The following is a 57,671-nucleotide window of genomic DNA, read 5'->3' on the forward strand; positions in this document are numbered from 1 at the left end:
GCAGGCGCTTCGACTCCATCATCCACAAGAATTGATGCGTAAAACTTACCTGTTTTACTCAAACTGACAGTAATGCTTTTTACTGCACCCGTAATTTCACGATGAATATTTGCCTTTACAGGCTGCATTTTGGGCAACTTAACAGCCCCATCCAGCACTTTAACACCCACACAGTGGTAACTCGACTGTTTGCCGTGCTTGCGTTTAAATTGCGGAAATTTGGCTTTTAACTTCGGGTTGAAGAAGTTGTCAAAGGCTTGGTGAAGGTTGATGACTGCCTGCTGCAAGGCGATTGAATCATATTGTTTCAACCAGTGGTATTTTCGTGATGTCTTAGCAACGGCAAGCAGCGGTTTTATGTCTTTTTTGGGGTTCAGCGTAACCCTGCGCTTGCGATACATATGAGACTTTAAATGCAGAGCCTTGTTGTACGCGAAACGCACAGCGCCAAACTGAGCTATTAAAAACTCAGTCTGCTCTTGAGTTGGGTAAATGCGTACTTTTGTCGCCCTTAACATTTAAATCATGCAACTGTATGGATAACCAGTATTCTCCTGATATAACTTTGCTTGTCAAGGACGTTGAGGCTTCGCCTCAATCGCCTTATATCCCCGCCCGATTGGGCGAGGGTTTACGGCGAAATTGCTAACGGTTACCGCTCAATCCGACACCCGGCTGGTCATTATCGGCGGCGCTTCCTTAGGCCCGCGGTACATCGATTGGAACTTCGTTGCAACCGACAAGAACCTGATCGAAACCGCCAAACAACGTTGGCAGCAACAGCAGTTTCCGAGCATTCCGGGCGACGCCGATGACTTTATTCCGTTGCCTTAAAGCGGCTTACAGCCGGCCAAAACCTGAAATAAAATGCGGTGAGCGCTGCTCTGAGGTAGAATACCCGTTCTTATCACTACTGAGTTGCACATTTATACATGACTTTTTCTGATCTCGGACTTTGCCCTGAAATTCTTACCGCCCTTACACGCCAGGGGTACACAGAACCAACGCCGATCCAGGCACAAGCGATTCCTCCGGTACTTGCCGGTAACGACGTAATGGCCGCGGCACAAACAGGGACCGGTAAAACCGCCGGTTTTACCTTACCGATTTTGGAAATGTTAAAGGACAACGAACGCGCTAAAGCCAATACCGCGCGTGTGCTGATCCTTACCCCCACCCGCGAGCTAGCAGCGCAGGTGGGTGAAAGTGTTGCAACCTATGGCGCCGGACTGCCGCTGAATTATGCCGTTGTCTTTGGTGGGGTAAAAATCAACCCACAAATGATGAAACTGCGTAAAGGCGTCGATATTTTGGTCGCAACCCCGGGCCGCCTGCTCGATCTTTACCAGCAAAACGCCATTCGCTTTCCAACGTTGGAAGTGTTGGTACTGGACGAAGCCGACCGCATGTTGGACATGGGCTTCATTCATGACATTAAAAAAATCATCAAACTGTTACCAACAAAGCGCCAGACGTTAATGTTTTCGGCGACCTTCTCTGACGACATCCGGGCGTTGGCCAAAAGCCTGGTCAATAACCCGGTCGAAATTTCTGTGGCACCGCCAAATTCCACTGCCGAGCGGATTGAGCAGACCATGTACGCCGCAGAAAAGAGCGAAAAGCCTCGCATGCTGATGCAAATACTGCGTGACCTTAACTTGCCTCAGGTGATTGTTTTTTCACGCACCAAACACGGTGCCAACCGTCTGGTGAAACAGCTCGACAGCGGCGGCTTTCTGGCGGCAGCCATTCACGGTAACAAAAGTCAGGGCGCACGCACCAAAGCACTGAGCGACTTTAAGGCCGGCAAAATACAGGTGCTGGTTGCTACCGATATTGCCGCTCGCGGCCTGGATATCGAAAAACTGCCCTATGTGATCAATTATGATCTGCCGCAAGTTGCCGAAGATTACGTCCACCGTATTGGCCGGACCGGCCGCGCCGGTCAGGTAGGTCACGCCATTTCTTTGGTCATGGACGAAGAATTTAAGACCCTCAAAGCGATCGAAAAACTCATCGGCCAGCCCATCGAACGTTGCAAACTGGAAGGTTTTAGCAACGTCGAACTTACCGGTAAAACGCCACCCCCAAAGAAAACGCAGCGTCCACCGCGTAAACCGCGCAACGCTAGCAATAAGTCACCAAGCGGCAATCGGTAAAGAAAAAAAAGCTACCCTTTTGGGGATAAGGGTAGCTTAACAAGAAAAGTCAAACTTCGTTACAACAACGCCAGATTATCAACGAAACCGTGTTGTTTACAGTGACAAATTGTCACAGCCCTCGAGCGGTGTTGCCTTGCTTCTGAACGACCAGGTCTAGCGCATCAATAGCCGGCGTTTGAATATCCGGAACAATCCCCGTCCGCTCCCAGTTGGTCTTCGTCGCTGTTATGATCGGCTTAAACATCGAAATACGAAACGCCAGCCGTTCGGTGATGTGGCGTACTCCCACATAAAAGCCGGCACTCGCCGTCGTATCACCAACCACAATGGCTCTAGCATTCGCCTGCAACACCCCAGCAAAAATTTCAGCGGCACTGGCTGTTTGGCTACTGGTTAATAGCCATACTGGTAAATCGCCGCGGAAATTAGCATGGGAAACGCCCGCCAATGCAGCCATCTCTGCGGTTTTCTCATTACTTGAATCAAGCACATACCAAAGCGGCGTCTTAACCGGCAAGAAGTAACTCAACATATACTGAACCAAGTCGGGGGAACCACCGACGGTGTCACGTAAATCAATGATCAGTCCATCACTGTGTTTAAGAAAGTTTAAAGCCGCATCAACCGCCTCTCTCGCCTGCTCATCCGGCGAAAACTTATTAAATTTTAAATAGCCGATATTGCCCCGTAGGTAGCGCACTTGCTCAAAACCAAAGTTATAGGTCAGTTTACCTTGCTGGTGGCTTATCACATGGGTAATCTTCTCATCAGGGTTAACGGTGTATAAACTGAGGTGGTTATCACCGGTAAGCGCGCGTAAATCCTTACCCAGTACCCGAGCAAACTCATCCAGTGACTCAAGTTCATCATAAATCCCAAGTTCGAACCGGCTCAAAAACAGACGCTTTAAATCAGCGACAACCTGTTGTTCGATGTACTCCCGTTGCATCACATCAAACGTTTCGGTAAGTAACTGACGAGTACGTTCAGATGTCAGTCCCTTGTCGTCTGCATGGGTCATTAGTGACGTTAATAATAAAGAAATAAGAAAAAGTAGCAGAGCCACAACTCTGCTAAAACTAAGCAAAATGGGTTTCATAAGTTTACCTTTAAACATTCATTAGCAACGGTAGGCCTATGCCCACCGGATATCTGTTAGGTCATTGAAAGCTAATGAATTTAGATAAAGGCGTTTTTGATTTTAAACTGTATACCCGTGTCCTTCCATCCAGAGAGGTGGAAGCGACTTGCTGGTTTATTTAAAAACCAATCATCAAAAATCGGTTCGGTGAGCGAATAAACATTAACAATGGTCGCGGTGAATAACGTTTCATCGGTACGGTCAAATTGCCACTTTGCCGACTGCTTATGGTGCTCAAAATAGCTGGCACTGGAATAAGACAGATACGAAACAGCCAAGTGATCGCTTGTTTCAGAGAGCGCAGAGGTGTCGGCAACAACAAACGGTGAGGATATTGATGATTCGGCGTCAGCGAAAGACAGCCAACAAAACAAGCACAGCAATACCGCCGTGAAAGTAATCTTAACAGCTTGCACACCATATTGGTTGGCGGTATCACCCATCAAGCTTCTCTAGCACCCGATTCCTTTTAAGTAGATCGTTACCATACTATTAATTTACGCCTTGCGCCAACCGCAGTTGCCTTACCCCACGCCCCGGTTAATTAACGGTTTTCTTAATTATATTCTACACTTACGTAAAGCATTACCCTATCGTAAAAGAACGCTTACAGCTGTCACAGGCGCTCAACCACGCCGTTGAAAACCAGGAACTTGCACTGGCTCTGCAACCGCAAGTTGATACACAACAACAGGTCATCGGTTTTGAGGCGCTGCTACGCTGGCAACATCCTAAGTTTGGTTCGGTCTCGCCCAGCCGCTTTATTGCGATTGCGGAAGCGTCCGGATCGATTGTCGAAATCGGTGATTGGGTGCTGCAACAATGTTGTGAAAAGCTTGTTCAATGGCAGCAAACCGGTCGCAAAAGCCTAACAATATCGGTCAACGTAAGTTCCGTGCAGTTTCGCCGCGGCGACTTTCTCTCGCGCGTGCAACACATCCTCGAGCACACCGGCGCAAATCCGAATCATCTTCGTTTTGAGCTAACCGAAAGCCTGATTGCCGACGACATTGACTTTATCGTCGCGCAAATGGAAGCCCTACGCGCTCTGGGCTTGTCCATTTCGCTGGATGACTTCGGCACCGGCTACGCTTCCTTGGCCTACCTGACACAGTTGCCGCTCGATGAGCTGAAAATTGATCGCGCCTTCGTCAATGATCTCGATAAACACAGCAAAGGCGAGTTACTCACCGAGACCATTATTAGCCTCGGCCGCAGCATGAACTTAGCCGTGATCGCCGAGGGCGTCGAAACACAGGAGCAATTCAAACGCTTGCAGGCAATGGGGTGTGAATATTTCCAGGGCTATTTGTTTGGTAAGCCGCGAATTGAACCGGATGAGTTTTAAACGCCCTAGCTAAACCGCCCGAATTGCCGGCGGTACGCCGACGGTGTGTAGCCGGTAACGCTCTTAAATGTCCGTCGAAACGATGTCTCGTCAGTAAAACCTAAGCAGTCACTGATTTGGTTAACGGCCTGGGAACTGTAGATAAGGTAATCCGAAGCCTGCCGCATCTTCACAAGCCGCATGAGATGCGCGCACGGCAGTCCGGTTATCGCTTTGGTCTTTCTGGCCAGAGTCCGTTCAGTGGTGTTCAGTCCCTTCGCCAGTAAAGACACCATCAGGGCACTGGCAGGCGTTTCCTCAACCCACGCGTAAATCTGCCGAATTAACGGATCGTCAAAGGCCATCACATTAACCGCCTGCAATGGCGTTACCCGACTCTCAGGCTTAGGCACCACCATAACGTCAATAATGTCCCGCAACAGATTGTGACCCAGTTCCTGCTCGATAATCGCCTGGGCGATAGGCAAATACCCATTAACCCCTGAAGCGGTCATGATAGCGTCATCGGCCACAAAAGTCTGAGAAAACCGCCACATTATCTGAGGGTTCCGGGCGCTAAGAAAGTTCGTCAGCCACCACGTCGACGTCGCCTTCTTGCCCGTCAAAACGCCAGCATCGACGAGCAAGCCGACCGCCGAACAGTAGGCCCATAACTGAATGTTTGGCTGCACGCGCTTAAGCTGGTCAACAAGGTCACTGTAGTTCTGCAACAGCCGACTGATATTGGCTTCACCATCGGTCCAGAATCCCGGCACGAGTATCGCATCCAACGAATCATCGGTCATCGACAGTGTCGGCGTAACCGACAGGCGGGCACCGTTATCGGTTATCTGAAGCTCTACAGGTTGGTTTAGGGAGGGCGTATTCACCCCCGCCCATACCACATCAAACCTTGCTGCTCCGGCGCGTTTATTTGCGGCTTGCAGCAGTTCTGCAAACGCCAGCAACCCAGATGCCATGCAACCGGGATAAACCAACAGACCCACTTTCATTCGTCACCACATGGCTGATATTGCATGATTAATGTCATAAACAGCCATTATGGTCACTGCTCAATAAAAATACAATGGGATTATCATCAATCACGGAGCACCCAACATGACCATCACTCAGCTTAGAAACGCCACCATCATCGTTCATTACAACAACGAGGTTATCTTGGTTGATCCCATGTTAGCCCCCCAAGGCGCCATTCCAGCGCTTAAATACCTCACCAGTAAACGCGTACGAAACCCAACCGCTCCACTGCCCAGTAATGCCGACAACCTGCTGAATAGCGTTACCGCGTGCTTAATCACCCATTGTCAAAAGGGCCATTTTGATCACCTCGACAGAGCAGCCACCAAATGGCTCAGAGCACGTCAGATACCAACCTATTGCGCAGAGAAAGACGCTCCTTTTCTCACCAAGAAAGGGCTCAACGTAAAACCGCTCAGTTGCTCGCGCAGCAACCCGTTTTTTCAAGGCAGTATCGAACTTATCCCCTGTGTACATGGTGACGGCATTGTGGGTCGGCTAATGGAGCACGGTTTTGGGTACCTCATTAAACAAGCCAACGAACCGAGCTTATACATCACCGGCGACACCTTATTAACGGACGATGTACGCCGTTGCATTAGCTTACAACAGCCGGACTGCATCGTCTTACCCGCTGGTGGCGCACAATTTGATATTGGTGGCCCCTTCATTATGGGCGTCGACGATGTACTGGAAGTTGGCGCCTTAAGTACCAGCCATATTATTGCTAACCACCTAGAAGCACTGGATCATTGCCCGGTTACCCGGCAGCAATTAAAAGCCGCCGTAGCCAACCAACCATGGGCTGACCGAGTTCATGTACCTGCCGACGGTGAAACAATTTCGGAGGTTTTTTGATCTTTTCCCCTGATCTCACCGTGTACAAAAAAACAGCAACCGAAAAGGAAGGGAAAAGCATGAGCTATACACTGGAAATTCAGGACATCAGCGATGTTACGCACGACGTTAAGCGCATCCGTCTGCCCAAGCCCGATGGCTACCAATTTACCCCCGGTCAAGCCACCGAAGTAGCCATTGACCGGGACGGTTGGCGAGAAGAAAAACGCCCTTTTACCTTCACCTCCATAAACAGCGACCCGTGGCTCGAATTCATCATCAAAGTCTACCCTGACCATGACGGCGTTACCGAGCAAATCGGTGCGTTGGGTAAAGGCGATGCGCTGATCATTGACGACCCCTGGGGGGCCATCAACTACAAAGGCGAAGGGACGTTCCTCGCCGGCGGCGCCGGCGTAACCCCCTTCATCTCGATTTTGCGTGACCTGCATAACAAGGGTGAGATTGGCAACAACCGTCTGGTTTTCTCCAATAAGACCGAGCAGGACATTATCCTGAGAGAAGAGTTTGAGCGTATGCTCGGCGACCAGTTCGTTAACGTAATCACCGAACAGCAACCCTCCGATGATTTGATGTTTTTAAACGGTCATATTGATAAAGACTTTCTGGCAACACACATCAAAGACGTTAACCAGGCCTTTTACGTCTGCGGCCCCGAGCCTTTTAACAACAGCATCATGGATGCGCTCAAGCAACTCGGTGCCGATCCAGATTCGTTGGTGTTTGAGAAATAAATCAACCACAACAAAAAAGTTTTAAAACCAGGGTTGCAAATAGGAACAATTCTCATTATGATCTGTATCGAAACTTAATTCAACGTCAAGTTTCAATTTACAGGTCTATTGCCTTTCCTCTCCTAGAAAGCGCAACGTTTATCCCCGGCTTCGGCCGGGGATTCTTTCATCTGGCTCTGTTTCCGACGACGCTCAATAAAACCAACCGGTACGGAATGACACGCCGACAACAACAAACAACACCGAAATGACGGTAACCGACACAATGTGCCACGCCATCACGTTGAGGTTCGACGGTGAAAGATTCGGTATTACACGAAACCTAGCGTTTATCGCAAAACCAGCGGTAAGTGCGAGCAAGCCGAGTTTGAGCATGATGGGATGAGCGACCGGGTTACTTAAATCAAACCACTGACTGACATCCGGCAACAGCCGGTGCGCCAGCATAACGCCGGTGATGATCTGAATAATCAGCGCCGGCATACCAATCTTTTCATAGACCGATTCAAAGCTTAGTAACAACTCTGGCGAACGCTGTTTCAGTACATTAGGCAGCACCACCACAGACAGAACAATATGCCCTCCTGTCCAGATGGTGGCAGCAAGGATATGAAGCAATAACAGTAAACCGTACATGGCGACCTCTCTGGCTTTGCACCGCTAAACTGTACCACTATGTGACAGAAAATATGAGCGGATTATTAAGCCTTATACTCATCCGTCGACTCTGCTACAGTTTCGTTATTGAAAATAACGATAAGCTCAACAATAAGTTCGCCCATGAAAATTTATAAAAAAGACATTACAGAAACCCTCTTCAGCACACTGTTCATCGCCGGTGGCTTTATCGTAGGTAGTAGCATCATGCGCTCGATAATCAATGGCGAACTGACCTTTCGCGACGACAACCTCTTCGTTTTTATCATCGCGTTCGTCGTCGCAGTGATTTTTCAGGTGCGGAAGGTGTTAAAACGGCAGGATAAGGTCAATAATTAAAGCGCGATTACGCAATGGCTTTGTATTGCGTCGTAGCAGCGCTGTATTATCAAAAGTCTTTCAATTGGATTTTTAAACTACGGTTAGTTTCAGCATTACGCAATTCCTGTTCGGAAACTTTCCAAAATTCAAAGGCTTGGTCGCTGATATCTCTTAATAAACGCTCTAATGCCTGAACATCAACGTTACGACGTAATGCAATAGCGACAGCGCTTCTGGCATTGCTGGGCGAAAAGTTATGTTGCTGCCGTACACTTTTAATTTCTTTAAGCAACTCCTCATCCGATCCAAAAGCCACCCGTTTTTCATTTGCGTCCCAGTCGGCGACGAATACCGCCCTAATACCGGGGGGAAGAAAATTGGCAAAGCACAACGCGTCACCGATCGTTAGGCGTCGCCGAAATGCCTGAAACACACCTACGACCATATTCCATGCCATATTGGTTGTCTCAAGATTAGAGGCATCTCTTGCGTCTACCATGAACTGGTTAAACTGCTCTGTCGCGTGATAATACTCGGGAGGTACAGGCATCGTTTCTCCATTATTTATCATTTATCGCATAAACTAAGCGGCACCCTAATCGCAGTTTATTTTTAAACTAAAATAAGCCAGACAACAAGCCGCCGATGATCTCGCTCAAATAATCTGTTTATTTATTAATCGTTTACAGATTACAAATTGACTATTTTTTAACCGTCGCACATAGTCATGAGACACACAAATAACGATTGGGTAAGGGTCTCGAGATGAGTAGGGTCATTGTTGCCGGTGCCGGGCTTGGCGGTGTTTCCGCCGCTTTTGAACTTCGCGAAATGTTGCCGGACACGGTTGATGTCGACGTGGTTCATGAAGGCGAAGAGTTTAACTTTGTTCCCTCCAACCCCTGGGTCGCGCTCGGTTCCCGAATGCGTGATCAAGTGGTGATGCCAATAGGGCCGATCTTTGAGAAGCATGACATTGGTTTTAACAGCTCAGGCATCAAGCACATTGACGCAAAAGCCCGTAAGCTGACGCTCGGTGACGGCTCTCAGAAAAGCTACGATTTTTTGGTGATCTGCACCGGCCCCAAGCTGGCCTTTGAGCAGATTCCGGGAGCGGGACCTGAAGGCGGGTACACCCAGTCCATTTGCACCGCCGACCACGCCGTAAAAGCGCACCAGGCATTTCAACAGTTACTCGACAATCCAGGCCCCATACTGGTAGGCGCCCTGCCCGGCGCCAGTTGCTTCGGGCCGGCCTACGAGTACGTGCTGTCGCTGGAGTATGAACTGAGAAAACGCAAAATTCGTGACCGTGTGCCCATCACCTTTGTCACACCCGAACCGTACATCGGCCATATGGGGCTAGGCGGAGTCGGTGACTCTAAAGGCTTAATGGAGCATAAATTCCGTGAACATGGCATAAAATGGATCTGTAACGCCAAGGTGACCGAGTTTTCCAGCAATCAGGCATCCTTCGACGTACTTAACGAGGACGGCAGCAGCAAAGGCAGCCAACAACTGCCGTTTCATCTGGCGATGTTTTTACCGGCCTTTAAAGGCTCACCTGCCGTCGCCGAAGTGCCGGATTTATGCAACCCGAAAGGCTTCGTCAAAACCGACACGCATCAGCGCTCACTGGCTTATCCTGAAATATACGCAGCCGGTGTTTGCGTCGCTATCCCCCCTATTGAGGAAACGCCGGTACCCGTCGGCGCGCCGAAAACCGGGCTGATGATTGAATCCATGACGTCGGCCATCGTCGCCAACATCAAAGCCACCTTAGACCATGAACCGGCAACCGCAGAGCCGACATTAAGTGCGCTTTGCCTTGCAGACATGGGCAACACCGGCATCGCGTTTTTGGCGATACCGCAAAACCCGCCGCGCAACCAGAACTGGACCGGCTCAGGCCGTTGGGTGCACTGGGCTAAAGTCGGTTTTGAAAAGTACTTCTTCCATAAAGTGCGCAGCGGTACCAGCGAACCGGTTTACGAGCGGGTCGGTATGCACATGATTGGGGTACATCGCTTGAAGCAAAACGATCACTAAGCGCGTAGCGCGGCCGTTATGCGGCTCGCGCTCGTTGCGTCAGTTCAACCAACTGCTGGCGCACTTGTTTACCATCCGTAGCCACAGTTTCAAAGGCAATAAAATAGACCTGCTCGTCATAGCTCAGGTGAAAGCCATCAGGGTAAATACTGTGCATTGTGACACTGCCAGGTTCAAAGGTACTGCCGTTTAAGTGCTGTTGCAGGATAAGCGCACAGGCATCTGCATGATCTTCGTTCATGTGGTTTATCATGCTAAGCGCCGCCTTATGATCCCATTCAGGCGCAGGATATAGCCATTCTTCCGGTTCTAACCAAAAGATTTCACCGAAACCACCAATAAACCGAATGTGTTCGACCGTAAGCTGCCAGAACTTAAAATCGTGCGCTTTTTTATAACCCTGAGCGCTCGGAAACCGTTGATAGTATCGTTCCGCTAATTCTGCATCACTAATGACCTGCGCATGCCCACTTAAGGTCAAGCGTCCCTGGGTGTTCTGATCCCCTTTTTCGGCATGGTCATAAAGCGTAACACTTAAGCGGCTGTCTTGACTCAGATTGCGGGCGTGCTGAGCAATGTCAGAAACATAAAAAACGATATGCCCCTCATCAGTAAGCATAACCGGCGATACAGAGCCAAAAGGCATACCGCCAAGTTTCTTCGACAAAGTCGACAAGACAGCGGTGCTGTTACGCTGTGCAAGGGCGCGTGCTTGTTGAGCAGCTTGTTGACGTTTGTTCATTAAAAGTCCTCTTTTTTACGTAATTATAAATGTCGGGGTTCGGTAAAAATCATCGGTTTGTGGATATTAGGATGTTTAGTGATATAAACCGGACTGCGATACGTCTTTTCCAGTATTTCCGAACGAAATACCGTTTCTGGTTTTGCAAAGTGCTTTAGTGCGCCATCGGCCAACAACAGAATATTATCAGCGTATAACGAGGCTAAATTTAAGTCATGCATCACCGCTATCACCAAATTGCCCTGACGCGTAAAACGCCTCAGTTCGGCAAGAACAGAATGCTGATGATAAACATCGAGCGCTGACGTAGGCTCATCCAGAAGCAACATCTGCTCACCCGGCACAGCAACGTCCAGCTGGCATAAGCAACGAGCAATATGAGCCCGCTGTTGCTCCCCCCCGGACAAGGTATCCATAGTGCGGTCGGCAAACGCTTCGGCGTCGAAACGCTGCAGCCATTTGTAGGCTCTTTGTTGAGTAACAACGTCGGTTTCATTGGACCAAAACCGACCCATCCCCACCAGTTCAGACACGGTTAACCCGAACGGGGCGCTCAGCTTCTGCTCCATCACCGCGCGAACAGGCGCGAGTTGCTTAGGGATCCAGTTAGAAAGCTCTCTGCCATTCAACCGAATACTTCCCTGGTAATTCAGTTCACCGGCCAGAGTATTCACCAGCGTCGACTTACCTGCGCCGTTCTCGCCGATAAGAGCCACAAACTCTCCGGCTTCCAGAGTGAGGTCAAACGCGCCTAATACACGTTTCTGACCACACTTCACATGAGCGATATTAATATCCAGCATGAAGCCTCCGCTTTTGTTGGATAAGTAAGTAAATAAAGAAAGGAGCGCCAACGGACGCGGTAATGATGCCTATCGGTAACTCGGCCGGAGCAACAATGGTTTTAGCGATCCAGTCCGTAAGCACCAGTACGCTCGCACCAAACAGCATGGAAACCGGCATCAGCCAGCGAATATTGGCACCAACCAAAAGCCGTGCAATATGCGGAATAATCAGACCAACAAAGCCGATCATACCGGTGAGCGCTACGGCCCCGCCGACACCTAATGCCACCCAAATAATCAGTTGACGCTTAAGCGATCGCGTATTCACACCCAGATAACGGGCCTGGCGCTCCCCCAATAGCAGGGTATTAATGGATTTACGCAGCATAAATAACGCAATCGAACTAACCCCCATTAAAACCACACCCAGCGGCAACTGATCCCAGTTGGCACCCGCTAACGAGCCCATCTGCCAAAAGCTCATTAAACGCAGGGCATCATCGTCGGCGTAATAACTTAATAACCCCAGTAGTGCGCCCGCCAGCGCATTGATTGCGACACCGGCCAGCAGCAAAGTAGCAACATCAACCCCCGTTTTTCCGCCTGCCAGCCGATAAACCAGAAATGTCGTTAGCAGCGCGCCAAGAAAAGCAGCCAAAGACACCCAGAAGCTGCCTTGTAGCCCAATCTGCGCACCCAACGCGATAACGCTTAACGCAAACACAGCTGCACCACCGGAGATCCCAATCAAACCGGGATCAGCCAAAGGATTTCGACAAAGCGTTTGCATCGCAGTACCACTTTGCGCCAACACCGTACCCACCAGTAAACCAAGCACCAATCTTGGTAAACGCAGTTGTGTCACCACCGTCTGCTCAAGCTCGTTCATCGGAGCCGAAAAGCCGGGCAGCCACATTAAGGGTAAGCGCCAGTCACTGAGCACTGGACCGCTGGACAACAACAACCAACTACTGGCGAGAATGCCAACCGCGCCCGCAATCAGCCAACGACGTCGTTCAAAAGTCATCAACGTACTCCAACAGCGATTGATGGGCTTCAGCAATACGCGTCGTCATCCCCAAGGCCAACAACGAATCCATCACCAGCAGGCGGCACGACTGACCGACTTTTAGTAATTGCAGAGTGGCCGTTTGACAGAACTCATCACGCCCACCAGCGGCATCCACCACATGCGATGGTGCAACGATAAAGTCAGGTTGATTGAGGAGTAAATGTTCCCGGGAAACGGTTTTGAAACCCTTATGTTCAGCAATGTTGTTGATGTCCGAATGTTCAAACAGCAAATCCGGCACACTGTCTTTGCCGGCGGCGACGACGCCGCGTTCAGACACTTGTAAAACAAAGAGTCCGTTTAACGTTTGCGCCCGCTTAACCGAATGAAACTGCGCTTTGATGGTTTCGATAACCGCGTTGGCGTTTTCAGGCATGCCCAGTTGATCCGCAACAGCACTAATGAGCTTATAGAACCCCGTTAACGTGGTTGGCTTTTCAAATGATACAACCGGCACTCCTGCCGTCTCTATCTGCGCCAGCGCGCGCTCACTGCCAGCACCTTCCAGAACCCAAACCTGTTGTGGGTTAAAGCTAAGCACCCCTTCGGCGGACAGATTGCGGTAATAACCCACTTTAGGGAGCGCGTGTACGTGTTTCGGTGAGGTACTCGACGTATCGACACCGATCACCTTATCACCGCCCCCTACCGCAAAAACAATATCTGTCAAAGTACCGCCAGCAGTAATCAAGCCGCCATCGGGAGCAGGCTGAGTGTGGCCGCAAAACGGCACCGCCGCAGCCAGCATTATGAGTAGATTTTTTAACGATTGGTAAAGCCTCTTCATAGCCGCCTCTTGTTGTCGTGATTTGCGATTGCGAAAAATAAAATAGTAATTTTCTATTGCAAATGCAAATAGTTTTCGTTTAGATCTACGCCGTTTTCATGATTCTTGTTTTGTCATTCAAAAAAATTGGAGAAGCTTGTGAACGTTTTGAATCATAAAGTTCGAGCATTTAAACCTTCGCTTGTGGCACTGGCGATCGCTACGACGATGGTCAGCGGAGTCAGTACCGCCGAAGTCGCCTCCCCCGAGGCTGAGCAAACGGTCGATGAGATCGTTGTCGTCACCGGCTCCCGCACGGAAGAGAAGCTCGAAGACGTTGCCGGCGCCGTCAGTGTGGTGACGGCCGAAGAAATTGATATGCAAGTGAGCAACGGACTTGCCGACGTATTCCGTTATGACCCCAGCATTCAGTCCACTGGTACACAAGGACAGCCGCAAACCCTGTCAATTCGTGGCATAGGTGGCAATCGAGTTGTCTACATCAAGGACGGTCGTCGACTGAATGACGCCTATGCCGGAGGGGGTGGTTACCTGGTCGGTCGTGGTTATCTAGACGTTACACAGGTGCAGCAAATTGAAGTGGCCAAAGCCGCCGCATCGCCGCTGTACGGCTCCGATGGCTTAGGTGGCGTCGTGGTCATTTCAACACCCGATCCCGACGATTTATTAAACGGCCAGGACCATCACGCAGGCTTAACGCTGGGGTTTGACGGAATAAACACCGAAAAGAAACTTGGATTTAGCGGCGCACAGCAGTTCGATGGGTCCAATGCCATGATTCAGGTTGCGGCACGGCAAGGTAACGAAACGCAAAACCATGAGGAATCGTTACCGGGTTTCGACTACGACAGCCAAAGTGTGTTAGCAAAATGGGCAGTAGCCGTCGCCAAAAGCGATGAACTGATGTTTAGCATCGACCATTTTAAGCAAACCACCGAGCAACAGCTTAGCGAGACCAACCAAACCGACGACGACAACCGTCAAACTGCATTTTCGATCGATTATCAGCGCAATCAATCGAACGCGCTTGCCGATTCTCAGGACTGGCAGCTTTATATCACTGATTATGAGCAAGGCAGTGATCAGGTTCGTGCGGGTGCCAGTCGCTCAGGGGCTTACACCGACTACAATGATTATGCTTTTAAACAAACCATCATAGGCGCGCGTTGGCAGGCCCAAAAGCAACTGGAGCAAGCCACAGTTCGGCACGATCTGGTGTTCGGTTTTGACGCCGACTACTACGATACAGAACGACCCCGGTTTAAAACACGCATCGCTGTCGACGGCACCGTCGTGCAGGATAATGAGCCACAAAAGGCATTTCCGGGAGCCGAAACCTGGCTAACCGGATTATTCCTTCAAGATAACATCACTTTCGAGGATTCTGCCTTTAAACTCATTGTCGGCGCGCGACTGGATCATTACGACATGAGCCCAAATGAAAATACACTGTATGATATGTCAGAACTTGCGGAGATCAGCGAAACCGCATTCTCACCCAAACTTGCCGGTATCTATACCTTCAGCTCGGGCGTTCGGGGCTACCTGCAGTATGCCGAAGGATTTAAAATCCCGCCTCATGACCAGGCTTATCAAAGCCATGGTATCGAACCCTTCTACGCGATACTGCCTAACCCTGACTTGCAACCGGAAAGCAGTCGTTCACTGGAGTCGGGACTAAAGTTCAGCAATGACAGCACACGGTGGAGTTTCGCGGCGTTCTATAGCCACTTCGACGACTTTATTGAAACCGCCGTAGTGGGCAGCAGCCCTACGTATATTCCGGGCGTAGAGCGTGTTGAATATCAATACGTGAATCAGGATAAGGTAACCATTAAAGGCGCAGAAGCCAGCTTCACTCACTGGCTGAATGATTACTTTCGTATCGACACTACCGCTGCCTACGTCAGCGGCGAGAATGACGCAACCGGAGAGGCACTAACATCGTTATCACCGTTGTCGGGCAATTTCTCTTTGGGTTACTTCGGTAACCAATGGCATATTCGCGGCATACTCAATGCGGTAGCCACAATGGATGATGTACCCAGCGCATCGCCGGAAACCGGTGCATTTATAGAAACCCCCGGTTACACCACGCTCGATATTTTAGCTGGTGTTTCATTTGGCGACTGGCAGGTAAATCTCGCAGCGCTGAATATCACCGATAAATATTACGTGCCATACCAAAGTGTCGCGGGGCTGCCAGCACAAACGCCGACAGAGCAATACAGTCAACCGGGACGTTCGATTGCTATGCAGTTGTCCTACGAATTTTAAAGGTCAGTCTTTAAATCAGTGGTGAGCATGAGTCGCTCACCACGCTTAGATTAAACACTACAGGCGCCCGGCATTAAAAACTCGAGCCGGGCTGCTGCAGAAAGGCCAACTCTTCTTCACTGGAAGTACGGCCTAATATGTCGTTACGGTGCGGGTAGCGGCCAAAGCGGTCTATGATTTCTTTGTGCTTGAGCTCAAACTTGTAGTTGTACTCCAGGCCCGGCTGTTCGAACAGGATAACGGCTTGTTGATGGATGGCCGCCGACTCGCTGTGCATATACGGCATATACAAAAACGCCTTTTGATCGTTGCTCAGACTTTTATCAGCACCACAGGCAACCGCCTCCTGCGCCAGCACCAACGCCATAGGATCCTGACTAAATGCCATCGGCGTGTCGCGATAGACATTTCGTGAGAACTGATCAAGCACAATAATTTCGGCCAAACGCCCTTCTGCGCTTTGTCGCCAGCGCCAGCACTCTCCCGCCGCAGCAGCCACTAAAATGTCGCTAAAACGCGTTTTTATGGTGTTATCCAGCGCATCGCTCTTGGCAAACCATTGCTTGGATGTCAGCTCGTCGAACCAGAAATCGATAACAGCTTGCGGATTCATTGTTGTGCTCCTGATCTTAACCGTGATGTTTGCAAAATAACCGCGTTTGGTTGGTTTCCGCTGGACTTGCAAGGACATCGGCTAATATGGAATAGTAGATGACTTGAGACACAAAGTTAACAGTTTTACCGGTGGCATCGATGAAACCACTTCGCTCAATAGGTGTAATGATACTAGGTTACCTTCTCGGTAACCTAATCTTACTCATGACCTACAAGTTTCCAGCGCCTTTGTCAGGTTTTTATGAAAAAATCAGCTTTACTAAGGCCATTCATATTTTTGATGAGATTATTTTTATTAGCTTTTTCTATATATTAGTGGGTGGCTGGCTTTATTTTTCACTCTTAATTTTGCTCATTTATATAATCCAAAGAAAAATAAACTTAAATAACACCGCTCTTGTTAACCTTAGCTTTTTTGGGGGAGCTTTATTTTCAGCAATCGTGTTAGTCCTTACGCTAATAGAGTAAATAACTTCTGTATTCGTTTACGATAGTAAACTTACCCCGTATTGTTTCAATGATTTCTGAACAGGATAAATCAGTGAGACAATTTCTTTTAAGAACCACAACGATTGGTATTCTTTTAAACATGCCGCCACTGCTGGCACAGCTTATGACACTGCTTAAACTTGATATTACCCCTATCATTTTGGCAACGCTGTTATGGGCAAACACCCCACTACAATACTTCGGTATGGCATCAATCTTCACTCAACAACAGATAACCTTCGAGGAATGGGGTGTGAGCCAGGCCTCTCCTGTGGTTTGGGTGTCGGTCGTATTATTTTGGCTATTCCTGGCAGCCCTTATCAGCGCTATAAGCCTGCTACGGATAAGCAGAAGATAAAAAACACATAAATGACCCGGTCAAGCAGGTTGATATCGCTGGTGCATGACACCTGTCGGTACCAAGCAGGACTCTATCAGCTTGAGATTGCGGAACCAGGTAGCATTCATCATCAAATCCAAACGTCATTTTCAGCGGTTTTACGGCCCTTTTCATCACCAGTGTTGACCACACCCCGCGGCTCGATCAATAACACCTGCGCCTCTTGCTCGGCGTAAGGCTTATGTTCAACGCCCTTTGGCACCACGTACATTTCACCCTCAGACAGCTCAACATGGCCGTCTCTGAAGTCAATGCGCAGACGCCCCGCAAGCACAATGAAGGTTTCATCGGTCTCCTTGTGGTCATGCCAGACAAAGTCACCTTGCAGCTTCACCACCTTGAACTGGTAATCGTTCATCTCGGCAATCACTTTTGGCGACCACTGTTCAGTAAACAAGCTGAGTTTTTCTTTAAAGTTTATCGGTTTGTGTGGCATAGGGGTCCTTTAGGTTTAGTCTGGTTTGTGCCATTAGCAGACCTTGGCTCTATATCAGTGAAATGTCGCTCAATAGAAATGTCTTGAAGAACGAAAAGAAGATAATGTTTTCTCTCTAAACTATAAAGTCTACAGTCTACAGTCTACAGTCTACAGTCTACAGTCTATTGATTATCGGTTTAGGAGCTTATATTGAGGAAGAAGACGTTATTAAGCTACTTACTATTTTTTCAATCTCGCTTTTCGACAGAAGGTGAGCATTTTCCTGAATAAGTAAACCTAGTTGTTGTATGTCGTCAGTGTTCTCACTTGATATAAAATGCTCGTAGGAACACCGGGCGATTTCTCTGCGAATTTCAAGAAAGTCGATATAAATACTGCGATTAACTGACCCAACAAGTATTCTCGAAGGTGTTAAAGGGAGGAGTATTGCTAGTAATTGGTCTTCTTTATCAAGAAAAGGCTTGTAGGTGCGAGAGCCTGATACTTTAAAAACCAACATCGAATCACCTAAGGGGATTGATACTTGTTCAGATGTGATGATGGAGTAGTTTAGTGTTTCATAACGAATTGCTTTGTGTGCTGGAACTAATGATTCCCTCAGGCCAGATAAATGACCTGTCTTAATTGAATCCAATAGTCTTTTGGGCGATAGGTTCAAAACCTCGCTTCTGAAATTTTGCGCTATCTGTGTAGCATTTTCTTTCATGAAAGGGCCTAGTTGAGGCCTTATCAACTCTCGTAGAATGGGAACTTGAGCAGTTGTTGCCCCTAGTTCTCGTATTGCGTTATCTATTATGGTCGGCTCATTTACAATTTGATTTTCGACGAGAGCTACTAAAGATTTTTCGTCAGATACAAGTTCAACGAGAGTATTCAGCAAACTCTGCCCTGCGCTCATAAAGGAAAGCCGTAAATGTCTTGTACGAGCCTCTAGGTGAGCAACAACCATAGCAATGTCTTTAGAAACTGGTTCAGGCGTATCGCTCTGCTGTAAATTTCTGACAATACGTCCAATCTTCATTTCCAGCTGAGTGATCGATTCATCAACCTCTGAGTTATTGCCCTCTGAGTAAAAGTATCCCTCAACCCCAACATTTTTTATATTGGCCTCGAAAGGTTTTGATGACTGGCGGAAGACCCACGTAAAGTGCTCATCGCCATAGCTTTGGCTTTTAAAGCCTCGTTGTAACAACTGAGGGATATAATGTTGTCTTTTTCCTGACATAAGTAGTCACTATTTATAATAGGGAGCCTCCTATATTCTACGGGCGCATCCCAAACGTGAAATGTTCCTGCGATAAGCTGGCCGTATATGCGCTGGCGTCATCTACACTAATTACTAATTGAATTACATAAAAACTCGAATGTCGGTTCCTTGCTCGCAGCTGACCCTCGGCTTAGTGCCAGGAGCGGACGTTAACGTCATTGTTCAAAGGTATTAGAACAAGTCCCTCGAGTGCTGGCCCAGCAGAGATGGGGCTACCTGCAGTTACTTGTTAAAGCTTACATTAATCCCTAAATAGCTCTCGATTTTTTTGCATTTCGTCATAGATAATCCCTAGCTCATCACTAAGATCGTCTTTACCTAACCTAATACGGTTTCCTATCTGGTTCATGCTCCTAGCTGCATTTAAAACTTTATCTGACGATGGCAAGTCATAAATAACGGATAAACGTGAGTACCAGATGATGGACTGTCCTTTTTTGGAGCAACTCTGATGCAAGCACGAAAAGCTCACTTTGGGCAGAATCACTCACCTCGGCAGAGATCATTTCGCCCTGATTACGAAGAAAATATTGAGTAATTCATACCAAAAGACTTCGAAATTCAAGCATTGGTTCTATGACAAACTTGATTAATATCTGGCCGAGTACATAGAGAGAAGCACCTGGGATTATTGATCAAAAATCAGTGTTCATAAGTTCCCCTTATTGATCACGTTTTTCCCAATAGTGAACGTTAACGCCACCAAATATGTCAATCCTCGGAAAATCTGTCAGTTTTCAATAAACGTTGCACGTTATATCTCAGTACTTTTGTTGTCGCAGTCTTTGCACAAAGGTGCGAGCATATGCTATACAAGATTTTGTGCAAACTGAATTCAATGGATTGATTATGCTATCTAAAATATCTCTTAAAGGTGTTACAAGTTACTCTCCGACCACGCCTTGTGAAATTATAGACCTTAACAAAAAAGTAAATCTTTTTTTCGGGTTGAATGGTTCTGGAAAAAGCACTATTGGAAACTACTTGCAGTCTATATCAGAACCTAACTTTTCAGAATGTTCCGTTGAGCCCTATCCTCTAGAAGCAGAGGTTATTGTCTATAATCAGAAGTTTATTGAAGACAACTTTTACCAGAAACCTAGCCAACAAGGAATATTCACCGTAGGCGAAGAAAATAAAGAAATTCAAGAAGATATTGAAAAAAAGCTAGTAGAAATTGATGAGCTTGAGTCAAGGTTAAATGAGATTGAAGAAAACGCAAAAAACAATACCTCAGAAATTGAAAAGCTTGAAAATCAACTACGAGATAAAGTATGGAAGCACAAAGAACTACAAAAAAGTGATACTTTAAGATTCTGCTATCAAGGAAAAAATACAAAAGCAAAGTTTTTGGAAGAAGTTTTGAAACATCCAGAGGAGCCTATTAAAAACCTGAAAGAGCTTGATGAATTAGCTAAAAATCTAAGTGATGATACTTTACCAAAGCCTCTGCATCGCATTTTAGATTTCCCTATGTCAGCTTTAGAACAAGATCCCGTTTTACAACAAAGCATTGTCGGCTCTGATGACTCTTACCTTTCTTCACTTGTAGAAACACTAAACAACTCCGACTGGGTTAAAAAAGGAATGGTCTATGTAAATGATCAGGATGATTGCCCTTTTTGTCAAAGAGCCCTGCCTGATGGGTTTAAGGTACAACTGGAAAAACTCTTTGATGAAACCTACGAACAAAGATTGAATGATTTAGAAAAGCTCAAAAATGATTACCATAATGCAATAACTTTGCTTTCTTCAGATGTTGATTCGCTAAGATCGATAGACGAGAATAGACTGACTACGTTACTTGAACTACTTGAAAGTGAGGTAGAAAGCAACGTTAGAAAGATAGATTCAAAAATTAGTAGTCCTAGCAAAACTGTACAGCTAAAAAACACTGCAACGATAATTAACGAGATCAATGAGATTGTCTCAGAGTTAAACGAAGAAATTCAGGAGTTTAACGCACGCCTTAACGATAAGGAAAAGTACAAAGGAGAAATTAGGGATAACTACTGGAGGAATATTTTCGATGTAAATAGATCTGCGATAGAGATTTTCAATGAAAAAAAGCAGTCAAAAAATAATGAATTATCTGCTCTAAGATGCGAATACAAAAAAGTAAAAGTAAAGAAAAATGAATCTAAAATTGAATTAACAAAACTTCAAGAACATTCTTCAGGTGCTCAGCTGTCGATATCGGTAATAAATACGCAACTAAAATCTCTAGGTATAACTAGCTTTTCTATAGTCCCATCCCCTGAAGATCAGGGTTTGTACAGAATATCCCGTCAAAACTCGTCTGAAGAGGAAGTCTACGCAACGCTTAGTGAAGGTGAAAAAACTCTCCTTACCTTTTTATATTTTATAGAATCCTGCTACGGTTCGAAAAACAAAGATGAGGCTGTCGTCCTTAATAATAGGATCATTGTAATTGACGATCCGATATCGAGTTTATCGCATAATTTCGTATTTGACATTGCATCGATTATCCACCATAAAATTATTTGTGAGAATTTCCGTCAAGTTTTCGTGCTGACTCATAACATGTATTTTTTCCATGAACTGCTTCTGTTGAGAAGCCCTGTTCCTACTAATAATATCAATGATTATAATCTTTTCAGAGTTTCAAAATCAGACTACTCATCAGTTCAAAAAATGGAAAGGAACAGTCTACAAAATGATTATCAAACATATTGGCAAATTGTAAGAGATTGCCGTGATGGATTAATGAGTAGCAACATGCTTCCGAATGCAATGAGAAATATCCTTGAGCATTATTTCAATTTCATTCATAACAAAGGAAAACTGAAGACAACCCTTGAAGAGCTTGGCGAAGAAGTCGTAGAGTTCAAACCGTTTTTTAGATTTGTAAGCAGAATGTCTCACTCAGATGCTGTTAACCTTTTTGACACAGGGGCATTACCTAAAGACAAATATCTAGAAACATTTGAAGAAATATTCAGAAGGACAGGATTTCACGATCATTACAAGCATATGATGGAAGATTAATTAGCTGCCGCTCATTTTAAACATTATCTATTTGGCAATGAGCGCATGTGCTGACACACATCTTCCCAGTTGCCAAAACGATAACGTTGATATTTTCTGACAAGAACCGTTTTACGCTTCATATCAGTTACCTCGCATATCATGCGACAGTGAAGACCACTGACAATCCTTGTAAACCATTTACAAGCGGTAATTGGATTAAAGGTTGTGATAATTTGAGCGGCAGCTAACTTCGATATTACCATTATTTGTGAAATAAATGAAGTATATTGACCCTGAAATCAGTTGTACCTATAACTAGAATTTTCGGGCTCAACTAATTTATTAGATCCACCATTGTGCTCAAACCGCTACTTGAGCCAGTGAGGCTGATTTTAGTATCTAAATTTGAAGATAGTTAATCTTGTTTCATTTCGCACGAACGTCCGCAATTCGCTCACAGTAGGCTATCAGGTTAGTGCCAGGAGAGAACGCTGACTCTGCACTCTGAGATAAATTCGAAACGCAACTTATCATGGCTGGACTTTGTTAGGGGAGTCTGCATCAGTTTCCAGTGCTTGCGATACATAATTAACTAGAGATATTGTCTTTAAACTATTAACCTGACTTCCGTAGTCTAGTGACTCTCCATGCAATACCATATGCCTATTAAGCAGATTAAACCCCTCTCCTCGCTCGTGCTCTGAGGCGCCTATTGGAGTGCTTGCTGCCAATGGGCTTAATAGTGCGGCTTTGTATGTGTCCGCGGCTACTTGTTCGACATAGATCGCTGTACGAGGCTTTTTGTCTTTATTCATAAATAAGTATTGATCGACTACTTCTTTACATATTCCATCTGTTTGAGCGAGCAAAACAGGGATTGATAAGAAATAGTCTCCGTTGCGATGCGCCTTGAATGCCGAAGCTATGATATGCGACCTATGAGGGAATTGAGCATTAAAGGAATTTTCTATTTCGTCTAACTGACTTTCGAAATACTCTACAAGTACTTCCTCAACCTCATCGATTTCGCCACTTGAGAGTGCGTTCTTTATTTCCCATAGACTAGGAAGCGGCATATTGAAATCTAAATACCAACCATATTGAGCTAGCAATAGCAGAGCTTCCTGTATTTTGGGAGGAAGGTCTCGAAAAGAACCCTGTAATTCGTCAAAAGCGGGGGTAATAATGCCTTTGAGAGATTTCTGGTATTGCTGTATTTGCTTTGTAAAAGGGCTTAAGTCAGGAACTTGATAATTAGGTATTTTTATACCTTCAAACGCATTCTGTAATTTCCTTTGCTGCGCCAAGAAAGGCTCCAAGTGAGCCTTGAGCATTCTCTCCGCATCAATAGTTGGGGGCAAGGTCTTTTCTAAGGCTCTCTGAGCTTCCATAACTGGTTTCAGCTGTTCCTGAAGACGATTTGATATTTGCTCCCATTGCTTGAGGTGTTTCTCAAGCCCATCCATTACGTTCCCTTTCATTATTACGAAACCCTTTGATTCCTGCCGCTCATTGTAACCGGAGCTTGAGCGCAGCCGAGGAGACCAAAAGCGGTACTCCTTCTGAAAAAAGAAATAGCTTTTTCTGTATTCATAACTCTCCCTGAAATCTAACAGCGTACTAAGTCGACCTTGCATGATCGGCTTCTCCCGCAAATTAGACTACCTTGTAAGGTCAAAAAATCCAATGTCTGCTTCTCGCTCACAGCCGACTATCGGCTTGGTGCCAAAAGCGGATCTTCAACGCTGCCATCACCCGTAACTGACCAGAGTGCCTTTTGTATTAAACTGGCGCTCGCGCCAAGCACAAAAGGCGCGGCGGGAAGGCATCGGGTGGATGGTTTTGTTACAAATCGGCTTCGCATATTGGAAAACGAGACCCATTTTGGTCAAACTCTATTGCCTTCTCGAAAACCATTTTCACTTCATTTCGGATCGGTTTATAAAAAAACTTATTCCCCAACAAAACCAAGCAATTATTGTCGATGTCGAGTAGCTTAAAAATATGCCCGATGGGATCATCTGCCAATGTGTGGTCGTCAACTATTGAGCTAGGGAAGAACATACCAGCTTCGTTCTCTAATAAGTAACCATCTAATCGCTCATCGAAATGTTCCCAAGCGTTTCGCAAATCCCGGTTGTACAAAGGGGAAGACTCATTGAGGCCAAAGGCACCACAGAGCTTCTTTCCACGATTTATTCTTAGCTTATTTTGCTGAGCTTCTTTCTTCTTACCTTTTGGCGATGGCCAGAAGTACCTTGAAAGTGCAGCAGCATGACCAACAGCCTCTTGTACTATCGAAACAAGATAATCAGGAGTTACATCCTGAGTTTTAAAGTGCTCAAACCTATCAAAGGATTCCAAACAGCGCCCTGCTGAGTATAGGATCGAGTGTATATAAAACGATTCATGGGGAAAATGGATTCCACCACATTCATTAGCTATACGTTCTGCCCTTTGTTCTTTTTCTCCTAAATCCATAGCCTGAGCTTCCTCAAGAGTTGTAACAATCTTAATTTACGAGCGATTCGGTCGTTTTTCTACCGCGAACCGTCTTAACTTTCTACTTAATGAATTTTTATTATATTAGATAACTTATTGCTACAAATAGCTTTATGCCTTCAAAGCCCAAATTGCTTTGGGATAAAAACGAGCAAATCGCTCGTTTTCCTGACTATACGAGAAACTTGCAAATGGACAGCCGATCAGGGAAAAGGTCGAGCGTCTGCAAATCGCTCCTAGCAGACTAACAGTCTCCTTATCAATAACTCTGAATAACACGAAATAGCTTCTTAGTAAGACCAACACATAGCATTGTCATGACCGTAACAACGAAGAACTGCCCAAACATTTGAAGTGCGAACTTGGGCCAAAAGTTAATTTCTTCCGTGAAAAGTGGATGCCAAACGTATATCAACGTTAAGCTCCCCGGGAAGAGTAACACCTTGGTGCCAGGCATAGGGCCGCCGAGAACGTCGTATAAATTCCAACTCAACGCAAAGGTCACTGCGCCAACAACGACTGAGATTAACCCTGCCCATACCGCAATAGTTCGCGTTTTGGTTTTCATTATGAATCAACTCGACAGCCGGTGCCGTTCAGGAAATTAGCGATAACGTGAGTAATTTCGTCTTTAAGCCATTCGGGACCATAATCCGTCATGTCGTTGTGACGAGACTCTGGTATTGCTGTGACGCATATACCGTATTCTTTTGCCTCATTCTTTGTAGGCAATACGCCGTCGTCAGCTGGGTAATCACTACCTCGAATGGAGAGGACACTGACATCGTCTCTTCTGGGAAGTGGAACACGCCGATGATCCAGTGTGATAACGGTGTCGATGTAGTCCTTGCCGTCATTTGCAAGCCAGGAAGAAATATCCCCACCATTTGAATGACCAATAAGCAGTAAATCATTGAAGTTATATTTTTTATATGTAGGTGCCAAATTGTGTTTTACGAAGTCGAGTGTTTCGGCGCCTCTCATCCAGTTCTCTCTTCGCGTTTCATATAAATTACCCGCTACCGACAACGGGGGATCGTTCTCTAACTCATGCCCAATTGCTACCACCATATAACCGAGGTCGTTTAGTTGCTTGGACAGAAAAGTGTATTTTGTATGCGATACGCCATAACCAGCGCTGAGTAATGCCACCGGGCACTTTTGAGTCTCATCGCAATTTTCCTTCAGATTAGGGTACGAGACTTCTATTGGGATATGCCGGTCTCTGGATTTATCGTAAATCGTATCGCCTGCGAAGCTTAAAGCACTGAAAAGTAAACTTGCGCATAATATGAGGAGTTTCAAATTTATCATCCTTTATGATTTGATTCTGGGGAATGGCGCGTTTTACAAACGGCGTAAACGTATCACAGTGTGTGATGGTGCCATCAAAATCGAATAAGGCAATGTCCATATTTATCCAGTCGCCCTATACTTTATACGTTTCACTATGTAACCTCTTCCGGCTGCCGGAGTCACCCCATTGGAACGTTTTGAAAACGAACGATTACGGCAGAGTTCTTTATAAACTCCCGATACAGGCCACCAGCATGATTGGAATCAGAAACTACAGACCAGCGGATGCGTCGGCATTGCGGACGATTTTCTCTGACACGATTCGACGGATAAATGTCGCTGATTACTGTGAGGCCGAAGTTGAGGCGTGGGCCGCCGGCGGTCGTGACTGCTCGGTATGGCAACAAAAAATGGACGCTATTGCACCGTTTATTGCTGAGGCTGATGGTGAGATTGTCGGCTACGCTGATCTTCAGCAAGACGGCTTAATTGACCACTTCTTCTGTCATCACAACTACCAGGGCAAAGGTGTGGGTCGACGTTTGATGGCGCATATTTTTAGCGTTGGTCAGTCACTGGGCATCTCGAGATACTATTCTATGGTAAGCATTACGGCCCGGCCATTTTACGAGCGGTTCGGTTTTAACGTCGTTAAAGCGCAAACGGTTGAAATTGGCGGGCAACGGCTTCGTAATTTTCACATGGAGCGAGTCGTCGATTAAGCACCCTGCCCCTATTTTGTCTGGAGAATCTAGACGGACTGCGCTGTCAGTCATTGGCTTATTATCGTGCAACCGGCGATCAACTCGGTCCAAGTTTAAACGCTGGTAACTCAGGTAACGCGTCTTCCCAACCGGCGCTGCTGGATGTAAAAACATGAGCCGTGGGCGATAAATCAGGCCGGTTGTCGAGAGCCCCTGCTGGCACCACCAACAGCCCCCCCGGTGTCCTTTTGGCAATGCTGACAATGGCAAAGGTAAAAGCGGTCGAACTCACCGGTTACTTCAAATGTCACCTTGCCACACAGGCAAGAGCCTGAATACGTCGTCATGTGTGCTCTTAATAAAAATTAAATAACAAATATTGCAAATACGAACAATTCTCACTAGCATATCCTCCTGAATCTTTTTAACACCGTCACGGAAGGTAGCAATAATGAATAAGTTCGTTTTAACTGGTGTGGCATGCGCCCTACTCAACACGCCAGCGTTCGCTCAATCAAAGGACGCGGAATCTAAAGAACAATCGCCAAAAAAGGCGATCGAAAAAATTGAAGTCGTTGGGGCATCAACGAACTTTAGCGTTACCGCAGAAGATATTGAACAGTTTCAAGCTAACGACCTCGCTGATATTTTTCGTGAATCGCCCTCGGTTAGCGTGGGCGGCTCTGTTGGTGTTGCACAAAAAATTTACGTTCGCGGATTGGAAGATGCCTATCTGAATGTAACGGTCGACGGTGCCCAACAAACCTCAACCCTTTTCCACCATATCGGCCGTGTCACGCTTGATCCTGATTTACTAAAACAAATTGATGTTCAAGCGGGTGCCGGTGAAGCCACCAATGGTCCGGGCGCTATTGGCGGTGCGATTCGCTTTAAAACCAAGGATGCGCAAGACCTGCTGAATGAAGGCGAGCAATTCGGTGGACGCGTCAAAGCCAATTACTTTTCAAATGATGGAACGCGTTACAGCGGCACCCTATACGGTAAGCTGAACCCATCGTTTGGGCTTTTGGGCTATTACAGTGCGGTTGACCGCAACACGATGGAAGACGGTGACGGTGATAAAATTTACGGAACCGCTGCCGAGCAAGAGCTCGCTTTTATAAAAGCCAGTGGCGATATCACCGATAAACATTATTTGTCAGTCAGCCTTGAACAGCGTGATGAAGAGGGGCAATTTTCCGCCCGACCTAATTGGTTCGTAGAGGAAGGCGCGCCACTTTATCCAAGCGCAGCAAAACGCGATACCTATGTTGCAAACTACCGTTTTGATCAGAGTGAATCGATCTATTTGGAGGCGACCGCTTACCACACCCAGTCTTCATTCCGTGGCGGCCGCTTCGATTGGCTGGCCAACATCGACACAACCGGTTTTGATTTACGAAACACCACCGATCGTCTCTACCACAGTTTTACCTACGGTGTTGACTATCGTAAAGACGAAGTGGAAAGCGGACCAGCGAGCGGACCTATGGAAAACGCTGAAGAAAGCAGTGTAGTGGGCATTTATGCGCAAGCTCATAGCAATATCACAACGGACCTCGTGTTAAGTTATGGTGTGCGCTTCGACGATTATGATTTTCAGCAACGTATTCTTCTTGATGAATATTATGGCGAGCCCGTAACAGACACAGCAGCTGGGCTCGATGATAGCGAATTAAGCATCAACGGTGGGCTTTCCTATCAAATCACGGACGCCTGGAAGTTCGGGTTAAGCTATGCTGAAGCCGCTCGCGGTAAAGAAATTGGTGACGGCTTTACCTTGGATGAATACCTTTACGACGGTGACGATGTTCCTGTTGTCGGCAGTGATGTAGTTCCTGAAACGGTTGAGAATATCGAAGCGTCGATTGAGTACAGTGTCAGTCGCTTGAACACCAAACTGAGTATTTATCAGTCAACCATTCACGATGTCATTTTTAGTGGTTTTGGCGGCACGTCAATTTATAACAACATTGGTGACGTTGAATCAACCGGTATCGAGTTGAATATAGCCTACCGCTGGGACAACCTCGATTTGTACGTTGGCTTTTCCGATGCGGATGCCGAACTAAAACCACGCCAGACTCTTTATAGTCGTAGCTACGACTCTATTGATTTAAACGGCTATGAGTTTAACGGCTTAGGTAACAGCCGGGGTAGCACCCTGGTACTCGGCGCCGATTACTTTATTGACCGTGATGTAAGTATTGGGTTTAACGCGAAGCACGTTGACAGTATTGCTATCGAAACCCTGCACCAAGCACTCGAAAATGGCTGGACCGATTCGTTATATACACTCAATAAACCAAGTTATACCGTACTTGATATTTACGGTAAGTGGGATATTACTAGCGATCTGTCCGTTAATCTAGCCATAACCAATTTACTGGATGAGCTCTATATTGATCACTCAAGCGTTGGTGATTACAGCGACGTATTCCCTACCGTCATTGGCCCGTATGAAGCCGGTCGCGACGTCCGTTTGTCGTTAAGTTATGACTTTTAGGCGTCAACAAAATGGTCAAACTGCCTAATTCGGTAAAGCGGTGGATCTTCTGGATCCACCTTACCGCCGGAATGATCGCGGCGCTGTTTATTTTTACCATGTCAGCAACTGGTGTTTTACTTACCTACGAACGACAGATAAAAGAGCTTGCCGAAATGAGTTATGCGGTTGAGCCAGAACCTGACAGGCAGCGCATAACAACTGACCGTGCCGTGGCGATATTGCAGGAGCTTCATCCTAAAGAACCTCATATTTACGTTCGCTGGGTAAACCGTGACGGCGCAGCGGTACCGGCATGGGCTGGACCCAATAGCTACTTGTTGCACCCTTATAGTGGGGAAATACTGCGCGTCGGTGAAGGCGCCGTGGCCGAATTCTTCCACATTGTGACCGATTTACATCGGTACCTGTTACTCGACGGTGATTACCGTAGTATCGGCAAAGCCCTGAATAACTACGCTAACCTGGCGTTCATTTTCTTGCTACTTAGTGGTCTTTATTTGTGGTTGCCTAAGCGATTATCTCTCAGGTCCCTAAGGTCGCAAAGTTGGCTACCCAAGCGCTATAAAAACGCCCATCATCGAAATCGTCAGTGGCATTTTGTATTCGGCATATGGTCGTTGCCCGCGCTATTCGTCATTGCAGTAACCGCAACACTGTTTCACTTTGACTGGGCAAACAAAGCGCTTTACGGCTTTTATGGTGAGACCGTTCCAGTACCTGAAAAACATGAGCCAGTCACATCACTCGCTCAAGGCCAAATAGCTTATGAAAAGCTGTTCGAACGCGCCAAACACCATGCCAAAGAAAATGACTACGGCGACTGGTATTCCATGTGGATGGAAATTGGTGAACACCCGCACGAAGCCCGATTTTACATCGATAAAAGCATCGGACACAGACAAGAACTCGCGTATTCTCTGTTTTTCGACTCCCGCACCGGACAGGTCACTGATGTGTTGCGAAAAGAAGACTGGTCCATGGGCGATCAAGCCTGGGGCACCGCGCGATTTTTACACACGGGAGAGTATTTTGGCATCGTAGGACAAACCCTTGCAGGGTTAGCATCCCTCCTCGCCTGTATTCTGGTTTATACTGGCTTTGTGTTGGGTTTACGACGTATTCGACGGAACTGATAAAAGCCCCCATGTCGAACGATCGCTAAAAACTCGAGCCGGGCTGCTGCAGAAAGGCCAACTCTTCTTCACTGGAAGTACGGCCTAATATGTCGTTACGGTGCGGGTAGCGGCCTCCTGCGTCAGCACCAACGCCATAGGGTCCTGACTAAAAGCCATCGGCGTGTCGCGATAGACATTTCGTGAGAACTGATCAAGCACAATAATTTCGGCCAAACGCCCTTCTGCGCTGTGTCGCCAGCGCCAGCACTCTCCCGCCGCAGCAGCCACTAAAATGTCGCTAAAACGCGTTTTTATGGTGTTATCCAGCGCATCGCTCTTGGCAAACCATTGCTTGGATGTCAGCTCGTCGAACCAGAAATCGATAACAGCTTGCGGATTCATTGTTGTGCTCCTGATGTAGACCGTGATGATAGTTGAACCAGACGTCGATTTGCCTTTGCTTTATAAAGAACTTATCGTAGTTACACTATCTTGACCAACACGGATGTGCTTCAATTGCTTTTTCTCCACCTCGGTTAGCAGGGAACAACCACTTTACCTTTTATACTGCATTTATAAACATCCTACTTTAATTTTTCGTTGTCTTTTAACAGTAAATGACTTAAAAATACAATGCAATTACGAAGCCCAGTCATCGTCGTTAAGGAGTGCACAGCGATAGAATACTTCACTGCGTGGGCGGCGAATCAAGGATAAATTTGTGACAAAAATCACTCTTGTTAGAAGACCATATAATTTCGGAACAGTGTGTGTTGTTTTTATGGTCTTTTTCATAGCATTTCTACACTTTGCTGCCCCTGATGTTCCCCCAGAGCTAAAGTTTAAAGCTTATTTTTCAAACGTTTTCGCTTGCATTGCTCTAGTTTATGTAATAGGAAAAGCAATACTGTCATTCAAGTTGCCGAAATCAGTCACTATAGATTTTAAACTCGAGGAAATTAACTTTAGCAGCGGGGAAGAGTTTTACTTTAAAGAGGTAGAGCAATTCATTCTTGAAAATAGATTTGGCTTCCTTAGTTTGAAAATAAAATCTAACCAAAGGCAAGTTTCTTTAGAAAATTTTTATACTTATAGTTTTGATGAGGAAGACCATCTAAAGCGCGAGTTTAATAACTATAAGAGCTTTACTTACGTCGAGAGGAATAAGTTCTAACACTGGACTCCAACAGTAATCTGTTCGGGAGAAATTGGCGATTCGTGTTCGTTTGCCGATTAAAAAAGTTAGAGGATTTAACTCACAACCACCGTTCGGCCAATAACTGACGAAAGTAGCTGGGGTCATCGGCAGGAGCCATAGGATCGTTGTTTCTGCCCTGAAACGAGCAGGCTGCGGTATCAATGCTCAACGTCACAATAACCTGCGCTTGAAAAACGCTCGATCAAATCGTGCGCTTTATCCGGACGTCCCATATTCACATAAATCTGAGCCAGTGTTTGCGGTTGGTCAGAGAATTCAGCCAGAATGGTATTCACTTCGCCATCTCGTAACATTTCGGGAATGGCATCAAATATGCTTTCCTGAGCGGACAAAGCATTTACCGATAATGACAGCGCGATGGTTAAATACGAGATTATTCTCTTCATTGTGAGCTCCATCGTTAACTTCCTCCTAGACATAAAACCTATCATTCGGTGAGTGCCTTGCTTTAATCGATGAGCTTCCTGATGTAGACGCTTTAACTGCCAGCCAGTAAATCCCGAAACCAACGTTCGGTATCGGCATCTGCGAGCGATGCTATTTTTGTAAGCAGCGCTTCGGTTTCTGTCACGTCATTGGCCATGTACCAGTCGACAAGTTCATTAAAATCGGTTTCTCCCAACTTGTCTTGCAACTTCATCAAGGCAATCGGCCCGAGGCCATAGTTTACTTTGTGCGACGCCCTGCGATCGGCATCCGGACGCCAGACAAAGGCCTCACCCTTCGCACGGTTCTGCCAGCCTTGCACTATGTTATTAAAAGCCTCTTTGCCATAAACCCGCTCAATCTCTTGTGCCGAAATGTATTCCGCGAATGACTCAACCAGCCAGTAGTCGTGCGACATGGCGCTGGTGTAGCTGGTCCAGTTATGTGCCAGTTCATGACACAAATATTGGTGAGTATGAACGTCAGCCCCCAGATTCTGAATACTGAGTGAAATGTAATTGCCTCGGGCAAAGCTGGGTCCTGCGCGTTTGAGCAAAACGGTTTGTGCGCTTTCCAGCGGTGCCAGCTTGCCGAAACGTTGGTTCATCTGCTTGAAACACTGCAATCCCGTTCGCGAGACCAATTCGGCCATCTCGGCATTGCTACCGTCATGAACAACCGTAAAGCCCTCTTTATCGAGGCGGGCAGGCTGCTTCTCAGCATAAAGCGATACATCTATTGTGGGGTGTTCACTGCTGATTTGGTACGACCGTTCGCTGCGGGTCACGGTGCCTGGCCCAAATACCTGCCAGTCGTCGCCCAGCTCAACCGAAACCGTCCCGGTAATTGGCGTCGAGAAATCGCTGAACACCGGATGCCAGGCCGAATCAATGCTCAGGTGTAGGTCATTGGCAGTAATAAAATTACCGTGCTGAGCCTCATTATCAATCGAGCCGGCGTACTCGATGCTTACAAACTGAGGCTCGCTATTGCCCGCCTCACTGAATTTGATAATCACCTCATTCCAAACGGGCACCTTATTCGATTGCCCAATATCAAAGGAGCTGATGTTTTCCCCGGTTACCGACTTTACCGAAAAGTTTTGATTCAGAAATAACGCCACGGCACCGTTGGTTATCTGCTCGACGGGTATCTCCAATGTCGTTACCGCAGTTAACGCTGAATTATCGGGTGAGAATGCCAGCTTCGTCTGATATTCAACGGGCTCCGATGCCATGGCAGCACCGGAGAAAAGACAGAACGCTAATGCGCTGACTCGATGTTTCATGTTTCGTCCCTGATGATGGTTAACAACATTTTTGTAACAATACCATTCGCTCACATGAAATTCATCAGGTAATAATAAGGCTATTACTTTAACTGCTACATCAGCAGCAACAACTCGCTGACCACTAATTCCGGCTCATCAAATTGCACAAAATGACCGCTTTTTCCGTAATGACCACTTCAATCAATCTGAGCTGAATGAATAAAGTCACGATCGCTGGTCACAATACCTACCCCTTGATTTATAAGGTTTACAAAATCCGGATTTACAGCGTTGTGTTTAGACCACAGGTAAACCTCCGTGCCATGATTTTGCATTCTTGAAGCAAGTTGTTCGGGAAAACCCCAAAAATAGTTAGTCATGGAAGGAGGTATAAGCAGTAAAGTGTTCTTACAGGATTCGGGGACTATGCCTGCCCAACCGACGATCAGATAATCAATACCACAGCTTTTAACGCTGCCAACACTCGCTACGCGGACTTCTGGTGCATTTACATCAAACCACCGAACGCCTGCTGAAGACGTAATCACCGTAGTATTTTTGCGTGAAAAGGAAGACATGCTAGATAGGTGAGAAGATAAAACGTTAAAAGAGAGCTCGTCGTCATTTTTCAAGTTTAACCAGAATATTTGCTCCGGATATAACGCGTAAAAGTCGCTTAATTTAGATATTCTGAAGCCCTTGTTTCTAAACGGAAACGTTTTACCGCCATCTGATGTGTAACCGTATCCCGCGTCAATCTGTTCCAGATCAGCAAAATCACTTTCGCTCAAGGGGCCGGTTCCATCAGTCGCACAATCCAGGGTCCAATCGTGAAACACAACAAGTTGGTTGTCTCTTGTGCGGTGTACGTTCAGATGAACGACGTCAACTCCAGCTGCAACCGAAGCCGCTACAGCCTCTCGAGTATTTTCGACGGTATTCACGCCAGACTGTTTAAGGGAGGAAGCTGTGCAGCCAGTCGTTTGCAACGTCTCATAATCAACTAAGCTTCCACCTCCGCGGTACGCTACAACATACCCCTCCTTTTTGAGGTCAGGTACAAGCAACACGGCATTTAACACACCCACTAACACCGCAAGAAAAACAACGCCCAGCATTACTTTAACTGTCTTTTTTAGCATTTAACCGCTCTCCATGCGGACCAGATGTATTTATTTTTAATTTTTCGTGTTTGTTGGTGACTGGTGAGCTCACCCCCTTTGCCGCCTCGGAAACAATTTGGATGCAATAAAATCAGCCCATAGCGTAATAACACCCAATAACACCGGTACAGCCACGTCAAAAATACTGTCTAACGGCCCAGGCGTACTTTCTTTGTCGGTAGCATAGGAACCAATAAGCTCTATTCCGAAATAAAAAAGACAAAATACAGCAATATAAGAGAGCGCACCCAGCGGGTACTTAAGTCCAATGAGTCGATTGACCAGGACGACACCGCCAATAAGAGCGATGGGCAAAACGATACGAAGCACTTCTGTAAAAAGTTCTGACATTGTTTAATACCTTAGGTGGTCGTGGTTCGGCCACGGTTTAGCTCGTCAGACTGACCGCAGGTTTCTAGTCGAGATTCCAATTCCGACACTCTCTCATCAAGCTCATCTATCCTTGCGATGTGGTATCTGTGATAAAAACCAAAAACCGTAAACATTAACGAACTGAGTATCAGATCACCACTATCCCCTTCTATCAGTATAAACAGCAAAAAAAATGCCACTAATGTTATGATTAGGGGGTGGTTAGGGTTAATCGGTAATTTATCGACTTTGTACACGTTCAGTCTCCTTTCTGACGTAAGATTGCACATAAAAACAATAAGCTAAAGAAAAAATCGCTATTCGTTTACAATAGTAAACTTACCCCGTATTGTTTCAATGATTTCTGAACAGGATAAATCAGTGAGACAATTTCTTTTAAGAACCACAACGATAGGTATTCTTTTAAACCTGCCGCCACTACTGGCACAGCTTATGACACTGCTTAAACTTGATATTACCCCTATCATTTTGGCAACGCTGTTATGGGCAAACACCCCACTACAATACCTCGGTATGGCATCAATCTTCACTCAACAACAGATAACCTTCGAGGAATGGGGTGTGAGCCAGGCCGCTCCTGTGGTTTGGGTGTCGGTCGTATTGTTTTGGCTACTCCTGGCAGGCCATATCAGCGCTATAAGCTTGCTACGGATAAGCAGAAGATAAAAAGCGCATAAATGAGCCGGTCAAGCAGGTTGATATCGCTGATGCATGACACCTGTCGGTAGCGAGCAGGACTCTATCAGCTTGAGATTTCGGAACCAGGTAGCGTTCATCATCAAATCCAAACGTCATTTTCAGCGGTTTTACGGCCCTTTTCATCACCAGTGTTGACCACACCCCGCGGCTCGATCAATAACACCTGCGCCTCTTGCTCGGCGTAAGGCTTATGTTCAACGCCCTTTGGCACCACGTACATTTCACCCTCAGACAGCTCAACATGGCCGTCTCTGAAGTCAATGCGCAGACGCCCCGCAAGCACAATGAAGGTTTCATCGGTGTCCTTGTGGTCATGCCAGACAAAGTCACCTTGCAGTTTCACCACCTTGAACTGGTAATCGTTCATCTCGGCAATCACTTTTGGCGACCACTGTTCAGTAAACAAGCTGAGTTTTTCTTTAAAGTTTATCGGTTTGTGCGGCATAGGGGTCCTTTAGGTTTAGTCTGGTTTGTGCCAGGAGCGGACGTTAACGCCAAGCTAAGCGGCGCGCATTAATGCGCGTCCTTGCTTGAGCGCCATGTTATGTGTTTTCCGCTTGTTTTTTAAGTATTACATCTTGGTATCTTTGGATTTTTAAATACCAAAATAGAAAGCCAATTAAACTTAAAACTAGCAATATTGGACAGCCCCAGTTTCTTAAAGCTCTATAGTAGTCCGAACGTTTTGCGACTGAAATAGCTTCTAGGCCTTCTGTGTGACCTAGATCGTTTGCCTTTTCTTGCATGATTTTCATGTCTACTTCAGGTTTACTCTTTGCGTAACCCTCGAGTTCATAGAAACGAGTCGTTGATGTTTTCGATAACTCTATAACAACTTCTCTTGCTTTGTTTTACATGAAGTCGGCGTAGAAGAATAATGCACCAGCAAACATAAAGCAGAATATAGCGAAGAATTTGTAAAGACTATCTGTTGGTGCGTTTGTCATTCCTAGTTGCATTTGTCTCAAACTCCTTTTTTTACACATAACGCCCTGTTAAGGTGCGAGCAACGCATAGTAAAAATGCCACGCGCTGCTAATCACCCTTAAACAGATTGCTAAGCATTTTTCTCTCTAGTTCTTCGATCGCTCTCTTCTGCACTTTTTCTAGGACCTTCTGGAGTTAATTCATATAAAGCTGCTAACTCCCTAGGCTCTGAGATACCTTTTTTAACTATGAAGTTTAGTAGTTCAAACATCTTGGATGCGACTTGATCAAAATCGTCCTCACTCATCTCACCAGGATGGACCGCATTGTTCCCTGCAATTCTAACTGTATCTGCCACCTTTACGACAAGGGGAGGAATTACATTTTTTTCAGCCAAGCTTCGGATGTCTTTATTAATATTTTCGCCAGCCTCACCTAAATGTTTACATAACTTTTGAAGTCCAAGTCGAAGAAGTGCGGCTGCAGCCCTAGGTGAGCGAGAAAAAATGCTAGCAGCCTCTAAATAATCAATTTTTACATTATCAGGCATATCTAACTCAGGTTGCGGGGCTGATGATACATCAGGGTAAACCATCACTCCATCTGACACAGAGAAGCCACTGAAGCTTGTTCCTCGCCAGATAGATGCTTTTTCGCAACATGAGCATGATGCTTTTACTATGTCGGTGACATAGTTCTTCTCATCACTCAGCCTTTCCCAAGTCACATGTGAGAAAGTCCCACAAAGAGGACAGTGAAAGGATTTTTCACCAAATTTTGGTGCTATGTACTGCATATTATTCCCCAGATGCTTAACACCACGTTAAGGCGTGAATTAACGTGTGCTATGTTTGAGCGAAGCGAGTTCAGCACGCGTTTACGAATCGCTCTTAAACGTTTTGTTATGCTTTTATCCGTACCAGTTTATGTATTCAACCATTTTCTGTGTGTGTTTTCCTATTTTATTTTGAAAGTAATCACTTGAATCTTTTGAGATCTTTGAGTAGACAGATAGTAGTTCAAAGTACATTTTGTCTTTCGCCTCACCTTTAGTTAGGTGATTCTCTTCCCGCCACTTGGCGATCTCTTTTATATTTCTTTGAGCATCAGCTATTTCTTTGGAGTACTTATCCCTCAATGTAAACTGAGATAGTTCCCCAGTAGCTGATGAAGAACAGTAACTATCAACATCAGATCGTAGTTCTGAAAAGTATTTCATATATTCTTTTTTACCCATCAAGAAATACAGTTTTCTATACGAAGTTGTAAGGCTAACTTGCGTATCAAAAGCATCTGAACTAGTGAGGTATTTATGTCCTAAACACTCATCCAATGCTTTATTATAGATTTCATAAGTTTCTTCTGAAACTTTCGCAAGTGGAGTAGCCCTAAAAATTTCCAAAAATGGCGACTTTGAATAGTGATAGTGCAACTTATCCTGCCCATCCAATATAGAGAAATAAACATCACACATTTTTTCTTTTGATGCACCCTTTTGAGTTTTCCCTTGAAAGTAAATCAATAGAATGACACCTGCAATAATCTTTAGAATGATGTCTATCACTGGGTAGATAACATCTTTAAATAAAACTGTTTGTTCTGGTGTCATTTGATATCCGACTCGAAATTTACAATTGAAACATAACGCCAAAATTTAGCGCGGAAAGCCGCGCAGCGGGTTGACGTCGCAGCCAACGCTTTTTGCTGGCGATAATACTTTTTTGTTATGTGACGATTACAAAAGCCAACACCACAAAACAGATTAATAAAGCCCACGGGAATGGCGATGCCCACCAACTTAAGCTTTTTGAACTTGAAGCTTTGGCACTCTGCCGCCAACGATCTTTTGATTCTTCAGTTTGTTTATAGCGTTCTCTAAGCTGCGGCCCCGGGAAAATATACACTACTATTCCAAAAAATATTGCGTACCAGCCAGCATCTGAGAATTTTGGCAAAAAGGCCAATATCAATACCCCAACAATCAGTAATACGCTGCCGGTGATGATGTCATTCTTAGTTGGTAGTTTCATCTTAACGAGTCACATAACGCTTGCAGCATTCGTTGCCCTTGGACTGGAGCCGAAGGCGCAATGTAATGGGTGTCGCCATGCCTGCACTTGTTATGCCCCGGTTTTTGTTTCGACATTCGATATTGATGATACTAAGCTCTTCACCCTTTTAAGATTTACTTGAAGAACCAAATCCGTTACGTCCAAGCCTCCACTATGAATTGCGTCATGACATTGCCTGCACACAGCCAGAAGGTTATCCTCTTCTGTTGCGCCCCCCATTTCCCTTGGAATTAGGTGATGTAGTGTAACCTCCGTTTTAATACCACAACAGCTACACCCATTGGCCTTTAGCTCATCACGCTTCTTTTTCCCGGGACGACGGGCAGCCAAAGATTTATTTTCAGGCAGTGATGGGTTAACGACCCCCTGGACGCTGTTCAACGTGGGGTGGAACTCTGCGCACTTTGGAGCCCACCGTATTACAGATCCGGTGTGCATTATAACTCCGGGTGGAGTAACACCATTTAAAAGTTGCTGAAAAAGTACAGCCGCACTCAATTCACCGGCTACTATCCACTTAAAGCCTTGATCTTTGAACTCTCTCGCGGAGCTAAGTGATTGCCAGCGAGGACCTCGTAGCTCCCGGGAACTTTCGAATCCGCCAAAAACTGTATCGGAGCCTATTGAAACGGTGCCGTCAGGCTTTCGAGAAAGATGCACAAGCAACCATTGATCCTTTTCTCGCAAGGCTGATTGAACTTCCAGCCTAACGCTATCTTTAATCTCTAGAGATTTGTCTTTTTCCACTCACGCTCTCGATGATTGCATAACGCCCGCAGCACGCGCGGCTTTGTAGGGGAGGCGAGGCCGTAGCGGGAAAGCCATCGCTGTGCCTGCGATTGTTATGTATTACTTGGATTTCTGATAGTCCTCTAGATCGGGCAACTCGTCAATCGGCGGCTGCACGTCACGGTCGATGTATGTCTGTGGTTCAAGAGGGATTGAGTTACCACCTGAATCAACCACTTGGACACTATGAATAATTCCATCGCTAAAGCGCTGAACGTACAAACCTTTATAACTACTCGCCATACTTTGTCTCCTTCCGCGTTTGGCCTACAACATACATTGCTTCTGGACTAAGCCAGCCCCGCAGACGTTCTGGACGTAAACATCAACCTCACATTGTTGAGTCAAATTTTTAAATGTCTCACCCCTCATGCTGTAAAAATCGGGGTAAGAAACGAAATCGCCGATTTCCGGCTCATTGGAATCCAATAGCTCAAAAATCACATATTCGCCTGAGCCATCAATCTCAGCTGCATACGTTCCCCTCACGAGGTTAACAACTTTCACTTCCGCTTTCATCTCGACTCCTCGAAATTACATAACGCCCAAGCTCAGCCGACCGAAAAGCGCGTAGCGGTTTTTGGGTCGGCTGGAGCGCCTTGTTATGCATGTGACTCAATTCTACATGCGCGAATAACTTCAATTTTTGACATTTCCTCATAGGCATCGGTGGAACGTAAAAAGCCTATATTCTTATCACGCGATCTATCTATTAACCATAAAAGCAAATCAATATTATCTCTTTGAATCTGGCTCAGAGAGCAAAAGTCAGAATGTATTTGAACTCGGTTATTGGTGTTTACATAACTGTATAATTTACCAATAAGTCCAACCAGAACATCAGATAGCTGTATCAATTGGTTTGATTCTGAATCAACGAAAACAAAATTATTGAGCTCTTTTGAGTCATACATAATTTTATATTCTGACAGCAATTTAACTATTGATTCTTCATTATCAAATATGTGTTGAGAATTTTTAAACATGTAAACAGGACGAAGATAAAATTGGGAGAAATCGTTTATAAGAACAAAGTCGTCTGCATCCATAACAAAAGGCAGTGAGTCTTTCTTTTTTGCCTCTTTCAAAATCTGTCTAAGCGACTCCAGGCCAAAATGAAACTCCACATCATCAAGGTAATCCGTAAAAAGATCACTCATATCTTCAATAAATGACAAAACTTCATTTTTTTTTATGTTCGGATAACCATATTTGCGAAATAGAGAAATCATCGAATCAATTTCAATTCTTGCCAACTTATACAGGTCATTCTTCATCGTATTAGCAAACTGAGGGCCCAGCTGTTGACTTACTTCCGAAAGTTCAACCGCTGAATCGACTATATCAACAATTGACCAGTAGAGAATATTCAAGCTTGAGTAGTGGATATATAAACCATTACTGGCAATGTACTCGAAGAACAGCTTAAGTTTTTGCGAGCTCAAGCATTCAATGAAACCTCCCTTTGCAATATGTTTAAATTTAACCTCTTTGACTGATTTCTGTAATTTGAAGCTATCTATGAGAGATTGAACATCAGGCGCGGCCCCTTGATACACTAACCCACCCAACACAAAATTATCTGTAAAAGTGGAATTAAAATCTGACTCCCTCAGGTAAAATTTCCTTATATTGTTAGTTTCGTCATAGCAAAACGTATACGCACCATCGAAGTTAGCCGATGGGTCTAGCATTTTTGTGTACTTCCTGACGTCACTAATATCAAAAGTTTTCATTAAATCTTGCCGATTCGATTTTGTACATAACGTCGAAATCAGGCGCGCTCTTTTTGCGTCGGCTGCATTTCATTGTTAGCTTTATATGACTCTTCGATCTTGTCGATCAAATTCTGCTCCACTTTACGTTTAAATCTCTGCCCAACTGACGTGTGAACAGTAACTTTCAACGTTTTGATTAGCTTAGGAGAGTCATCTCCCACTATATATTTCGGAAAGCGTACCAACCAATCTTCGCCTCCTCCTGAGTAGAGAAAGGGAATCATAAAGCTTGCTTCTTCGCCTTCGTGAAGTGTTTTAGGTACATCATCGAACCCCGGATATCCAAAAGTTTGCAGCATGTACTTTTTATTACGCCACCGCCCCACCTCCCAGCCTACATGTGTAATTTTAGCCGGGCGAAGGCCGACATTGACTACTCGAATAGAGCAATAGTCTGGAGTTTCTTTAGAGCCTGGCGTAACGAGAATTCGGTGACCTGCAGAAACTTTAAGCTTTATCATGTTCTGGTGCAGCGCAAACCAAAGTGAAGTTACTACAGCACCTACGGTTCCAATCCCCGCAACCCACGTACCGATAACAGACCAAAGTTGAAGTGTTGTAGGATCCATATTCACTCTAAGCTAACATTTTTATATTGTGCATGCGCATTTAAAAACTCGCCCAATTGACAGTTTTCGGTTAGTAACTTACTGATCAAGCAGGTATTCCTGACTTGAAAGGTTCCGAGTTAGCAAAGACAATTTGAGCATGCTCAGTTACACTCTACCGAGCGCACAATATCCAACCTCTATTTTTTGTTATGTCATTGACAGTAAACGACTTAAATACACAACACAACAACAAAACGCGCAATATTGCCGAAGTGAATGTGTCGTGCATCGCTAGCGACACCCACACATACTAATAACGGGACGGCTAGTCACTAGTTGGAGTTGACTGAAAGTCAGAAGGTCCGCTTTTCGCCCATAGCGGTCGTTGATTGAACCTCGGTAAGACTCTAAATTGTGTCGTTAAACTTTGGCTTTATTGTGTCTCCTATTGCTCTGACTCAGACAGTGCTTTTCGAAAGGAGTTATATACATAAGTAAACTCATTTACTGCTACTACGGAATCAACGGCTCCCAGTTCACGCCAATAGGCTGAGTTATGCTCCCAAGCTGCTTCTAGCTCTCTAAAAGTCGAGTCAAAAGATTTTTTTACTCTGTCACTTCCGATAGGTGATGGATTATCAAGCTGAAGTTCTTGTCCGAACTCACTGACATATTGCCTCATATTAAATAGCGGCTCTTTGGTGTTACGATTTTTACAATAATCCAAGAATTCGAAGATTGTGACTTGCCCCTCTTGCAGCAATTGTATGACACCTTCAAACTCAGCTATAGCAATATAAAAAACATTTTCGAGTTTAAACTCGTTTCCAACCGCATCATCAATCGACGAACCATAATCCTTTCCTAGAAGGTCACGAAGGCGCTGTCCGCTTCCCACAAAAAAATCTTGGTGGCTGATGACCAATATGTAACGATTTTCTGTTGAGACAAGATGGTCATACTTTGATTGATTTAAAGCGTTCGCGCACTCTCTAGCTTGTGTTAGTGCTCCAATTAAATGGTCACGAAGCCTTTCTTTAATTACCCTTGGGTTCTGTGTCGACAACACGGTTTGTTTAGGTTCAACGGATTTTGCATCGACAAACAGGTTTTTACCGTCAGAACTGTAAAAGTAATCGACAACTTTGCTGTTTTTAATTTCGTCATTGTACTGCTTTTTAAGACTATCCTCTTGTACCACAGCGAGGCCCGATGTAATAAAGAGATCGCTGATATATCTTTCAAAGGCGTGACTAAAGGGTTTGCGGAAAGAGTTACCATCGTCGTCACAGTCCTTCAAAGTTCGCAGAATAAATTCACTTAAACCAATGCAAGCAATGTAAGAGTGCGTTGTTGATACACCAGAGGGCAATAACAATAGCGGTGTGCCAAAAAATAACGACTCTGTAAAATAATCATCTGAACGAGGAGGACCGCTATCTACCCTTTTTAATTTAATATTTTTACCCAACGTATCAAGCTCATTACCCACTAGCGTAAGAAACTTCACTAGTGTTTCCAGTGAGTAGCTAGGATAAAGCTTAGATAGAATGTATTCATATGTAATTTTTGTCTGCTTAATAGCGAGCATGTCGCTGAAAGCAAAAGCAAAAAAAAGTGAGAGGGTCACAAAATCTTCAAATGGTATCCCTGTAGCCCTTTCGAAAGCACGGATAGGTTTTGGGCTCTTATTATATTCAAGCAACAGTAGTTGCATTCGTGCTAAAAAATACAGGTGGGTCACTTGGGCTGACTGAAAGCGCAATTGCTGAATCAAGAAAGGGCGCATTGTAAGCATCATAGTTTTATCAGGATCAAATCGAATAGCCTCGTTTTGAAGGTTCCATAAATCATTTAGTATTACTGTCAACTTTTGCGAATCAGCTACTCTGGCATCGGGGTCTTCATCTACCTCGAGAACAAGTTCCAGCATCATGCAGCTAAGCCAAGGGAGACTTGGATGATCACCAAATGACGACTCTGGTAGATGCAATCTTTTCATTAGGTGTTCGACTAGAGATGCTCTAGTATATTTAGACAGCCTGCGCTTTATTGAATTGACCCTATTTGCGAAACTCATCGTTTACTGTAAAAGACCCGTTGTGTTGCTCAATATTTAGTAACTTCACATTGAGCTAAAATTGCGATTCAATCAAGCTATTGATATTTGTAGCTTGTTCTAAGTAATGGAGCTGCTTTTAGCGAACAGCGGATGTGCCACGGTTTAATGTGCTCTCCGCTCAAAGCCGGCAACCCGAATCATTGCTCGGCCACTGTATTAATCCATTGAATCGCGTCCTCGACCGGACGTATCGAAGGCTCATCGACAGCTATTCTTCCACCGAATAGTTTACCATTCCTACTTGCCATCTTTGCTGTCGTAATATTTAAGGTTGCACCATTACTTAAATTAAACTGGCGGTTAGCTGTCGACATACCACACGATGGTTTGCCAAAAAAGCGTACATTAGGTTTGTCTTCAAAAGCGACTAATAATGATTCTCCAGAGCTCGCTGTTTGTTCGCTACTTAGCACTGCAATTGGCAAACTCCTATCCCGTACCAGATTCTCTTTAATTCCAATCATAAATTGATTGTTAAGAAAACTCCGACCGTCATAGGTTCCCCAGGCGGTTTTGGAGCCATCAGGTTTAACAAAATAACCATGTATTCCATTGCCTAACAATGGTGCGACTCCAGCCAGCATCGGCCACATATTCCCACCCATGTTATACCGAAGGTCGATAATCCATGCGTTTACATGGTTACCCTTCTGTCTGTTGATCTCATCATGCAATTCTTTGATATAGCGAAGTTTAGCCTTCTCTGAGGGGGCATTGAACCCATTGACGCGAAGATAGCCAATGTGTCCAGGAATGATAGGCAAGTCATAAGTATTCGTTGCCACACATTCAAACTTTCTTTGCATCACAAACTTTGGTTCAACAGCACTTTTATAAAATGTATGGCCGGTATCAGCTCGCTTTAAGATGAGAGTTAGCGCCTCTCGTAAATTATCTCTGGTAAATGGACGTTCAATATTATCCAAATCAGACTTTAATACACGCCAGCTTACCTGATCACGCGTGACAACATGCTCCCTCATCAAATCCAGAACTTCATATGCTGTTGTTTCTGGACTTACATCCTCGCCACTTTCTGAATCCTGAGCGTGTACCGAAAATGTTAGTAGCTGTAAAAACAGAAAAGCACGAAATAAAAACACTGATTTGAGCCTCTCTCCATGTGAAAAAGTTAACGTACACCAAAATGCAAATACAAAGAAAATTGCCCTTTCTTTATTTCCATATTCTGATCTTGGCTCATCGTTCATTGCTGACCTTCGGCTTTGTGCCAATAGCGGACGTTAACGCCTTGCACAGAGGAAAACAAAAGTGGAGGTCGAAGGCTGGAGCTTTTGGTTTTCCTTCTGCTGCAACCTGTTAGTTTTAATTGTCATCGTTAGGTGTGTCCTTGTCTTTTTTAACATTCTGCTTGCTAATTGGCTGAGAGTCCTTATCAAAGCCTGTCAGTGCTGATGCGGAGGAACCAAGTAAGCTTGTCTTATCAAGACTTGCTAACGCTGATGCGGAGGAACCAAGTAAGCTTGTCTTATCAAGACTTGCCAACGCTGATGCGGAGGAACCAAGTAAGCTTGTCTTATCAAGACTTGCCAACGCTGATGCGGAGGAACCAAGTAAGCTTGTCTTATCAAGACTTGCCAACGCTGATGCGGAAGCACCGAGTAGTGCTGCTCTGTCAAGCCCAGACAATCCCGAAATATTAGGGCTAACGTAGTGCTCTGACAATTTTGTATTCTCTCTTAGCTCACTTATTTCAGCACTAAGTTTCTTAAGATTTTCCGCCCTAGTCTTATTTTGCTTTTTCTCTTTGCTTAATTCTAAAGCTAAATCCTCAATTTTTGAAAGATGCTCTTCATGCTTTTTCTGAACTTCAGCATACTTAAGTTCCTGCAAAGCTATTTCAGCAGTCAAGTCTTTTACAAACGTGCCCATTTCATCGGCACTTCCTGCCATCCTATTAAAAATAGTTAGAAAGTAAGAAATCAATTTATTGTCAGAAAAATTGGGATATCGAACTTTGTGGTCAATCTCACTCCAACCTTCTTCAAATATGGTTCTAACTTGTATTTCGGACAAAACTTTTTTAAGAGTTGGCTTCGTTGATATTATGTAATGAATAGATCTATACCCTGATAGGTGTGGCTCAACATCGCATCCATTTTCGCTATAACTATCGACAACCCCTCCCTCATCTCCTTCACGAATATAAGCTTTCACCTTTTCCATAGGTTCCCAGCAACCCAATATGTAAGAATGTATATCGAGCCATTCATACTTGAATAGATGTAAAACTCGAACTCCAACCAAGTCCGTAACAATTTCAAAATAATTATGTTCACTTATCTCAAGATACTTCTTGGAGCCTGACGCTCGCTTTCGGATTATTTTTTCCAGCAAATGCTCCGGATCTTTAACACGCCATCTTACAGAGTGAACTTGTGGGCACTTTTGGAGAACTTTAGCCAAAAACTCCGCTGATTCATTGAGGTGGGGAATGCTTTTTTTGTAGTCTGTAGCGATGGACTTTAACTCATCTACGCTTATTGCAGCTTTATCCCAGTCATCCTTTGAAACACGATTCCGCGTCAAGAAAACATCGAGATCATCTATTTCTAATTCCATTATTCCCTCTATTAACTTATATGAGATGCAACCTCAAAAGAAACTAGCGCCCGGCGCAGCGGTCCATTTGTAGCGACGAAGGAGCAGAACATGAGTCCGTCTACCGCCGCTTGTTATTAACCATGTCAGTCAAACGAACCTGTACATCTAAATGTAGTAAAGTTACCTGTATCTGAAGCTGGTTCAGGACGTGACCTTCCCATTGATTTTAAATCTTGCGATAACGCAAAAATTTCCGTGTATGAATCGATATCAGGGGCGAATACATAGTAGCTTTCTTGCTCGCCAATGGTTTTGACTCTTACTGTAGATGAGTATGTAGCTATGCCGGTTCGCTCGATAATATTTTCACCATTTAAGAACGTTTTAGTTTCAACAACGAGATTTTTATTTTTCCCAGCATTAATAAGATAAATAAAATCTAGACCAAAAGAGCTACCTTTGCATTCGAGTGAAGCCTGAGCTGAAAGTGGAAGCAATAAAAGTAAAAGTATAAATCTATTCATATGCTTAAACCTCGATTCGTGGTGGTTCACAACGCCTCAATAACCGGCGCAGCTTTGCTGTGCCCGGCCCCGAAGGGGCGTAGTTGATTGATTTATTATGTTCTTTTCCATGATTTTATTAAATCTGCGGGTGGAACTGACGAGGATGAACACTTGGTGCAACGACCTTTTAAGCTGGTTAGCCTTTTTGTTTTATGCTCGTTTGGAATCCCTTCCGGGGCAACATTGCTTGTATACCCACACCTACATTCGAATGAAATGCTGAGCCTGTATTTAATGACGTCTTCAGCAGTAACGTTACTGCCTTCAATTGCTTCAGTAATTACGCAATAGTTATCAATCCACTCGTTGCTGATTTCTTCATCCGAGTCAGTAACACCATAAGCACAACCTAACCCTCTGAATCCGCTGCTCCATGCTCGAAGAGGTCCACCAATATAGTCGTGCTCTCTCAAGAGGTTCTCGTGGTCACAAATCCAAGAAGCTATTTTCGTATATGAAACAGGATGATCTTCAATATCTTCATCTATGATAACCCCCCGATCATTGAGTAGCTTAGGAATTATAATTGCTTGGTTTTGGTTCATGAACCCTTCTCCGTGAGAACGTAACATTTGTATATCGTGCGTGCGCATTTAGAAACTCGTCCAATTGATAGTTTTCGACTCTTAACTTACTGATCAAGCGGGAACTCCTGACTTGAAAGGCTCCGAGTTAGCAAAGGCAATGTGAGCATGCTCAGTTACATTCTAATGTGCGCACAATATCTAACTTTAATTTTTCGTTATATTATTGACAGTAAACGACTTAAATACACAACACAATAACAAAACGTACACTATTGCTGAGATAAGTGTGCCGTGTCTGGTTCGCGCCATCCAGGCTCATTATTAATAACAGAGAGGCGAGTTACTCGTTGAACCAGGCAAAAGTCGATGGTCCCCTCTTCGCTCAAAGCAGACTATCTGTATTCATTGGTTTTCGAGCTAAAACTCGAAGGAATTCTCCGTGAACCATTTACAGCATTCACTATCGTCTAAATCAAATATTGAAAACCTGTGTCCATATACACTGAACCTACGGCCATCCTCCGGTAAAGTTAATCACCTGACCCGTTGTAAATGAGCTTCTTCCCGAGATTAAGAGTTCTGCGAGTTCTCCGAGCTCTTCGGGTCGCCCGAGTCTTCCCATTGGAACTTTTGCAGCAATCTCGCTTCGCCCTTCTTCAGATTCAATAAAGTGTGATTTGGGGTAGTACATTTCGCTGTATAAGTAATTCGGTTGCAAGACATTTACTTGAATACCCAAAGGCGCTGCTTCTCTTGATAGTGACATGGCCATTGCGGTTGCCGCAGATCTTACTGTGGTTGCCACGGCGAAGCCCGGTTCAGGCTGTAATTGACGCGCTGAAGTAATAAATAATAAGTGCCCCCGCTTTTGCTGGCGAAGCATGGAAAAAATACCCTTCGAAAGCGCAAACGGAAACAGCACTAACGCGTCGAACGCGCTCTCTAACTCAGCGCTGTCTATTTCATCAAAGGGTTTGGGTTGGTTGGGGTGGACATCGTTAACTACAAACCTGAATAAATCGGTTTCATTTTTTATGTAGTCAATCAACGAAGACGGTGACTGCAGACTAAGGCACTGAACGTCGTGTTCTTTCTCAAATGCCAAACGCGTCGCTTCACACGAGAACGAACTGTCATGGCAGATAAGGTGATATCCCTTACTTTTGAGTACTTTCATGATCCCCGGACCGGTGTATTGCGCCACATTGGTAATAAATACTTTGTGCATGACTATCCCCTCCTTTTGTGCTCAACATGAGCGACAAAATCGTTGAGCGCAATAGCACTTTAGTGCTTTTTCCGCAAAAGAGGTTCCTTTTGAGTCGTTAAAGAGCGGACAACAGAACCCTTTCTCACCCTACCTTCCGAGCAATAAAAAACTGATAGCCAAACTCTGAGAGGTATTTTTCGTAAATCGCTATTTCGGTGGCGATATCGTTAAACGCGGGAGAGTCCGGTTGTTCGGGGCGCAGTTCGGAAAGGCGATGCGCTAAGGGTTGGTAATAGTCGTGCCAGCCCTTTTCGTCCATGGTAAAGGTATTGATGAGTTCGTAGCCTGCTTGCTGAATTTGTGCCTGGCGTTTGCCAACGGTTTGCATGTCCGGGTATTCGCGTGACCAAAATTCTGCGGCTTCTTGGCTGCGGCTGTCTGTTAACCAAACGAGATCATTGAATACCATGAAACCACCGGGCTTTAACAGTCGTTTCCACGCCGCCAGCGCTTTCTCAACACCCAGTACGTAAATGGATGTTTCGCACCAAAGGGTGTCGAAGGATTCATCGGGGAAGTCGATATCGGCCATACTCATGTTAAGCGGCTTTACCCGTTGCGTTAAGCCGTTGGCGTGCAGATGCTCCGAGAGCTTGTCCAGGGCGGTCTGTTCGTTGTCTATCGCGGTAATGTGAGCGTCAAGTGCGTTAGCAAGTACCAGTGTTGCAGCGCCCTTCCCGCAGCCGATTTCCAGCAGCGTTTTCGGTGGCGTTGGTAACTGCTTGAGTGCGTGCAAGGTGTCGGCTGCGGTGCCGGGTCCCCAACGTTCAACGCCGTTAAACACCTTAAAGAAATCCTGCATGTAGCGTTCTTGTTCGTTCATAGCTTGTGACAACCGTTTCAGTCTGGGGGCTTCCTGTGCGGACAAACGCGTTTGGTCGGCGCTGTTTGCTTTACTGGTTGGTTATTAAATCACGTTTTGGCGGAACAATTTAGTTTCTTAAAAAAAGTCCCTCCGCAGAGCGAAGGGACTTTCAAAGGGACTTTCAAATGGACGTTCTACTACTTTTTTACGAGGAGTGCGGTCTGTCCCGCCGTCATCGCCCCCTGGGCGTTACTACTTAAGGAGACACACGAAGTGCTCAAGGAGCTTTTTTCAAAGCCCTTTTATTTAAGCACCCTCTCCTCACGCTGTCTGTAGACTTAAAACGCATCGTGTTGTGCGTGATCGCTGTATGTTGCGGGTTCAGGCCGTAAAAAGCCGACTAGGCGCTGCAAAGTCTGGCTGTTCTCAAGAGCGAACATTACCTGTGGTGATCAATCATCTTGTCGGTGCGTAATTATGTAAAAATGGAAATTGCCGTCCTCGTCCTCTTTGCCATCGAAGTGATGGCCCCATTGCTGGATTTTTATATAATGTTCGTAAACCTGACTGGCTGCATCTAGCGATTCTGCGGAGCCTCGCATCAAACAGGTTTTAATACGACACTGCAGATAATCCACGTTGATGTTCTTAAGCGCGTCAAACTGCATAAAGTTTGTAATCTCTCCCTCACGCGAAGCGCCCCAGGAACTAACACCATTCTCGTTAACAAAACGGTCAACGGTTTTTGGGTAATAGCTATTTTCCCGCGCTACTTGTGCGTAAATCCCACGAAAGTGAAAAGGATGTTTGCCAATAAGTTCTTCGGTGCTATTCGACGATTCTTGCTCGGCTTTTTCTCGGGAGCTATCGGCTATTTTGGCGTCTGATTTAACCGTTTTCCGCTGGCTCAACGCTTGCTGCATAACGCCTGACTCTGCGGACTCAACCGCACCTGAATTGAAATTAGATGGAGTTGGAGGTTCTGCCTCTTGCGACTGGCTAACTCCCAACCAATAGCTTACCCCACCTGCAACTAAGGCGGTTACGGCGATAGCTGTTTTACTCATTGCATCTTCCCTGAACTAAATATTGATTTTTAGCTTGTTATCGGAGATTTGGTTTGTGCCAAGAGCGGACGTTAAGACTGAGCTTAGCGGTGACCTTGTAATGGAGGCGAAGCCGCAACGGAAAAGCTGTCGCTGTGCTTGGCCTTGTTATGCATTAGGTTTTTGCTCCGTACCAACACCCGAAATGGTTACCTCAAACCCCCTTTGAGAAAGATTTTCAAATGCCTTCGATAGATTAACTTTGCTGAAGAATGGTAAATTACTCTTCAAGCTCGCTGAATCCTCACCTAAAATTAAGAAGACGACTTCAACTCCATCACTTTTGAAGTTATCGAGTGGGACGCTATCCTGCAAGCCGCTGCTCACTTGCCTCAGAACAGTTCGTGCTTTTTTCCTGAACTCTCTGTCTCCAAGTAAAACCTCAGCAGACACACTACCTTGAGCGAATAAATGACTTAAACCGGCCGAGCCACCTTTTCTATGCTTCACATGAATAAACTGTTTGCTATTGGTCATCAAATCACAAAGTTCGATAGATGAAGTAGTCCTATTGCTTTTGATCAGCTTTTTATCGAGCAAGTGATAAGAGTGGTCATTAGCAACCCTTGCATTGTAATCACCTTCGGTTTCAATTTTTGATTTTGGCTCCCCATCTTTAGTTTCTTCCCATACGTAAACCTTTGGAAAGGTTAAGGCTGATATACTTATTTGGGAAAGGACTGCATCAATTCTGGACATAAAATTATTGTCAATTTCATACCACAATCCTGCGAACAATATATAAGTCTTATTTTCTTCCTTATATTCAAAATAAATGCATTTATATATTTGATGTTCGGATTCGTTTTCGTGTACATCATATACAAACAACCGATCCCGTTTAATCGAATCGATTGAAACCGATGCAGTGTCTAAGTTGTCAAGATAATCACCTGCTTCAATTGTTGGCTTTATTGTGCTTTTAGAGCGAGTAAAGCTAAACCCATAAATTGCATCCCATTGAACAATCTCAGGAAGGGTGATGGTTATATCTGAACTCTTTAATTTAAGTTTTTCAAGTAGCTTTTCATCAAGACCATCGATTTCTGACTTTTCTTTAACCTTCCTAATATTATCGACCCATGAAAATCCTTTCTTATATGAATCGTTGCTATAGTAGCTAGAAAGCAAGTCCACCAAGCTTGATAATTCATCGACATTAATCTCTGTAGCAAAGGAGTATACAGAATCACCGCCTGAAATATTTTTTAAGTTTACGCCAGTTTTTGGCGACCCAGTAACAGCCCGCAGTACATCTCTGGATATATCAATACCAAAGACTCCAACCGCCGATTCTCTCGATGCTTGCGACTTCTTCTGTACGGCTTGATCTTCTAACGTGAACAGGTCAACGCTGCGCAAGCTGTCATGATCAAGTGTATTGAGTGCAGTTTTTATTCCAAAGTCATGAACAAAGTATTTTGTATCTATCAAGAATCGACCATAACCGAAGGTAAAAGCCATTGTAGCCGTTGCTGTTTTTATAATAAGGACTGCAGAGCTAGAGCGATTAGCAAGTTCATCGAGCGAAACGCCAGTAATGTTCTCAGTAAACGCACTCCATTTTGGCTTCTTTTCTGTAGGTATTTTTACGAATAGCTTTCCTTCAAGTTCATGCTTACTGTCCAGATCATAAGCGTTCACCTGAGATGCTCCCTTTAGGAAGTCGGAAACTTCTAGCGAAGCATGTTCAGCCTTTGCCAAGAATGCGTTTAAATATAAGTATGGCTTTCTCTCTTCCACTGAAATCAGCTCCCTATTGATGCATAAGGCCGCATTCAGCGGCTTCTCCGTTGCAATGTTTTGTTAGGCTTAATGGCTCGATAGATTGCGATCGGCTGTACCATTATTCGGGGGTAACGACAGGTCCTGATCATTTCTTCTAATCCATCAAAGCCTCTAAATACGCCTCGAAAGCCACTCTCAACTGACAGATGCTCATTGCCTTCAACTTTCATTTCCTCATCATTAAATTCAGCCATTGGGTCAAATTCATCCTCTTCCTTTTCAGGAATTGATGTAATAACACCAAGCATAGTTACTCTTATTGTTGGTTTAGATCCAAAAAGGTAATGGACGGACTCTGTATCTTGATCTAAGAAGAACTCTCTTTTTACATTTGACATAACATGAAAGTTTGGCATATCAGGGAATGGGTAAAGGCGAATATTGAAAATGTCAGGTAGAAATACTCGAACCCAAGTTTTTAAACCTTCGATAATCCAACCGTCAACTGCGCCGACTAATTTGTTGTTGACGACTCTCTCAAGTCTCTCTTCTGCCTGCTTTAGCTCCTGTTTCTTCTTTGTCTTAGGCTGGCCGTTCTTCATTTTCTTGATGTCCTCTCTCATAACATCAAGATTTTCAAAAATATCTTTTAATTCAGGCGACTCTCGAAGGCTTGACTTAACGCTGTAATTTATGAACTTAGTGATATCATCATAATTGTCGGCTATTCGAGTTATTCGCTCATAATCTTCAAGGACGATATTACCTTCAGCTTTTACACACAGGGCATTTTTAAAAGTATTTATTGCCGAGCCACTTTCAATAGATTCCTCTGTAACATCGACTCCAATTTCTGCCGTGTACCCTTGTTCAAAAAGCTCTCGCTCTAATTCGTTTAACACCTCGTGATGACTAACCCTAGTTTCTTTTAGCCCCTGGGACTCTGTGCCTGTCCCTCCCGCCTCATGCTTAAATACCTTAAAATCATAGTTTCTAAGATTCTTGCTATTTTCAGAGGACACGGAAGAAACTTCGAAGGACTGGGCTATGCCTCCAGAAATTTGGCTATAAAGGGAGCTAACCTTGTCCATGTCTAGGTATATAAAATCCTTTACTTCAGCCATCAATCTCTCCAGTCAAAGATTGCCTAACATTTGTATATGGTGCGTGCGCATTTAGAAACTCGTCCAATTGATAGTTTTCGGTTCTTAACTTACTGAGCAAGCAGTCATTCCTGACTTGAAAGGTTCCGAGTTAGCAAAGGCAATTTGAGTATACTCACTTATACTCTAACGAGAGCACAATATTTAACCTTTATTTTTTGTTATGTCATTGACAGTAAACGACTTAAATACACAACACAACAAAAATATGCGCAATATTGCCGACTTGAATGTGCCTTGCACCGCTATCAACACCCACGCTTGCGAATAACGGGACGGCTAGTCACTAGTTGGAGTTGGCTGAAAGTAAGAAGGTCCGCTAATCGCTCTTTTCAGACCTTAATTTTATCCTCTTGGGCTGCTTCGTGCCAGGAGCGGACATTCAGGTATATAGCTCATTTCTACCGCATTCGGTGTTAGAAACGCTTTGCGTCCTTTAGACGGATAAACATAATTGCTAACTCAAAAATGTTCCGCTGTGAATTGGCGTCCGAATTAGAAGGTCAGCTTAGTCAGCATTACATAGATATCCCAGTGTTTGGGTTGCAATTGTCAAGACTGCACCCTCTCTAAAAGTGATATTGATGCCATGTCACAAGTTCTATATCATTGAGAAAATTGATATACAGGTTAGTAAGTTATGGAATTCAAAGTATTGTTAGACGGCTCATTTTCTGATCTTTGTAAGAAAAGTATAAGCCCTCAATACAACAAGCATGTTTTGAGTATCGCCAATGATTTCGAGGAAGGAAGTTGGCATCAAAAAAACTTTCATATGTTTATATGGGATAATATTGCAGAAACTTCTCTGTCGTCTCAGGAAAGAGAAGCACTAATTAACAAATCCTCATCTTTACTTACAGCCTCCGCAGCTAACCTAAGATTGACAGATAAAGAAACTGATATTGGTAAAGGTAGTGAATTAGCCGAAATTTTTTTATACGGGATTATGAAACACCACTATGGAGCTTTGCCAGTGGTTCCCAAGATTTTCTATAAACAGAATGCTCAAGATAACGCAAAAGGTGCTGATAGTGTCCATCTAATTGTGCATGGTGATGATTTTTCCCTTTGGCTCGGCGAAGCTAAGTTTTACAAGTCAATCGAGAACGCAAGACTTGGTTCCATAGTTAAATCTGTAAAGAACTCCTTGCACCCAGATAAGCTGAAGAAAGAGAACAGTATCGTCACGAATGTTAGCGATATTGATCACTTAATAGAAAACTCTGAATTACGTCAACGAATCAAAGATGCGTTGGCACCTAAAGTGTCATTAGACTCCATTAAACCCAAAATCCATATTCCCATTTTTATACTTCATGAGTGCGAGGTAACTCAAGGTACTACTATGTGGTCAGAGGAATACCAGACGCAAATTACGGATTACCACTTAGATAGAGCAACTGCTTACTTCGAGAAGCAGATATCAGAGATAAGCGACGTACATCTTTACGACCAAATAACCTTCCATATCATACTGTTCCCAGTTCCAAATAAGGCTCAAATTGTTGAAAAATTTGTCCAAAAGGTTGAGTTCTTGAAGGAGGAGTTCTAGTGGATATATTCGAAAAGTGTCATGAGATCAATAACTATATAAAAGATCTAGATGAAGTGTCCGCGAGAAATGAGCTCATTAAACTGCTGGACTATCATAAGTCTAAGCAAATCCAATACTCACCTTTAGTCAACAACCTGATCAGGCAGGTCGGTTTATTTCCTTACATTCAACTGGAAACAAGTGATTGGCAAGATAGATATGCACATGAAGCATTTAAGGTGGATGTTGGTGAAAGAGATACTTTAACTCTACATCGAGAACAATCCTCAATTCTCAAAAAGTTAATAGAGGGAAAAAACCTTGCGGTAAGCGCTCCCACCAGTTTTGGCAAGAGTTTCGTTATTGATGCGTTTATAGCGTTAAAAAAACCAAAAAATTTAGTAATTATTGTCCCTACAATTGCGTTAACAGATGAAACTCGAAGGAGATTGCATAAGAAGTTTAGCGGGATCTATAAGATAATCACAACTTCCGAAGCAACACTTAGTGATTCAAACATTTTTATTTTTCCTCAAGAACGAGCTATCCACTACGCAGAACAGTTAGAGAACATAGATATATTGATAATTGATGAATTCTATAAAGCAAGTTCAGCATTTGATAAGGATAGGTCTCCGACGTTAGTAAATACCATATTAAAGCTTGGCTCAAAAGCAAAACAAAAGTACTTTCTTGCCCCAAACATATCTTCACTGAATGACAGCCTATTTACAAGAAATATGGAATTTGTGAATGTAAATTTTAATACTGTTTTTCTCGAAAAGCATGAACTTTATGAGGAGATCGACGGTGATGAAACGGCTAAGTGCGAGGCATTAATTAATATCCTATCGAAGACTGCTGGTAAAACATTGATATACGCGGGCACTTTTAGAAATATTGATAGCTTATCTAATTTGCTTACAGCCCGCTTTTCATCATTCGAAAATCGTCTGCTCAGAGATTTCCATCATTGGTTGGCAAAAAATTACGATGTTAACTGGAAACTGACCAACTTGGTAAAAAAGGGAACAGGCATTCACAATGGACGCTTACATCGCTCGCTAAGTCAAATTCAAATACGCTTATTTGAGGAAGAAAAAGGTCTCAAAAACTTGGTATCCACATCTTCTATTATAGAAGGGGTAAATACATCCGCAGAAAACGTCGTTCTTTGGAGCAACCTCAGTGGTAGAGGAAAAGCACGCATAAGTGATTTTAGCTATAAGAACATCATAGGCCGTGGTGGTAGAATGTTCCGACACTTCGTTGGAAAGGTCTATGTTTTAGAGAAGCCTCCAGAAGAAACCAAGACACAATTAGACTTAGAATTCCCAGACCAACTCGTTGGCAGTATTGATTTGGAAGAATATAAAACTGAACTAACTCAGGATCAAATAGCTAAGATAATCGCCTACAAAGAGGATATGGAGGAGTTACTGGGCGAAGGTAGGCTGAATCAACTTCAAAAAGGCGGTCAAATTGAATCCAGTGATTCGTTTTTAATTCGTAACATCGCAAAAGAACTAGTAACAAATAAATCTACGTGGGGCGGTTTAGGATACTTAAACTCGAGCCATCCCGATGATTGGGAAGGTTATTTGTACAAAGTAATAAGGCTATCTCCAAGTGGTTGGGGAGAAAAACATAGTAAATTTGTGGGGTTTGTTAAGGTTTTAGCGGATAACTGGTCGCTAACTATTCCTCAGTTACTGAATAGGCTGAAAGCCCTAGATATCGGCATTGATCAGTTCTTTGAACTAGAGAAGAACACTACATTCAAACTCGCCTCGCTTCTCAATGATGTAAATGTTCTCCAGAAAAATATTCTAAACGAGAATATAGATATTTCGCCTTTTGTCGGTAAGGTTTCTAATGCTTTCCTACCACCTTTGGTTTATCAGCTAGAAGAGTACGGTTTACCAAGAATGTTATCTAGAAAAATTCATGATCTAGGAGTGATAGACCTTGAGCGAGATGAGATTGAGATTCATGATGTTTTAGAAGAGTTTACGAGTATATCTATAGATCATCAACTACGACTAAACGCATCATTTGATTCTTTTGATAAATACATATTTGATTACTTTATGGAAGGCATAACTATATAGAGTCTGTATTAGCCCCTTTTTAAAACGGACACTCATTAGTTAAGCGATAGGCTCAGACCTATCTTTAAGGAGTGTCTATGGAGCGTATAGAAATTTTCACTGGCGAACAACGCCGTCGTCGCTATACTCCGCAGGAGAAAGCGAAGTTTGTCGCCATGACCATGCAGCCGGGTTATTCGGTGTCACTGGTGGCTAGACAAAATGGTATCACCCCGAGTTTATTATTTAAGTGGAAGAAACTCATGCAAGACGGTGGCATGTCCGCAATTCAGGCTGGCGATGAAGTGGTCAGCGCAGCCGAGCATAAAGCGCTGCAAAAGAAAGTGAAGGAGCTTGAGCAATTACTTGGCAAGTGTAACGCGAACCACACAGCCGGCCAAGATAATTGTCGCTGAGATGGTTGCGGGGTCACCCGAACACGTATTTCGGTTTAATCCGATCACCGATTTCGGTCTATCCGAACAGTCCGTGGTGGGTCAGTTTTATTGACCGTTTTTGTCGACGTTGATATGCCAGGGCCGCACTTGGTCGAGGTCATCACCGTCGTTGAGTAACGGCAGTTGCTCGGAGTGCGTCAGTTTAGGTCGTGGTTGACTATAAACTGGCA

59 protein-coding genes and 2 pseudogenes (1 of these 61 running past the window's edge) are annotated in these 57,671 nt (G+C 44.7%); 18 read left to right on the forward strand and 43 right to left on the reverse strand.

What is annotated here, in order from left to right; translation table 11 throughout:
* A partial coding sequence (locus tag CWE23_RS00005; RefSeq protein ID WP_157982890.1) for an RNA-guided endonuclease InsQ/TnpB family protein occupies positions 1-518 on the reverse strand: 518 nt, incomplete at its 3' end.
* A 124-nt stretch (positions 519-642) separates the two neighbouring features.
* Here CWE23_RS00005 and CWE23_RS00010 point away from each other — a divergent pair.
* Both CWE23_RS00010 and CWE23_RS00015 read left to right on the forward strand, forming a co-directional pair.
* Entirely contained in the window at positions 643-834 is a 192-nt protein-coding gene (locus CWE23_RS00010) for a pirin-like C-terminal cupin domain-containing protein (protein ID WP_241970497.1), read from the forward strand.
* A gap of 98 nt (positions 835-932) precedes the next feature.
* The gene (locus CWE23_RS00015; RefSeq protein WP_126819041.1) at positions 933-2,159 is read left to right on the forward strand and encodes a DEAD/DEAH box helicase; all 1,227 of its coding nucleotides are present in this window, start codon (positions 933-935) and stop codon (positions 2,157-2,159) included.
* A 112-nt stretch (positions 2,160-2,271) separates the two neighbouring features.
* On the opposite strand, the gene CWE23_RS00020 is transcribed toward CWE23_RS00015, so the two are convergent.
* On the reverse strand, positions 2,272-3,183 hold the full coding sequence (locus CWE23_RS00020; RefSeq protein ID WP_157982891.1) for a S41 family peptidase: 912 nt from the start codon (positions 3,181-3,183) through the stop codon (positions 2,272-2,274).
* 158 nt (positions 3,184-3,341) lie between these two features.
* Positions 3,342-3,746 (reverse strand): hypothetical protein, encoded by a 405-nt coding sequence (locus CWE23_RS00025; RefSeq protein ID WP_126819043.1) that lies wholly within the window; start codon positions 3,744-3,746, stop codon positions 3,342-3,344.
* Between the two features lie 170 nt (positions 3,747-3,916).
* Here CWE23_RS00025 and CWE23_RS00030 point away from each other — a divergent pair, with 170 nt between their 5' ends.
* Positions 3,917-4,651: a putative bifunctional diguanylate cyclase/phosphodiesterase gene (locus tag CWE23_RS00030; protein ID WP_126819044.1), complete on the forward strand. Its 735-nt coding sequence runs from the start codon at positions 3,917-3,919 to the stop codon at positions 4,649-4,651.
* A 5-nt stretch (positions 4,652-4,656) separates the two neighbouring features.
* On the opposite strand, the gene CWE23_RS00035 is transcribed toward CWE23_RS00030, so the two are convergent.
* Entirely contained in the window at positions 4,657-5,643 is a 987-nt protein-coding gene (locus tag CWE23_RS00035) for a GlxA family transcriptional regulator (RefSeq protein WP_126819045.1), read from the reverse strand.
* A gap of 106 nt (positions 5,644-5,749) precedes the next feature.
* Here CWE23_RS00035 and CWE23_RS00040 point away from each other — a divergent pair, with 106 nt between their 5' ends.
* Both CWE23_RS00040 and CWE23_RS00045 read left to right on the forward strand, forming a co-directional pair.
* Positions 5,750-6,526: an MBL fold metallo-hydrolase gene (locus tag CWE23_RS00040; RefSeq protein ID WP_126819046.1), complete on the forward strand. Its 777-nt coding sequence runs from the start codon at positions 5,750-5,752 to the stop codon at positions 6,524-6,526.
* 59 nt (positions 6,527-6,585) lie between these two features.
* Positions 6,586-7,260 carry a ferredoxin reductase domain-containing protein gene (locus tag CWE23_RS00045; RefSeq protein ID WP_105306366.1) on the forward strand — a complete coding sequence of 225 codons (675 nt, stop codon included), beginning with the start codon at positions 6,586-6,588 and terminating at the stop codon, positions 7,258-7,260.
* A gap of 192 nt (positions 7,261-7,452) precedes the next feature.
* On the opposite strand, the gene CWE23_RS00050 is transcribed toward CWE23_RS00045, so the two are convergent.
* Complete coding sequence (locus tag CWE23_RS00050) at positions 7,453-7,896, reverse strand: CopD family protein (RefSeq protein ID WP_126819047.1); 444 nt, start codon at positions 7,894-7,896, stop codon at positions 7,453-7,455.
* A 144-nt stretch (positions 7,897-8,040) separates the two neighbouring features.
* Between CWE23_RS00050 and CWE23_RS00055 the strand changes: the two genes are divergently transcribed.
* A complete protein-coding gene (locus CWE23_RS00055) occupies positions 8,041-8,256 on the forward strand; it encodes a hypothetical protein (RefSeq protein WP_126819048.1) in 216 nt (71 codons plus the stop codon).
* Between the two features lie 49 nt (positions 8,257-8,305).
* Here the strand turns inward: CWE23_RS00055 and CWE23_RS00060 are convergent, their stop codons facing one another.
* Complete coding sequence (locus tag CWE23_RS00060; protein ID WP_105307715.1) at positions 8,306-8,788, reverse strand: DUF2267 domain-containing protein; 483 nt, start codon at positions 8,786-8,788, stop codon at positions 8,306-8,308.
* Positions 8,789-9,003: 215 nt separating this feature from the next.
* On the opposite strand from CWE23_RS00060, the gene CWE23_RS00065 reads away from it, so the two are divergent.
* Positions 9,004-10,287: an NAD(P)/FAD-dependent oxidoreductase gene (locus tag CWE23_RS00065; protein ID WP_126819049.1), complete on the forward strand. Its 1,284-nt coding sequence runs from the start codon at positions 9,004-9,006 to the stop codon at positions 10,285-10,287.
* Positions 10,288-10,303: 16 nt separating this feature from the next.
* Here the strand turns inward: CWE23_RS00065 and CWE23_RS00070 are convergent, their stop codons facing one another.
* Genes CWE23_RS00070 through CWE23_RS00085 form a run of 4 tightly spaced genes read right to left on the reverse strand, consistent with a single transcriptional unit; the run spans position 10,304 to position 13,673 of the window.
* Complete coding sequence (locus CWE23_RS00070) at positions 10,304-11,029, reverse strand: HugZ family pyridoxamine 5'-phosphate oxidase (protein ID WP_105306362.1); 726 nt, start codon at positions 11,027-11,029, stop codon at positions 10,304-10,306.
* A 23-nt stretch (positions 11,030-11,052) separates the two neighbouring features.
* The gene (locus tag CWE23_RS00075) at positions 11,053-11,832 is read right to left on the reverse strand and encodes a heme ABC transporter ATP-binding protein (protein ID WP_126819050.1); all 780 of its coding nucleotides are present in this window, start codon (positions 11,830-11,832) and stop codon (positions 11,053-11,055) included.
* Positions 11,819-12,841: a FecCD family ABC transporter permease gene (locus CWE23_RS00080; RefSeq protein ID WP_126819051.1), complete on the reverse strand. Its 1,023-nt coding sequence runs from the start codon at positions 12,839-12,841 to the stop codon at positions 11,819-11,821. Before CWE23_RS00080 ends, CWE23_RS00075 begins: the two co-directional genes overlap by 14 nt.
* The gene (locus CWE23_RS00085; protein WP_105306359.1) at positions 12,831-13,673 is read right to left on the reverse strand and encodes a heme/hemin ABC transporter substrate-binding protein; all 843 of its coding nucleotides are present in this window, start codon (positions 13,671-13,673) and stop codon (positions 12,831-12,833) included. Before CWE23_RS00085 ends, CWE23_RS00080 begins: the two co-directional genes overlap by 11 nt.
* A gap of 138 nt (positions 13,674-13,811) precedes the next feature.
* On the opposite strand from CWE23_RS00085, the gene CWE23_RS00090 reads away from it, so the two are divergent.
* Entirely contained in the window at positions 13,812-15,950 is a 2,139-nt protein-coding gene (locus CWE23_RS00090) for a TonB-dependent hemoglobin/transferrin/lactoferrin family receptor (protein WP_241970498.1), read from the forward strand.
* 73 nt (positions 15,951-16,023) lie between these two features.
* Here CWE23_RS00090 and CWE23_RS00095 read toward each other — a convergent pair whose 3' ends face one another.
* Positions 16,024-16,563 (reverse strand): DUF924 family protein, encoded by a 540-nt coding sequence (locus tag CWE23_RS00095; protein ID WP_105306358.1) that lies wholly within the window; start codon positions 16,561-16,563, stop codon positions 16,024-16,026.
* 140 nt (positions 16,564-16,703) lie between these two features.
* Here CWE23_RS00095 and CWE23_RS00100 point away from each other — a divergent pair, with 140 nt between their 5' ends.
* Positions 16,704-17,033 (forward strand): hypothetical protein, encoded by a 330-nt coding sequence (locus CWE23_RS00100; RefSeq protein WP_126819052.1) that lies wholly within the window; start codon positions 16,704-16,706, stop codon positions 17,031-17,033.
* Positions 17,034-17,082: 49 nt separating this feature from the next.
* Positions 17,083-17,412 carry a hypothetical protein gene (locus tag CWE23_RS00105; protein WP_105306356.1) on the forward strand — a complete coding sequence of 110 codons (330 nt, stop codon included), beginning with the start codon at positions 17,083-17,085 and terminating at the stop codon, positions 17,410-17,412.
* A 112-nt stretch (positions 17,413-17,524) separates the two neighbouring features.
* Here the strand turns inward: CWE23_RS00105 and CWE23_RS00110 are convergent, their stop codons facing one another.
* On the reverse strand, positions 17,525-17,890 hold the full coding sequence (locus CWE23_RS00110; RefSeq protein WP_126819053.1) for a cupin domain-containing protein: 366 nt from the start codon (positions 17,888-17,890) through the stop codon (positions 17,525-17,527).
* Between the two features lie 187 nt (positions 17,891-18,077).
* Positions 18,078-19,118: a DUF4238 domain-containing protein gene (locus CWE23_RS00115; protein ID WP_126819054.1), complete on the reverse strand. Its 1,041-nt coding sequence runs from the start codon at positions 19,116-19,118 to the stop codon at positions 18,078-18,080.
* Between the two features lie 891 nt (positions 19,119-20,009).
* Here CWE23_RS00115 and CWE23_RS00120 point away from each other — a divergent pair.
* Positions 20,010-22,169, forward strand: a complete 2,160-nt coding sequence (locus CWE23_RS00120; RefSeq protein WP_126819055.1) for an AAA family ATPase — start codon at positions 20,010-20,012, stop codon at positions 22,167-22,169.
* Between the two features lie 512 nt (positions 22,170-22,681).
* On the opposite strand, the gene CWE23_RS00125 is transcribed toward CWE23_RS00120, so the two are convergent.
* The 3 genes from CWE23_RS00125 to CWE23_RS00135 form a co-directional block, all read right to left on the reverse strand.
* Positions 22,682-23,788 carry a hypothetical protein gene (locus tag CWE23_RS00125; protein WP_126819056.1) on the reverse strand — a complete coding sequence of 369 codons (1,107 nt, stop codon included), beginning with the start codon at positions 23,786-23,788 and terminating at the stop codon, positions 22,682-22,684.
* A gap of 208 nt (positions 23,789-23,996) precedes the next feature.
* The gene (locus CWE23_RS00130) at positions 23,997-24,632 is read right to left on the reverse strand and encodes an EF-hand domain-containing protein (protein WP_126819057.1); all 636 of its coding nucleotides are present in this window, start codon (positions 24,630-24,632) and stop codon (positions 23,997-23,999) included.
* Positions 24,633-25,220: 588 nt separating this feature from the next.
* Positions 25,221-25,805 carry an alpha/beta hydrolase gene (locus CWE23_RS00135; RefSeq protein ID WP_241970499.1) on the reverse strand — a complete coding sequence of 195 codons (585 nt, stop codon included), beginning with the start codon at positions 25,803-25,805 and terminating at the stop codon, positions 25,221-25,223.
* Positions 25,806-26,203: 398 nt separating this feature from the next.
* Between CWE23_RS00135 and CWE23_RS00140 the strand changes: the two genes are divergently transcribed.
* Entirely contained in the window at positions 26,204-26,671 is a 468-nt protein-coding gene (locus tag CWE23_RS00140) for a GNAT family N-acetyltransferase (protein ID WP_126819059.1), read from the forward strand.
* Between the two features lie 173 nt (positions 26,672-26,844).
* On the opposite strand, the gene CWE23_RS14005 is transcribed toward CWE23_RS00140, so the two are convergent.
* The gene (locus CWE23_RS14005; RefSeq protein WP_476702816.1) at positions 26,845-27,000 is read right to left on the reverse strand and encodes a GFA family protein; all 156 of its coding nucleotides are present in this window, start codon (positions 26,998-27,000) and stop codon (positions 26,845-26,847) included.
* A gap of 104 nt (positions 27,001-27,104) precedes the next feature.
* Here CWE23_RS14005 and CWE23_RS00150 point away from each other — a divergent pair, with 104 nt between their 5' ends.
* Together CWE23_RS00150 and CWE23_RS00155 are read left to right on the forward strand one after the other, a co-directional pair.
* The gene (locus tag CWE23_RS00150) at positions 27,105-29,159 is read left to right on the forward strand and encodes a TonB-dependent receptor (RefSeq protein ID WP_126819060.1); all 2,055 of its coding nucleotides are present in this window, start codon (positions 27,105-27,107) and stop codon (positions 29,157-29,159) included.
* A gap of 11 nt (positions 29,160-29,170) precedes the next feature.
* A complete protein-coding gene (locus CWE23_RS00155; protein ID WP_126819061.1) occupies positions 29,171-30,295 on the forward strand; it encodes a PepSY-associated TM helix domain-containing protein in 1,125 nt (374 codons plus the stop codon).
* A gap of 25 nt (positions 30,296-30,320) precedes the next feature.
* Here the strand turns inward: CWE23_RS00155 and CWE23_RS00160 are convergent.
* Positions 30,321-30,679 (reverse strand): annotated as a pseudogene (locus tag CWE23_RS00160) (DUF924 family protein).
* 319 nt (positions 30,680-30,998) lie between these two features.
* On the opposite strand from CWE23_RS00160, the gene CWE23_RS00165 reads away from it, so the two are divergent.
* Positions 30,999-31,451 carry a hypothetical protein gene (locus CWE23_RS00165; protein WP_126819062.1) on the forward strand — a complete coding sequence of 151 codons (453 nt, stop codon included), beginning with the start codon at positions 30,999-31,001 and terminating at the stop codon, positions 31,449-31,451.
* 182 nt (positions 31,452-31,633) lie between these two features.
* Here CWE23_RS00165 and CWE23_RS00170 read toward each other — a convergent pair whose 3' ends face one another.
* The 24 genes from CWE23_RS00170 to CWE23_RS00285 all read right to left on the reverse strand — a co-directional run bounded on the left by CWE23_RS00170 (position 31,634) and on the right by CWE23_RS00285 (position 53,377).
* The gene (locus CWE23_RS00170; protein WP_105306346.1) at positions 31,634-31,882 is read right to left on the reverse strand and encodes a hypothetical protein; all 249 of its coding nucleotides are present in this window, start codon (positions 31,880-31,882) and stop codon (positions 31,634-31,636) included.
* Between the two features lie 92 nt (positions 31,883-31,974).
* Positions 31,975-33,210 carry a M1 aminopeptidase family protein gene (locus CWE23_RS00175; RefSeq protein WP_126819063.1) on the reverse strand — a complete coding sequence of 412 codons (1,236 nt, stop codon included), beginning with the start codon at positions 33,208-33,210 and terminating at the stop codon, positions 31,975-31,977.
* A gap of 179 nt (positions 33,211-33,389) precedes the next feature.
* Entirely contained in the window at positions 33,390-34,334 is a 945-nt protein-coding gene (locus tag CWE23_RS00180; protein WP_126819064.1) for a glycerophosphodiester phosphodiesterase family protein, read from the reverse strand.
* Between the two features lie 69 nt (positions 34,335-34,403).
* Positions 34,404-34,706 carry a hypothetical protein gene (locus CWE23_RS00185; RefSeq protein WP_126819065.1) on the reverse strand — a complete coding sequence of 101 codons (303 nt, stop codon included), beginning with the start codon at positions 34,704-34,706 and terminating at the stop codon, positions 34,404-34,406.
* 820 nt (positions 34,707-35,526) lie between these two features.
* The gene (locus CWE23_RS00190; protein ID WP_126819066.1) at positions 35,527-35,892 is read right to left on the reverse strand and encodes a cupin domain-containing protein; all 366 of its coding nucleotides are present in this window, start codon (positions 35,890-35,892) and stop codon (positions 35,527-35,529) included.
* 97 nt (positions 35,893-35,989) lie between these two features.
* On the reverse strand, positions 35,990-36,202 hold the full coding sequence (locus tag CWE23_RS00195) for a hypothetical protein (protein WP_126819067.1): 213 nt from the start codon (positions 36,200-36,202) through the stop codon (positions 35,990-35,992).
* A 302-nt stretch (positions 36,203-36,504) separates the two neighbouring features.
* Positions 36,505-37,170: a DUF4145 domain-containing protein gene (locus tag CWE23_RS00200; RefSeq protein WP_126819068.1), complete on the reverse strand. Its 666-nt coding sequence runs from the start codon at positions 37,168-37,170 to the stop codon at positions 36,505-36,507.
* 114 nt (positions 37,171-37,284) lie between these two features.
* Complete coding sequence (locus CWE23_RS00205) at positions 37,285-37,983, reverse strand: hypothetical protein (RefSeq protein WP_126819069.1); 699 nt, start codon at positions 37,981-37,983, stop codon at positions 37,285-37,287.
* Between the two features lie 115 nt (positions 37,984-38,098).
* A complete protein-coding gene (locus CWE23_RS00210) occupies positions 38,099-38,404 on the reverse strand; it encodes a hypothetical protein (RefSeq protein ID WP_126819070.1) in 306 nt (101 codons plus the stop codon).
* A 90-nt stretch (positions 38,405-38,494) separates the two neighbouring features.
* Positions 38,495-39,193, reverse strand: coding sequence for an HNH endonuclease signature motif containing protein (locus tag CWE23_RS00215; protein WP_126819071.1), 699 nt, complete (start codon positions 39,191-39,193; stop codon positions 38,495-38,497).
* A gap of 102 nt (positions 39,194-39,295) precedes the next feature.
* The gene (locus CWE23_RS00220) at positions 39,296-39,478 is read right to left on the reverse strand and encodes a hypothetical protein (RefSeq protein ID WP_126819072.1); all 183 of its coding nucleotides are present in this window, start codon (positions 39,476-39,478) and stop codon (positions 39,296-39,298) included.
* A 24-nt stretch (positions 39,479-39,502) separates the two neighbouring features.
* Complete coding sequence (locus CWE23_RS00225) at positions 39,503-39,754, reverse strand: hypothetical protein (protein ID WP_126819073.1); 252 nt, start codon at positions 39,752-39,754, stop codon at positions 39,503-39,505.
* 83 nt (positions 39,755-39,837) lie between these two features.
* On the reverse strand, positions 39,838-40,971 hold the full coding sequence (locus CWE23_RS00230; protein ID WP_198678787.1) for a DUF3800 domain-containing protein: 1,134 nt from the start codon (positions 40,969-40,971) through the stop codon (positions 39,838-39,840).
* A 38-nt stretch (positions 40,972-41,009) separates the two neighbouring features.
* On the reverse strand, positions 41,010-41,582 hold the full coding sequence (locus CWE23_RS00235; protein WP_126819074.1) for a hypothetical protein: 573 nt from the start codon (positions 41,580-41,582) through the stop codon (positions 41,010-41,012).
* A gap of 427 nt (positions 41,583-42,009) precedes the next feature.
* Entirely contained in the window at positions 42,010-43,644 is a 1,635-nt protein-coding gene (gene gapS1 / locus CWE23_RS00240) for a GapS1 family protein (protein ID WP_420809951.1), read from the reverse strand.
* A 179-nt stretch (positions 43,645-43,823) separates the two neighbouring features.
* Positions 43,824-44,897, reverse strand: a complete 1,074-nt coding sequence (locus tag CWE23_RS00245) for a S41 family peptidase (RefSeq protein WP_126819076.1) — start codon at positions 44,895-44,897, stop codon at positions 43,824-43,826.
* 115 nt (positions 44,898-45,012) lie between these two features.
* Positions 45,013-46,269 (reverse strand): RelA/SpoT domain-containing protein, encoded by a 1,257-nt coding sequence (locus tag CWE23_RS00250; protein ID WP_126819077.1) that lies wholly within the window; start codon positions 46,267-46,269, stop codon positions 45,013-45,015.
* Positions 46,270-46,394: 125 nt separating this feature from the next.
* Positions 46,395-46,775 carry a hypothetical protein gene (locus CWE23_RS00255; protein ID WP_126819078.1) on the reverse strand — a complete coding sequence of 127 codons (381 nt, stop codon included), beginning with the start codon at positions 46,773-46,775 and terminating at the stop codon, positions 46,395-46,397.
* 95 nt (positions 46,776-46,870) lie between these two features.
* The gene (locus CWE23_RS00260) at positions 46,871-47,362 is read right to left on the reverse strand and encodes a hypothetical protein (RefSeq protein ID WP_126819079.1); all 492 of its coding nucleotides are present in this window, start codon (positions 47,360-47,362) and stop codon (positions 46,871-46,873) included.
* 490 nt (positions 47,363-47,852) lie between these two features.
* Entirely contained in the window at positions 47,853-48,572 is a 720-nt protein-coding gene (locus CWE23_RS00265; protein WP_126819080.1) for an SDR family oxidoreductase, read from the reverse strand.
* A gap of 124 nt (positions 48,573-48,696) precedes the next feature.
* A complete protein-coding gene (locus CWE23_RS00270; protein WP_126819081.1) occupies positions 48,697-49,437 on the reverse strand; it encodes a class I SAM-dependent methyltransferase in 741 nt (246 codons plus the stop codon).
* A gap of 434 nt (positions 49,438-49,871) precedes the next feature.
* Positions 49,872-50,486 (reverse strand): hypothetical protein, encoded by a 615-nt coding sequence (locus CWE23_RS00275; protein ID WP_126819082.1) that lies wholly within the window; start codon positions 50,484-50,486, stop codon positions 49,872-49,874.
* 147 nt (positions 50,487-50,633) lie between these two features.
* Complete coding sequence (locus CWE23_RS00280) at positions 50,634-52,268, reverse strand: TIGR04141 family sporadically distributed protein (RefSeq protein ID WP_126819083.1); 1,635 nt, start codon at positions 52,266-52,268, stop codon at positions 50,634-50,636.
* A gap of 35 nt (positions 52,269-52,303) precedes the next feature.
* On the reverse strand, positions 52,304-53,377 hold the full coding sequence (locus CWE23_RS00285; RefSeq protein WP_126819084.1) for a DUF6414 family protein: 1,074 nt from the start codon (positions 53,375-53,377) through the stop codon (positions 52,304-52,306).
* Positions 53,378-54,056: 679 nt separating this feature from the next.
* Between CWE23_RS00285 and CWE23_RS00290 the strand changes: the two genes are divergently transcribed.
* The 3 genes and pseudogenes from CWE23_RS00290 to CWE23_RS00300 form a co-directional block, all read left to right on the forward strand.
* The gene (locus CWE23_RS00290; protein WP_126819085.1) at positions 54,057-54,971 is read left to right on the forward strand and encodes a HamA C-terminal domain-containing protein; all 915 of its coding nucleotides are present in this window, start codon (positions 54,057-54,059) and stop codon (positions 54,969-54,971) included.
* Positions 54,971-57,064, forward strand: a complete 2,094-nt coding sequence (locus tag CWE23_RS00295) for a DEAD/DEAH box helicase (protein ID WP_126819086.1) — start codon at positions 54,971-54,973, stop codon at positions 57,062-57,064. Before CWE23_RS00290 ends, CWE23_RS00295 begins: the two co-directional genes overlap by 1 nt.
* Before the next feature lie 77 nt (positions 57,065-57,141).
* Positions 57,142-57,417, forward strand: a pseudogene (locus tag CWE23_RS00300) (transposase); the annotation flags it as partial.
* Between the two features lie 129 nt (positions 57,418-57,546).
* Here the strand turns inward: CWE23_RS00300 and CWE23_RS13925 are convergent.
* A protein-coding gene (locus CWE23_RS13925; protein ID WP_275046260.1) for a hypothetical protein crosses the window boundary here: on the reverse strand, positions 57,547-57,671 show its 3' portion. It continues 1 nt past the right edge of the window; the window shows 125 of its 126 coding nt (coding positions 2-126); the start codon is cut by the window's right edge — 2 of its three bases fall inside, at positions 57,670-57,671; the stop codon is at positions 57,547-57,549.

This window comes from Idiomarina aquatica, assembly GCF_003987185.1.
GTDB classification, from domain to species: Bacteria; Pseudomonadota; Gammaproteobacteria; order Enterobacterales; family Alteromonadaceae; genus Idiomarina; species Idiomarina aquatica.

Bases quoted from the DNA above. Each gene is read 5' to 3' on its own strand.
- CWE23_RS00015 (WP_126819041.1), top strand. From the start codon at position 933: ATGACTTTTTCTGATCTCGGACTTTGCCCTGAAATTCTTACCGCCCTT.
- CWE23_RS00020 (WP_157982891.1), bottom strand. From the start codon at position 3,183: ATGACCCATGCAGACGACAAGGGACTGACATCTGAACGTACTCGTCAG.
- CWE23_RS00025 (WP_126819043.1), bottom strand. From the start codon at position 3,746: ATGGGTGATACCGCCAACCAATATGGTGTGCAAGCTGTTAAGATTACT.
- CWE23_RS00035 (WP_126819045.1), bottom strand. From the start codon at position 5,643: ATGAAAGTGGGTCTGTTGGTTTATCCCGGTTGCATGGCATCTGGGTTG.
- CWE23_RS00040 (WP_126819046.1), top strand. From the start codon at position 5,750: ATGACCATCACTCAGCTTAGAAACGCCACCATCATCGTTCATTACAAC.
- CWE23_RS00045 (WP_105306366.1), top strand. From the start codon at position 6,586: ATGAGCTATACACTGGAAATTCAGGACATCAGCGATGTTACGCACGAC.
- CWE23_RS00050 (WP_126819047.1), bottom strand. From the start codon at position 7,896: ATGTACGGTTTACTGTTATTGCTTCATATCCTTGCTGCCACCATCTGG.
- CWE23_RS00055 (WP_126819048.1), top strand. From the start codon at position 8,041: ATGAAAATTTATAAAAAAGACATTACAGAAACCCTCTTCAGCACACTG.
- CWE23_RS00060 (WP_105307715.1), bottom strand. From the start codon at position 8,788: ATGCCTGTACCTCCCGAGTATTATCACGCGACAGAGCAGTTTAACCAG.
- CWE23_RS00065 (WP_126819049.1), top strand. From the start codon at position 9,004: ATGAGTAGGGTCATTGTTGCCGGTGCCGGGCTTGGCGGTGTTTCCGCC.
- CWE23_RS00070 (WP_105306362.1), bottom strand. From the start codon at position 11,029: ATGAACAAACGTCAACAAGCTGCTCAACAAGCACGCGCCCTTGCACAG.
- CWE23_RS00075 (WP_126819050.1), bottom strand. From the start codon at position 11,832: ATGCTGGATATTAATATCGCTCATGTGAAGTGTGGTCAGAAACGTGTA.
- CWE23_RS00080 (WP_126819051.1), bottom strand. From the start codon at position 12,841: ATGACTTTTGAACGACGTCGTTGGCTGATTGCGGGCGCGGTTGGCATT.
- CWE23_RS00085 (WP_105306359.1), bottom strand. From the start codon at position 13,673: ATGAAGAGGCTTTACCAATCGTTAAAAAATCTACTCATAATGCTGGCT.
- CWE23_RS00095 (WP_105306358.1), bottom strand. From the start codon at position 16,563: ATGAATCCGCAAGCTGTTATCGATTTCTGGTTCGACGAGCTGACATCC.
- CWE23_RS00100 (WP_126819052.1), top strand. From the start codon at position 16,704: ATGAAACCACTTCGCTCAATAGGTGTAATGATACTAGGTTACCTTCTC.
- CWE23_RS00105 (WP_105306356.1), top strand. From the start codon at position 17,083: ATGATTTCTGAACAGGATAAATCAGTGAGACAATTTCTTTTAAGAACC.
- CWE23_RS00110 (WP_126819053.1), bottom strand. From the start codon at position 17,890: ATGCCACACAAACCGATAAACTTTAAAGAAAAACTCAGCTTGTTTACT.
- CWE23_RS00115 (WP_126819054.1), bottom strand. From the start codon at position 19,118: ATGTCAGGAAAAAGACAACATTATATCCCTCAGTTGTTACAACGAGGC.
- CWE23_RS00120 (WP_126819055.1), top strand. From the start codon at position 20,010: ATGCTATCTAAAATATCTCTTAAAGGTGTTACAAGTTACTCTCCGACC.
- CWE23_RS00125 (WP_126819056.1), bottom strand. From the start codon at position 23,788: ATGCAAGGTCGACTTAGTACGCTGTTAGATTTCAGGGAGAGTTATGAA.
- CWE23_RS00130 (WP_126819057.1), bottom strand. From the start codon at position 24,632: ATGGATTTAGGAGAAAAAGAACAAAGGGCAGAACGTATAGCTAATGAA.
- CWE23_RS00140 (WP_126819059.1), top strand. From the start codon at position 26,204: ATGATTGGAATCAGAAACTACAGACCAGCGGATGCGTCGGCATTGCGG.
- CWE23_RS14005 (WP_476702816.1), bottom strand. From the start codon at position 27,000: ATGACGACGTATTCAGGCTCTTGCCTGTGTGGCAAGGTGACATTTGAA.
- CWE23_RS00150 (WP_126819060.1), top strand. From the start codon at position 27,105: ATGAATAAGTTCGTTTTAACTGGTGTGGCATGCGCCCTACTCAACACG.
- CWE23_RS00155 (WP_126819061.1), top strand. From the start codon at position 29,171: ATGGTCAAACTGCCTAATTCGGTAAAGCGGTGGATCTTCTGGATCCAC.
- CWE23_RS00170 (WP_105306346.1), bottom strand. From the start codon at position 31,882: ATGAAGAGAATAATCTCGTATTTAACCATCGCGCTGTCATTATCGGTA.
- CWE23_RS00175 (WP_126819063.1), bottom strand. From the start codon at position 33,210: ATGAAACATCGAGTCAGCGCATTAGCGTTCTGTCTTTTCTCCGGTGCT.
- CWE23_RS00180 (WP_126819064.1), bottom strand. From the start codon at position 34,334: ATGCTAAAAAAGACAGTTAAAGTAATGCTGGGCGTTGTTTTTCTTGCG.
- CWE23_RS00185 (WP_126819065.1), bottom strand. From the start codon at position 34,706: ATGTCAGAACTTTTTACAGAAGTGCTTCGTATCGTTTTGCCCATCGCT.
- CWE23_RS00190 (WP_126819066.1), bottom strand. From the start codon at position 35,892: ATGCCGCACAAACCGATAAACTTTAAAGAAAAACTCAGCTTGTTTACT.
- CWE23_RS00195 (WP_126819067.1), bottom strand. From the start codon at position 36,202: ATGAAAATCATGCAAGAAAAGGCAAACGATCTAGGTCACACAGAAGGC.
- CWE23_RS00200 (WP_126819068.1), bottom strand. From the start codon at position 37,170: ATGCAGTACATAGCACCAAAATTTGGTGAAAAATCCTTTCACTGTCCT.
- CWE23_RS00205 (WP_126819069.1), bottom strand. From the start codon at position 37,983: ATGACACCAGAACAAACAGTTTTATTTAAAGATGTTATCTACCCAGTG.
- CWE23_RS00210 (WP_126819070.1), bottom strand. From the start codon at position 38,404: ATGAAACTACCAACTAAGAATGACATCATCACCGGCAGCGTATTACTG.
- CWE23_RS00220 (WP_126819072.1), bottom strand. From the start codon at position 39,478: ATGGCGAGTAGTTATAAAGGTTTGTACGTTCAGCGCTTTAGCGATGGA.
- CWE23_RS00225 (WP_126819073.1), bottom strand. From the start codon at position 39,754: ATGAAAGCGGAAGTGAAAGTTGTTAACCTCGTGAGGGGAACGTATGCA.
- CWE23_RS00230 (WP_198678787.1), bottom strand. From the start codon at position 40,971: ATGAAAACTTTTGATATTAGTGACGTCAGGAAGTACACAAAAATGCTA.
- CWE23_RS00235 (WP_126819074.1), bottom strand. From the start codon at position 41,582: ATGGATCCTACAACACTTCAACTTTGGTCTGTTATCGGTACGTGGGTT.
- gapS1 (WP_420809951.1), bottom strand. From the start codon at position 43,644: ATGAGTTTCGCAAATAGGGTCAATTCAATAAAGCGCAGGCTGTCTAAA.
- CWE23_RS00245 (WP_126819076.1), bottom strand. From the start codon at position 44,897: ATGAACGATGAGCCAAGATCAGAATATGGAAATAAAGAAAGGGCAATT.
- CWE23_RS00250 (WP_126819077.1), bottom strand. From the start codon at position 46,269: ATGGAATTAGAAATAGATGATCTCGATGTTTTCTTGACGCGGAATCGT.
- CWE23_RS00255 (WP_126819078.1), bottom strand. From the start codon at position 46,775: ATGAATAGATTTATACTTTTACTTTTATTGCTTCCACTTTCAGCTCAG.
- CWE23_RS00260 (WP_126819079.1), bottom strand. From the start codon at position 47,362: ATGAACCAAAACCAAGCAATTATAATTCCTAAGCTACTCAATGATCGG.
- CWE23_RS00265 (WP_126819080.1), bottom strand. From the start codon at position 48,572: ATGCACAAAGTATTTATTACCAATGTGGCGCAATACACCGGTCCGGGG.
- CWE23_RS00270 (WP_126819081.1), bottom strand. From the start codon at position 49,437: ATGAACGAACAAGAACGCTACATGCAGGATTTCTTTAAGGTGTTTAAC.
- CWE23_RS00275 (WP_126819082.1), bottom strand. From the start codon at position 50,486: ATGAGTAAAACAGCTATCGCCGTAACCGCCTTAGTTGCAGGTGGGGTA.
- CWE23_RS00285 (WP_126819084.1), bottom strand. From the start codon at position 53,377: ATGGCTGAAGTAAAGGATTTTATATACCTAGACATGGACAAGGTTAGC.
- CWE23_RS00290 (WP_126819085.1), top strand. From the start codon at position 54,057: ATGGAATTCAAAGTATTGTTAGACGGCTCATTTTCTGATCTTTGTAAG.